Origin of the sequence: Qipengyuania xiapuensis, from assembly GCF_019711395.1 — a bacterium.
GTDB lineage: Bacteria > Pseudomonadota > Alphaproteobacteria > Sphingomonadales > Sphingomonadaceae > Qipengyuania > Qipengyuania xiapuensis.
This window is the reverse complement of record NZ_JAIGNL010000001.1, coordinates 1,731,374-1,786,432: the sequence shown is the minus strand read 5'-3', so window position 1 is coordinate 1,786,432 and position 55,059 is coordinate 1,731,374. Positions and strand designations below refer to the sequence as shown.

62 protein-coding genes and 1 tRNA gene (2 of these 63 only partly in view) are annotated in these 55,059 nt (G+C 63.2%); 39 read left to right on the top strand and 24 right to left on the bottom strand.

What is annotated here, in order from left to right; all coding sequences use genetic code 11:
- Both K3163_RS09040 and K3163_RS09035 read left to right on the top strand, forming a co-directional pair.
- A protein-coding gene (locus K3163_RS09040; protein WP_221553885.1) for a hypothetical protein crosses the window boundary here: on the top strand, positions 1–928 show its 3' portion. Its footprint begins 431 nt before the window's first position; the window shows 928 of its 1,359 coding nt (coding positions 432–1,359); the start codon falls outside the window, past its left edge; it ends in the stop codon at positions 926–928.
- Positions 925–2,040 (top strand): acyltransferase, encoded by a 1,116-nt coding sequence (locus K3163_RS09035; protein ID WP_221553884.1) that lies wholly within the window; start codon positions 925–927, stop codon positions 2,038–2,040. Before K3163_RS09040 ends, K3163_RS09035 begins: the two co-directional genes overlap by 4 nt.
- Before the next feature lie 10 nt (positions 2,041–2,050).
- Here K3163_RS09035 and radC read toward each other — a convergent pair whose 3' ends face one another.
- The gene (gene radC / locus K3163_RS09030) at positions 2,051–2,728 is read right to left on the bottom strand and encodes a RadC family protein (RefSeq protein ID WP_345719505.1); all 678 of its coding nucleotides are present in this window, start codon (positions 2,726–2,728) and stop codon (positions 2,051–2,053) included.
- 93 nt (positions 2,729–2,821) lie between these two features.
- Here radC and K3163_RS09025 point away from each other — a divergent pair, with 93 nt between their 5' ends.
- From K3163_RS09025 to K3163_RS08990, 8 genes are all read left to right on the top strand, one after another.
- Positions 2,822–6,031: an intermembrane phospholipid transport protein YdbH family protein gene (locus K3163_RS09025; RefSeq protein ID WP_221553883.1), complete on the top strand. Its 3,210-nt coding sequence runs from the start codon at positions 2,822–2,824 to the stop codon at positions 6,029–6,031.
- Positions 6,032–6,105: 74 nt separating this feature from the next.
- Positions 6,106–6,291 carry a YnbE family lipoprotein gene (locus K3163_RS09020; protein WP_221553882.1) on the top strand — a complete coding sequence of 62 codons (186 nt, stop codon included), beginning with the start codon at positions 6,106–6,108 and terminating at the stop codon, positions 6,289–6,291.
- An 11-nt stretch (positions 6,292–6,302) separates the two neighbouring features.
- Positions 6,303–6,695, top strand: coding sequence for a YdbL family probable chaperone protein (locus tag K3163_RS09015; protein WP_221428222.1), 393 nt, complete (start codon positions 6,303–6,305; stop codon positions 6,693–6,695).
- A gap of 187 nt (positions 6,696–6,882) precedes the next feature.
- Complete coding sequence (locus K3163_RS09010) at positions 6,883–7,203, top strand: AtpZ/AtpI family protein (RefSeq protein WP_221428223.1); 321 nt, start codon at positions 6,883–6,885, stop codon at positions 7,201–7,203.
- A gap of 54 nt (positions 7,204–7,257) precedes the next feature.
- The gene (locus K3163_RS09005; RefSeq protein WP_315900250.1) at positions 7,258–8,046 is read left to right on the top strand and encodes a F0F1 ATP synthase subunit A; all 789 of its coding nucleotides are present in this window, start codon (positions 7,258–7,260) and stop codon (positions 8,044–8,046) included.
- 39 nt (positions 8,047–8,085) lie between these two features.
- Positions 8,086–8,313 (top strand): F0F1 ATP synthase subunit C, encoded by a 228-nt coding sequence (locus tag K3163_RS09000; RefSeq protein ID WP_040964046.1) that lies wholly within the window; start codon positions 8,086–8,088, stop codon positions 8,311–8,313.
- 80 nt (positions 8,314–8,393) lie between these two features.
- Positions 8,394–8,888: a F0F1 ATP synthase subunit B family protein gene (locus K3163_RS08995; protein ID WP_221428224.1), complete on the top strand. Its 495-nt coding sequence runs from the start codon at positions 8,394–8,396 to the stop codon at positions 8,886–8,888.
- Complete coding sequence (locus K3163_RS08990) at positions 8,881–9,453, top strand: F0F1 ATP synthase subunit B family protein (protein WP_221553881.1); 573 nt, start codon at positions 8,881–8,883, stop codon at positions 9,451–9,453. Before K3163_RS08995 ends, K3163_RS08990 begins: the two co-directional genes overlap by 8 nt.
- 54 nt (positions 9,454–9,507) lie before the next feature.
- Here K3163_RS08990 and K3163_RS08985 read toward each other — a convergent pair whose 3' ends face one another.
- The 8 genes from K3163_RS08985 to aroA form a co-directional block, all read right to left on the bottom strand.
- On the bottom strand, positions 9,508–10,482 hold the full coding sequence (locus K3163_RS08985) for an NADPH:quinone oxidoreductase family protein (RefSeq protein ID WP_221553880.1): 975 nt from the start codon (positions 10,480–10,482) through the stop codon (positions 9,508–9,510).
- Positions 10,483–10,486: 4 nt separating this feature from the next.
- Positions 10,487–11,242 (bottom strand): hydroxyacylglutathione hydrolase, encoded by a 756-nt coding sequence (gene gloB / locus K3163_RS08980; protein WP_221553879.1) that lies wholly within the window; start codon positions 11,240–11,242, stop codon positions 10,487–10,489.
- Positions 11,243–11,373: 131 nt separating this feature from the next.
- A complete protein-coding gene (rpsA, locus tag K3163_RS08975) occupies positions 11,374–13,077 on the bottom strand; it encodes a 30S ribosomal protein S1 (RefSeq protein WP_221428228.1) in 1,704 nt (567 codons plus the stop codon).
- A 249-nt stretch (positions 13,078–13,326) separates the two neighbouring features.
- Positions 13,327–13,698 carry a hypothetical protein gene (locus K3163_RS08970; RefSeq protein WP_221428229.1) on the bottom strand — a complete coding sequence of 124 codons (372 nt, stop codon included), beginning with the start codon at positions 13,696–13,698 and terminating at the stop codon, positions 13,327–13,329.
- A gap of 161 nt (positions 13,699–13,859) precedes the next feature.
- On the bottom strand, positions 13,860–14,477 hold the full coding sequence (locus tag K3163_RS08965; RefSeq protein ID WP_221553878.1) for a (d)CMP kinase: 618 nt from the start codon (positions 14,475–14,477) through the stop codon (positions 13,860–13,862).
- Positions 14,478–14,489: 12 nt separating this feature from the next.
- Positions 14,490–14,855 carry a DUF805 domain-containing protein gene (locus tag K3163_RS08960; protein ID WP_221553877.1) on the bottom strand — a complete coding sequence of 122 codons (366 nt, stop codon included), beginning with the start codon at positions 14,853–14,855 and terminating at the stop codon, positions 14,490–14,492.
- A complete protein-coding gene (locus K3163_RS08955) occupies positions 14,852–15,118 on the bottom strand; it encodes a CBU_0592 family membrane protein (protein ID WP_345719718.1) in 267 nt (88 codons plus the stop codon). The genes K3163_RS08960 and K3163_RS08955 overlap by 4 nt, the downstream gene beginning before the upstream one ends.
- Positions 15,115–16,464, bottom strand: a complete 1,350-nt coding sequence (gene aroA, locus K3163_RS08950; RefSeq protein ID WP_221553876.1) for a 3-phosphoshikimate 1-carboxyvinyltransferase — start codon at positions 16,462–16,464, stop codon at positions 15,115–15,117. The genes K3163_RS08955 and aroA overlap by 4 nt, the downstream gene beginning before the upstream one ends.
- A gap of 116 nt (positions 16,465–16,580) precedes the next feature.
- On the opposite strand from aroA, the gene K3163_RS08945 reads away from it, so the two are divergent.
- The 5 genes from K3163_RS08945 (at position 16,581) to rimM (ending at position 19,807) form a co-directional block, all read left to right on the top strand.
- Positions 16,581–16,922: a TIGR02300 family protein gene (locus K3163_RS08945; RefSeq protein ID WP_221428233.1), complete on the top strand. Its 342-nt coding sequence runs from the start codon at positions 16,581–16,583 to the stop codon at positions 16,920–16,922.
- 92 nt (positions 16,923–17,014) lie between these two features.
- Positions 17,015–17,090, top strand: a tRNA-Ala gene (locus K3163_RS08940).
- 177 nt (positions 17,091–17,267) lie between these two features.
- A complete protein-coding gene (gene ffh, locus K3163_RS08935; protein ID WP_221428234.1) occupies positions 17,268–18,770 on the top strand; it encodes a signal recognition particle protein in 1,503 nt (500 codons plus the stop codon).
- A 39-nt stretch (positions 18,771–18,809) separates the two neighbouring features.
- On the top strand, positions 18,810–19,313 hold the full coding sequence (rpsP, locus tag K3163_RS08930; RefSeq protein WP_221553875.1) for a 30S ribosomal protein S16: 504 nt from the start codon (positions 18,810–18,812) through the stop codon (positions 19,311–19,313).
- Between the two features lie 8 nt (positions 19,314–19,321).
- Entirely contained in the window at positions 19,322–19,807 is a 486-nt protein-coding gene (gene rimM, locus K3163_RS08925; RefSeq protein WP_221428236.1) for a ribosome maturation factor RimM, read from the top strand.
- Here rimM and K3163_RS08920 read toward each other — a convergent pair.
- Complete coding sequence (locus K3163_RS08920; protein WP_221553874.1) at positions 19,804–20,724, bottom strand: NAD(P)/FAD-dependent oxidoreductase; 921 nt, start codon at positions 20,722–20,724, stop codon at positions 19,804–19,806. The two genes, rimM and K3163_RS08920, sit on opposite strands and share 4 nt — an antisense overlap.
- A 58-nt stretch (positions 20,725–20,782) precedes the next feature.
- Here K3163_RS08920 and K3163_RS08915 point away from each other — a divergent pair, with 58 nt between their 5' ends.
- The 16 genes from K3163_RS08915 (at position 20,783) to K3163_RS08840 (ending at position 34,645) form a co-directional block, all read left to right on the top strand.
- Positions 20,783–21,733: a carbon-nitrogen hydrolase family protein gene (locus tag K3163_RS08915; RefSeq protein ID WP_221553873.1), complete on the top strand. Its 951-nt coding sequence runs from the start codon at positions 20,783–20,785 to the stop codon at positions 21,731–21,733.
- A gap of 8 nt (positions 21,734–21,741) precedes the next feature.
- Positions 21,742–21,942 (top strand): hypothetical protein, encoded by a 201-nt coding sequence (locus K3163_RS08910; protein ID WP_221553872.1) that lies wholly within the window; start codon positions 21,742–21,744, stop codon positions 21,940–21,942.
- Entirely contained in the window at positions 21,939–22,664 is a 726-nt protein-coding gene (gene trmD / locus K3163_RS08905; protein WP_221553871.1) for a tRNA (guanosine(37)-N1)-methyltransferase TrmD, read from the top strand. The genes K3163_RS08910 and trmD overlap by 4 nt, the downstream gene beginning before the upstream one ends.
- Before the next feature lie 12 nt (positions 22,665–22,676).
- Positions 22,677–23,045, top strand: a complete 369-nt coding sequence (gene rplS / locus K3163_RS08900; protein ID WP_247712499.1) for a 50S ribosomal protein L19 — start codon at positions 22,677–22,679, stop codon at positions 23,043–23,045.
- 407 nt (positions 23,046–23,452) lie between these two features.
- The gene (locus K3163_RS08895) at positions 23,453–25,699 is read left to right on the top strand and encodes a S9 family peptidase (protein WP_221553870.1); all 2,247 of its coding nucleotides are present in this window, start codon (positions 23,453–23,455) and stop codon (positions 25,697–25,699) included.
- Between the two features lie 85 nt (positions 25,700–25,784).
- The gene (locus tag K3163_RS08890) at positions 25,785–26,810 is read left to right on the top strand and encodes an aspartate-semialdehyde dehydrogenase (protein WP_221553869.1); all 1,026 of its coding nucleotides are present in this window, start codon (positions 25,785–25,787) and stop codon (positions 26,808–26,810) included.
- Complete coding sequence (locus K3163_RS08885; RefSeq protein ID WP_221553868.1) at positions 26,807–27,358, top strand: hypothetical protein; 552 nt, start codon at positions 26,807–26,809, stop codon at positions 27,356–27,358. Before K3163_RS08890 ends, K3163_RS08885 begins: the two co-directional genes overlap by 4 nt.
- Before the next feature lie 27 nt (positions 27,359–27,385).
- A complete protein-coding gene (locus K3163_RS08880) occupies positions 27,386–28,033 on the top strand; it encodes a 2-hydroxychromene-2-carboxylate isomerase (RefSeq protein WP_221553867.1) in 648 nt (215 codons plus the stop codon).
- Complete coding sequence (locus K3163_RS08875) at positions 27,997–28,479, top strand: GFA family protein (protein ID WP_345719717.1); 483 nt, start codon at positions 27,997–27,999, stop codon at positions 28,477–28,479. The genes K3163_RS08880 and K3163_RS08875 overlap by 37 nt, the downstream gene beginning before the upstream one ends.
- Positions 28,476–29,231, top strand: a complete 756-nt coding sequence (locus K3163_RS08870; protein ID WP_221553866.1) for an alpha/beta fold hydrolase — start codon at positions 28,476–28,478, stop codon at positions 29,229–29,231. Before K3163_RS08875 ends, K3163_RS08870 begins: the two co-directional genes overlap by 4 nt.
- Positions 29,228–29,746, top strand: a complete 519-nt coding sequence (locus K3163_RS08865) for a hypothetical protein (protein ID WP_221553865.1) — start codon at positions 29,228–29,230, stop codon at positions 29,744–29,746. The genes K3163_RS08870 and K3163_RS08865 overlap by 4 nt, the downstream gene beginning before the upstream one ends.
- Before the next feature lie 67 nt (positions 29,747–29,813).
- Entirely contained in the window at positions 29,814–31,676 is a 1,863-nt protein-coding gene (locus K3163_RS08860) for a M2 family metallopeptidase (protein ID WP_221553864.1), read from the top strand.
- On the top strand, positions 31,676–32,683 hold the full coding sequence (locus tag K3163_RS08855) for a YncE family protein (RefSeq protein WP_221554014.1): 1,008 nt from the start codon (positions 31,676–31,678) through the stop codon (positions 32,681–32,683). Before K3163_RS08860 ends, K3163_RS08855 begins: the two co-directional genes overlap by 1 nt.
- Complete coding sequence (locus K3163_RS08850; protein WP_221428249.1) at positions 32,680–33,144, top strand: ATP-dependent zinc protease family protein; 465 nt, start codon at positions 32,680–32,682, stop codon at positions 33,142–33,144. The genes K3163_RS08855 and K3163_RS08850 overlap by 4 nt, the downstream gene beginning before the upstream one ends.
- Entirely contained in the window at positions 33,141–34,046 is a 906-nt protein-coding gene (rimK, locus tag K3163_RS08845) for a 30S ribosomal protein S6--L-glutamate ligase (protein ID WP_221428250.1), read from the top strand. Before K3163_RS08850 ends, rimK begins: the two co-directional genes overlap by 4 nt.
- A gap of 41 nt (positions 34,047–34,087) precedes the next feature.
- Positions 34,088–34,645, top strand: a complete 558-nt coding sequence (locus K3163_RS08840) for a DUF421 domain-containing protein (protein WP_221553863.1) — start codon at positions 34,088–34,090, stop codon at positions 34,643–34,645.
- A 13-nt stretch (positions 34,646–34,658) separates the two neighbouring features.
- Here K3163_RS08840 and K3163_RS08835 read toward each other — a convergent pair whose 3' ends face one another.
- The 8 genes from K3163_RS08835 to rpsF all read right to left on the bottom strand — a co-directional run bounded on the left by K3163_RS08835 (position 34,659) and on the right by rpsF (position 39,626).
- Positions 34,659–35,432, bottom strand: coding sequence for an SDR family NAD(P)-dependent oxidoreductase (locus K3163_RS08835; RefSeq protein ID WP_221553862.1), 774 nt, complete (start codon positions 35,430–35,432; stop codon positions 34,659–34,661).
- An 82-nt stretch (positions 35,433–35,514) separates the two neighbouring features.
- A complete protein-coding gene (locus K3163_RS08830) occupies positions 35,515–35,757 on the bottom strand; it encodes a hypothetical protein (RefSeq protein ID WP_221553861.1) in 243 nt (80 codons plus the stop codon).
- Positions 35,758–35,866: 109 nt separating this feature from the next.
- On the bottom strand, positions 35,867–36,274 hold the full coding sequence (locus K3163_RS08825; RefSeq protein WP_221553860.1) for a hypothetical protein: 408 nt from the start codon (positions 36,272–36,274) through the stop codon (positions 35,867–35,869).
- Positions 36,262–36,720, bottom strand: coding sequence for a hypothetical protein (locus tag K3163_RS08820; protein ID WP_221553859.1), 459 nt, complete (start codon positions 36,718–36,720; stop codon positions 36,262–36,264). Before K3163_RS08820 ends, K3163_RS08825 begins: the two co-directional genes overlap by 13 nt.
- Positions 36,721–36,807: 87 nt before the next feature.
- Positions 36,808–38,301 carry an AMP nucleosidase gene (locus K3163_RS08815; RefSeq protein WP_282098286.1) on the bottom strand — a complete coding sequence of 498 codons (1,494 nt, stop codon included), beginning with the start codon at positions 38,299–38,301 and terminating at the stop codon, positions 36,808–36,810.
- 72 nt (positions 38,302–38,373) lie between these two features.
- The gene (rplI, locus tag K3163_RS08810; RefSeq protein ID WP_221428257.1) at positions 38,374–39,024 is read right to left on the bottom strand and encodes a 50S ribosomal protein L9; all 651 of its coding nucleotides are present in this window, start codon (positions 39,022–39,024) and stop codon (positions 38,374–38,376) included.
- A gap of 12 nt (positions 39,025–39,036) precedes the next feature.
- A complete protein-coding gene (rpsR, locus tag K3163_RS08805; RefSeq protein WP_006832330.1) occupies positions 39,037–39,261 on the bottom strand; it encodes a 30S ribosomal protein S18 in 225 nt (74 codons plus the stop codon).
- The gene (gene rpsF, locus K3163_RS08800; protein WP_221428258.1) at positions 39,261–39,626 is read right to left on the bottom strand and encodes a 30S ribosomal protein S6; all 366 of its coding nucleotides are present in this window, start codon (positions 39,624–39,626) and stop codon (positions 39,261–39,263) included. The genes rpsR and rpsF overlap by 1 nt, the downstream gene beginning before the upstream one ends.
- Positions 39,627–39,835: 209 nt before the next feature.
- Here rpsF and K3163_RS08795 point away from each other — a divergent pair, with 209 nt between their 5' ends.
- Positions 39,836–40,792: a DUF808 domain-containing protein gene (locus K3163_RS08795; protein ID WP_221553857.1), complete on the top strand. Its 957-nt coding sequence runs from the start codon at positions 39,836–39,838 to the stop codon at positions 40,790–40,792.
- A gap of 122 nt (positions 40,793–40,914) precedes the next feature.
- Positions 40,915–42,591, top strand: coding sequence for a sensor domain-containing diguanylate cyclase (locus tag K3163_RS08790; RefSeq protein WP_221553856.1), 1,677 nt, complete (start codon positions 40,915–40,917; stop codon positions 42,589–42,591).
- 9 nt (positions 42,592–42,600) lie between these two features.
- Here the strand turns inward: K3163_RS08790 and K3163_RS08785 are convergent, their stop codons facing one another.
- Positions 42,601–44,028, bottom strand: a complete 1,428-nt coding sequence (locus K3163_RS08785) for a glutamate ligase domain-containing protein (protein ID WP_221428261.1) — start codon at positions 44,026–44,028, stop codon at positions 42,601–42,603.
- Between the two features lie 66 nt (positions 44,029–44,094).
- Between K3163_RS08785 and K3163_RS08780 the strand changes: the two genes are divergently transcribed.
- From K3163_RS08780 to K3163_RS08755, 6 genes are all read left to right on the top strand, one after another.
- Entirely contained in the window at positions 44,095–44,907 is an 813-nt protein-coding gene (locus K3163_RS08780; RefSeq protein ID WP_221554013.1) for an LD-carboxypeptidase, read from the top strand.
- 40 nt (positions 44,908–44,947) lie between these two features.
- A complete protein-coding gene (gene fabD / locus K3163_RS08775) occupies positions 44,948–45,886 on the top strand; it encodes an ACP S-malonyltransferase (RefSeq protein ID WP_221553855.1) in 939 nt (312 codons plus the stop codon).
- Entirely contained in the window at positions 45,886–46,638 is a 753-nt protein-coding gene (gene fabG, locus K3163_RS08770; protein WP_221428263.1) for a 3-oxoacyl-[acyl-carrier-protein] reductase, read from the top strand. Before fabD ends, fabG begins: the two co-directional genes overlap by 1 nt.
- Before the next feature lie 144 nt (positions 46,639–46,782).
- Entirely contained in the window at positions 46,783–47,907 is a 1,125-nt protein-coding gene (gene dnaN / locus K3163_RS08765) for a DNA polymerase III subunit beta (protein ID WP_221553854.1), read from the top strand.
- 4 nt (positions 47,908–47,911) lie between these two features.
- Entirely contained in the window at positions 47,912–48,550 is a 639-nt protein-coding gene (locus K3163_RS13705; RefSeq protein WP_221553853.1) for a glutathione S-transferase family protein, read from the top strand.
- Positions 48,547–49,626, top strand: coding sequence for a DUF2855 family protein (locus K3163_RS08755; RefSeq protein ID WP_221553852.1), 1,080 nt, complete (start codon positions 48,547–48,549; stop codon positions 49,624–49,626). The genes K3163_RS13705 and K3163_RS08755 overlap by 4 nt, the downstream gene beginning before the upstream one ends.
- Before the next feature lie 8 nt (positions 49,627–49,634).
- On the opposite strand, the gene K3163_RS08750 is transcribed toward K3163_RS08755, so the two are convergent.
- The 5 genes in view from K3163_RS08750 to K3163_RS08730 are tightly spaced (at most 60 nt apart) and all read right to left on the bottom strand, a layout consistent with a single transcriptional unit that may run on beyond the window.
- The gene (locus K3163_RS08750; RefSeq protein ID WP_221553851.1) at positions 49,635–50,645 is read right to left on the bottom strand and encodes a zinc-dependent alcohol dehydrogenase family protein; all 1,011 of its coding nucleotides are present in this window, start codon (positions 50,643–50,645) and stop codon (positions 49,635–49,637) included.
- Positions 50,642–52,393, bottom strand: coding sequence for an N-acyl-D-amino-acid deacylase family protein (locus tag K3163_RS08745; protein WP_221553850.1), 1,752 nt, complete (start codon positions 52,391–52,393; stop codon positions 50,642–50,644). Before K3163_RS08745 ends, K3163_RS08750 begins: the two co-directional genes overlap by 4 nt.
- Positions 52,394–52,453: 60 nt before the next feature.
- Entirely contained in the window at positions 52,454–53,935 is a 1,482-nt protein-coding gene (locus K3163_RS08740; RefSeq protein ID WP_221553849.1) for an MFS transporter, read from the bottom strand.
- 18 nt (positions 53,936–53,953) lie between these two features.
- The gene (locus K3163_RS08735; protein WP_409996076.1) at positions 53,954–54,814 is read right to left on the bottom strand and encodes an alpha/beta fold hydrolase; all 861 of its coding nucleotides are present in this window, start codon (positions 54,812–54,814) and stop codon (positions 53,954–53,956) included.
- Between the two features lie 23 nt (positions 54,815–54,837).
- A protein-coding gene (locus tag K3163_RS08730; RefSeq protein ID WP_221428270.1) for a PHA/PHB synthase family protein crosses the window boundary here: on the bottom strand, positions 54,838–55,059 show its end. The gene runs 1,467 nt beyond the window's last position; 222 of the gene's 1,689 nt are visible here — the last part of the coding sequence; its start codon lies off the right edge, out of view — the gene reads right to left on this strand; it ends in the stop codon at positions 54,838–54,840.

Here is a 55,059-nt window from a genome sequence, read left to right as displayed (position 1 = left end):
CCTCGTGCTTTCCACTCTGGGAGTAGCAACCCATTTCGGCATGGCCGAGAGCTATGGCGTCACGCTCCTTGCAATTTGCATTGCCTGTCTCCTGCTGCCGGTCGTGGCCGAGAAAGCGCGTCAGGACGCCCTCGTCAGTGCGTCCGTTGCCGGTGCGATCGGTGCCGGACTCGCTCTCGCAAACGCACCGGCAGCGGCCTTCCTCCTCGTGTATTTCGCATGCCTCCTCAAGCAGGCAGAGGTGGTTGCCGATCTCCGCAAATTTGCCCTCTGCATTCTGGTGCCTCTCGCCTTCGTCCTGCTCGCCGTCGTAGCGCCTGCAGTCGCCGCGGAGGGCGATGACGGGCTCGTGTGGCACGGTGATTACCTGGAGCGCTTCGCAAGCTTCTCCCATTTCATCGACCCGCAGGTTCTCGCCGACTTCCTCGCCACGAGTTTCGTGTTTTCCTTTGTCGCACCTTACGAGTTTCTGCGCTGCAGGTTCATCTTTGCCGACCTCTTGCAGTTCGGAGCACGTCCGCTCCATCTTGCAGCCTATCTCGCGATGGCTTCGCTGCTCGTCGTCTCGCTTGTCCGGGCGGTGCGTTCGAGCGAACGCACGGAAACGTTCGGCCTGCTTGCCGCAGCAAGTGCGATCCTGCTCTTCTACCTCTACTTCAACCCCGACGAGGCGCTGCTCTATAGCCCCCAGTGGCTCATCGCGCTCTTTTTCGCTTCCGCTCCCGGCGTTCCGCGCATGGCAATTTGGGTCTGGCTCGCAGCGGTGCTGGGGCTTCTCGTTAACGTCCCGACCTTGCATCACGAGAAAACCTCGGATCCGGAGGTCTGTTGTCCCCATCCTCCCGGATCGATGATGGAGCGCGAATTGCCGAGCGTCCTCATCAGGGAAGGTTCGCGGCACAATACGAGAGGGGGCGCGGGCCAATGAACGTGGAGACATCGCTTTCAGGACAGAAGGCTCCGGACACGGCGAAGCCGCCTTCGCCCTACCTTGACTATCTGGACCTGTTCCGCGGCGTGGCGATCCTTTTCGTGGTCATGATTCATTCGGGCAATGCAGTCCTGCTGCGCGGTGTATCGGGACTTGAAGAGGGATACTCGTCCGTCCGGACGCTGGTCCACATCGCGTCCCACGATGCGACCGTGTATTTCGCCCTGATCAGCGGGATCCTCTATGCCTATCGCCTGCACCGCAAGCCGCATGGGCCTTTCCTGCGCTCGCGCGTGGAGTTCGTCTGGCTCCCATTCGCACTGGTGAGCACCGGGCTGACCATTCTTTTCCTCGCGCAGGATTACCTTCGGACGGGCCTCGTGCCCCCTACAACAGACGCGGTTGGCGAAATCGCATTCAACGTCTTCATGGGCGAGGCATGGAACACGCTCTGGTACATCCCGGTCATCATGATCCTTTACGTGATCAGCCCGGTGCTGCTCAGGATCGTGACGCAGAAATCCCTTTTCGTGCTTGCCCTCGTGCTGATGATCCTGCCGCTCTTCATCTCGAGGACCGATACCGAGGTGACACCGGCGATGGTGACATTCTTCGGTGGCGTCTACGTAGTCGGTCTCGTCATAGGCCGTGATCCCAACGCCAGCGTCGAGTTATTCTCGCGGCGGAAATACGAGGTTGCGGCGCTGGCCTTGCTCGCGGCTGCGGCGATCATCTTCATCGACATCACTGGGGTGGGCGAGTTCGGCCCGATGATACCGCGCGAGAGTGCCTTTTACGTCTTGCGGCTGTCACTCGCGGCCCTGATGCTGGTCGCGCTGATGAAGACCAGCGCCAGCATGTCGCAGACCACCAAAGGCTTCCTCAAGAAGGTGGCGGCCTATTCCTTCGGTATATACTTCCTGCATGGACCACTGCTTCGCCCGATCGCCAAGCTGGTCGGTCAGTTCGTGCCCGAAAGCAATCCGGCCTGGGCGCTGCTCCTCGCGGTGATAGCCGCCTTCCTGATCGCGCTGGCGGTTTCCTATCTCGTGGTAGCGGCCATCAAGCTGGTGACCGGATCATACTCAAAATATGTGATCGGCAGCTAAGCGGGCGAACCTAGATCAGGCCCTTGGCGCGCAGCGAGACATGCGTGCCGCGCCCCACGATGACATGATCGTGCACGGTGATGCCGAGCAGCCGGCCTGCTTCGGCGATCCGGTTCGTGATCTGGATGTCGGCCCGGCTGGGCTCCGGATCGCCGCTGGGATGGTTGTGGACGAGGATCAGCGCGCTCGCGCCCTTGTCGAACGCGCGGCGGATAACCTCGCGCGGGTGGATTGCCGCCTCGTCGATCGAGCCTTCTGCTGCCAGGTGGTCGTCGATCAGCCGGTTGCGCGTATCGAGATAGAGCACGCGCACGCGCTCGTGCTTCAAATGCCCCATATCGATGGCGAGATAATCGAGGAGCGATTGCCAGCTGCCGAGAACGGGCTGTTGTTCGACTTCGCCGCGTGCCATCCGGCGGGCGGCAAGGGCGACTGCATGGAGCGCCGCCGCGCTTGCCTCGCCCATTCCCTTGACCTGCGCGAGCGCGCCCGGTTCCGCGCCGAGCACAGCGGAAAACGATCCGAAATGATCGATCAGCCGCTTGGCGAGCGGCTTGGTATCGCCTTGCCTGATCGCCGAAAACAGGAGGAATTCCAGTAGCTCGTAGTCGGCCAGCGCCTCTGCGCCGCCCTTCAGCAGCCGCTGGCGCAAGCGTTCGCGGTGCCCCGTGCCGGCGTGCCCCGGCACCTTTTTCGCGACCTCCGGCAACCCTTAATCCCCCAAGCCGTTTCAATACCTTGCATTGCCTTCCACGGGCGATGGGCGCAAGTGTGAGGTTCGATGGACGGGTCCGACGATCAGATTGCTCAGCCTCACCGGCCGCGCTGGCGCAAGAAGCGCTGGGCGATCCCCGGGCTGTCGATCCTCGTCCTGCTCGCGGTCGGCCTCACGGCATGGGCAAGCCGCGAAAGCATCGTCAACGACCTGATCCGCGAAGAACTGGCCGGTTACGACATTCCGGCGAGTTACGACCTGCTGCGCGTGGGCGGGCGCACGCAGATCATTTCGAATCTCGTTATCGGCGATCCGGAAGCGCCCGATTTCACGGCCGAGAGGGTCGTCGTCAGCCTTCGATATCGCCTCGGCCTGCCACAAATTTCTTCCGTTACCCTTCAACGGCCGCGCCTTTACGGCACACTCGTCGACGGTGAATTGAGCTTCGGTTCGCTCGATCCACTGATCTTCGGCGAAAGCGATGCGGCTCCGGGCCTTCCCGACTTCTACCTGAAACTGGTGGACGGCAGGGGTCTCGTCGAAAGCGATTACGGCCCGATCGGTCTCAAGGTAGAGGGCGAGGGGCTGGTGTCCGACGGTTTCGCGGGCATTCTCGCGGCGAGCGCTCCGCAGCTCGCGTTCGGGGAATGTCGGGCCGAAGGGGCGACCCTGTTCGGGAAGATCGAGACAGATGGCGGTGAGCCATCGTTCTCCGGCCCGCTGCGCGCCAGTGAAATCGCGTGTCCCGAGAGCGAGACGAGCCTTTCCGGGCTTGTTGCGGAGGTCGATGCCGCCACCGATGCTGCGCTGGCCAACCCTTCCTTCACCGCACGCATCGAATCGGATGGTGCGCGATATGGATCAGTTGCCGCGCAGTCGCTTGCAGGGACGGTCCGCGCACAGCTCCGTGACGGGGACGCGACCGCCCGGTACAGTTTTGCGCTTCGCGGGGCGGAAAGTCCGCAAGCGCTCGCCGCGGTCATCACTGCCGAAGGCGTCCTGCGCGCACGCAACAGTTTTGCACGCCTCGAAATCGAGAGCGATGTCGAAGGGAACGGCTTGCGGCTCGGCAGCGCGTCGATCGGGACCATCGAATCGCTCGCGGCATCGGGCGAGGGCACCTTGGTGGAGCCAATCGCTCGCCGCATCGGGTCTGCGCTGCAGGCCGAAACCCGGGGCAGCTCGCTCGGCGCGCGCATCACTTATCGCTCGGACGACGGTGGATCGCTCCTCCTGCTTCCCGAAGCGGAGCTTGTCGGAGGAAGCGGAGCGCGCCTCCTCTCGCTTTCGCGATTCGAGTTCAGCACCCCGACCGACGAGCCCGCACGCCTTTCCGGCAACATCGCCACCGGCGGGCCGGGCATTCCGCGCATCAGCGGACGCATGGAGCGCAGTGGCGGGGACGAAGCAGTCTTCCGCCTCTCCATGGCACCCTATGAAGCGGGTGGATCGCGTATTGCGATACCGGGTATCACCATCGCCCAAGCCGATAGCGGCGCGTTGGGTTTCGCAGGCGAGGTCGAGGCGAGCGGACCGCTTCCCGGCGGAGCGGTCGATGGCCTGTCCATGCCAGTCAAAGGCCGGTGGGAGCCCGGCGGCGAGCTTGCATTGTGGCGCGAATGCGTGCGTGTGGGGTTCCGCAGGCTTGCGCTTGCGTCGCTCAACCTTGCCGGACCCGGGCTGACAATATGCCCCTCGGGCGGTTCGCCGATCCTTCGCTACGGAGAGGCAGGCCTGCGTTTCGCAGCCGAGACCGGGCCGCTGAACCTGCAAGGTTCGCTCGGCGATACGCCGCTCGCGCTCGAGACTGGTACGCTCGCCATGAGCTATCCCGGACAACTGGTCGCAAACGACGTGGACATCACGCTCGGCACCGCTGGCGATGCGAGTCGGTTTGCTTTTGCCCGGATCGATGCGGATTTCGGCGAAACGATCACGGGGGCGTTCGAAGGCGGCGAAGCTTCGCTTGCTGCCGTGCCTATGGACCTCACCGAGGTTGCCGGCGGCTTCTCCTTTGCCGATGGCAGGCTCGCAGTCGGCGATGGCGCCTTCCGGCTTACCGACCGCGAGGAGCCGGACCGCTTCGAGCCGCTGGTCGCGCGCGACGCGAGCCTGACGCTCGTCGACAATGTGATCGATGCCGAGGCTGCATTGCGTAATCCGGCAAGCGACCGCATCGTCACGCTCGCCGACATCCGGCACAATCTCGAGACCGGCAGCGGCTACGCCAATCTCGATATCGAGGGTCTGCGCTTCGATGAGGGCTTGCAGCCCGAGGACGTCAGCCAGCTTGCGCTCGGTGTGATCGCCAATGCCGAAGGCGTGATTACGGGTAGCGGCAGGATCGACTGGTCGAGCGATGGCGAAGTTACCAGCTCCGGCGCATTCTCGTCCGAGAACATCGATTTCGCAGCGGCTTTCGGTCCGGTGAAGGGCGCGAGCGGGACAATCGAGTTCACCGACCTGCTGAACCTCACCACGGCTCCGAACCAGACGCTCAAGGTCGCCTCGGTCAATCCGGGTATCGAGGTCCTCGATGGCGAGGTTTCCTTCGAATTGCGCAATGGCGAATTGCTGAGCGTCGCTGGTGGCAGCTGGCCCTTTATGGGCGGTCGATTGATCCTGCGTGAAGTCGACCTCAACCTCGGTGTCAGCGAGGAGCGGCGTTATATCTTCGAGATCGTCGGCCTCGATGCTGGCCAGTTCGTGGCGCAGATGGAACTGGAGAACATCTCGGCGACCGGAACTTTCGACGGCACCGTGCCGATCGTCTTCGATGCCGAGGGCAACGGCTTCATCGAGGAGGGCATCCTCCTGTCGCGTCCGCCCGGCGGCAATATCTCCTATGTCGGCGAGCTGACCTACGAAGACCTCTCGGCCATCGCCAATTTCGCTTTCGATGCGCTGCGCAGCCTCGACTACAGCCAGATGCGCATCATCATGGACGGTCCGCTGACCGGCGAGATCGTGACGCGGGTACGTTTCGACGGCGTGCGCCAGGGCGAGGATGCCAAGACGAACTTCATCACGCGCCAGATTGCCGACCTGCCGATCCAGTTCCGCATCAATATCCGCGCGCAGTTCTACCAGCTGCTGACCTCGCTGAAAGCGATGTATGACCCCGCATCGGTGCGCGATCCGCGCGAACTCGGGCTGCTCGACGACGACGGTACCCGGCTCAGGAGATCCATTACGGGCGAAGAAGTGGAGCCCGATATCGATCCGGAAGACGTGATTCCGGATGAACCCACCATTCAGGACCAGGAAAGCGAGTGAGGCGTATGAACAGGCACGAATTGACGGACCGCGAGCGCCTTGCGACAATTCACTGCAAACAGGGAAAGCAGGGTATGCGCGGAAAGACGAAACTGGCGGCGGCCGCCTTGGCCTCGCTCACGCTGGCAGCTTGTGTGACGGTGGAAGCACCCGACAAGCCGATCGTGATCGAGCTCAATGTGAACATCCGGCAGGAAGTGATTTACAGGCTCGCGGAAGATGCGGGCAATACGATTGAAGAGAACGCGGATATTTTCTGATGGGTGACACGATGACCAAAGGACTGACCAAGGCTGCGCTGACCGGCGCGGTTTTCGCACTCGCCCTCGGCGGGATTGCCGCGCCTGCCCACGCCCAGCGCGATCCGGCCTATGCCGCCGCGCGCGCTGCCGGCCAGGTCGGCGAGAAGATGGACGGCTATCTCGGCATCGTCGGTGCGGAGACCGCCGAACTTCGCCGTCTCGTCAACGATATCAACATCAAGCGCCGCGCGGTCTATTCCGAACGCGCGCAGGCGACCAACGCAACGATCGAGGAATATGCGCTGACCGCCGGTTGCCAGGCGATCCTCGCCACCACGCCGGGCGAAAAGTACCAGGCGCCCGACGGCAGCTGGCAGACCCGCACTTCTGCGCCGCCCATGCGGGATTCGCGCTGCCCGTAGAGGCAATTTGCCACGAAATCATGATGCCTCCCTCGCGCTCCATGCCGGGGGAGGCTTTTTTGCAAGGGGAATGCCGCCTTTTGCACCCCTGCCGTGTTGACTCTAAAATGACCCCCTTCTAAGGGGGCGGCGCCCTCGGCGGGCAAGTCCGTGCCCGTGCCGCGCAACCCCCTTAAAGGAGCAAGGCATGAGCGACGACAAACCCGCACGAGAACCTGTCGAGGAGGATGCGCGGATCGACGCGCTGGAGAAGCGGCTCGCAGCCGCCCAGCAGCGTGAAGACCAGCGCAACCAGCCGCGAGGTACCGGCGCCGATGCGAACTATCGTTCCGGCAACCGCGTACTGGCGGATCTTCTCGGCGGAATTCTCGGTGGTACGGTGATTGGCTGGACCGTTGACTGGTTCGCCGGCACTTCGCCCTGGGGTCTGTTGGTCGGCCTGTTCCTCGGAATCGTGGTCGCCTTCAGGAACATTATTCGTGCGGCAAACAAACGCCCCGAGGAATGAACTCCCGCAAGGGGTTTCCGGGGCGTTGTTCTTAGGTTTTAGGGATTAGCAGACGTGGCAGCCGATCAGGCCAAAGTCGACCCGATGAAGCAGTTCGCGATCGAAGCGATCGGCGGAACGCAGGGCTGGGAAATTGCCGGCTTCAACATCGCCTTCACCAACAGTGCGATGTGGATGCTCATCACCACGGTGGTGCTCTTCGTATTCGTGCTTGGCGGCATGAAGCGCGAGCTGGTGCCCGGGCGCTGGCAGATGATGGTGGAGACCTTCACCGGCTTCATCGACAACATGCTGGAAGCGAACATCGGCAAGGAAGGGCGCAAGTACGTCCCCTATGTCTTCAGCCTGTTCATGTTCATCCTGATCGCCAACCTCATCGGCCTCCTGCCGCTGGGTCTCGTCGGCATCCACCCGTTCACTTTCACCAGCCACTTCACCGTGACCGGTGTGCTCGCGATCATCAGCTTCTCGATTGTCCTCATCGTCGGTTTCTGGAAGCACGGCCTGCACTTCTTCAGCCTGTTCGTGCCGCACGGCACGCCGCTGCCGATGGTGCCCGTGATCGCGCCGATCGAGTTCATCTCGTTCATGGTGCGCCCGTTCAGCCTCGCACTGCGTCTCTTCGTGGCAATGATGGCAGGCCACGTGCTGCTCAAGGTTCTCTCCAGCTTCGTGATCGACGGCACCAATGCCGGCGCCGGCTTCGGCGCGCTGGTCGGCCTTCCGAGCTTCCTGCTGATGATCGGTATCAGCGCACTCGAAATCCTGGTGGCAGGCATCCAGGCATATGTCTTTGCCCTGCTTACCTCGCTCTACATCAACGATGCAGAGCACCTTCACTAAGTTTTCAATTCAATTACCTGTTTTCCAAAGGAGTTTGTCATGGAAGTAGAAGCTGCAAAGCTGGTTGGTGCCGGTCTCGCTGCAATCGGTGCCGGCATGGCCGCCATCGGTGTGGGTAACGTCTTCGGTTCGTTCCTCGAAAGCGCACTGCGCAACCCGGGCGCAGCAGACGGCCAGCAGGGCCGCCTGTTCATCGGCTTCGCCGCTGCCGAGCTTCTCGGCCTGCTGGCGTTCGTCGTTGCCATGATCCTGATCTTCGTCGCCTAATCGACGAAATCCATGTTGAGCCGGTCGGGTGATGCCCGGCCGGCCCGCAATTTTCTCGCACCCGCTTTTCGAGAGCTGCAATGCCCCAGATAGCACAGCTTGCCGATACATGGTCCAGCCAGGTCTTCTGGCTGCTGGTCTTCTTCGGCATTACCTTCTTCGTGATCGGCAAGATCATGGTGCCCAAGGTGATGGACACCGTCGCCCAGCGTGACGGCCAGATCGCTGCCGACCTCGCCGCTGCCAAGGCCGCGCGTGACGCTGCCGACGAGCAGGAAGAGGCCTGGCGGGTGAAAGAGAACGAAAACCGCGCTGCCGCGCAGGCGATCGTCGCCAAGGCCAAGGACGAGGCCGCCGCCAAGTCCGAGAAGAAGCTCGCCGCTGCGCAGAAGCGCATCGACAAGAAGCTCGCCGATGCAGAAGCGCGCATCGACGAAGCCCGTACCGAGGCGCTTGCCGAAGTCGAGAACGTCGCTGTCGAAGCCGCTCAGGACATCGTCAAGACGCTCGCCGGCGTCACGGTGACCAAGCCGGTCGCGACCAAGGCTGTGAAGGAGCAGATGGCTCATGGCTAACGCAAACCTTCCTGAAGTGATCGCTACCGACGCGGCGCAGACCGAAGCGGTCATCGATGCCGGTGCGGCAAAGCACGTCGGTCCCGAGCTGTGGGGTCTCGAACCCTACCAGATCGTCTCGGTCGCCATGCTCGTCCTGCTTCTGATCGCTTTCGGCTTCGGTAAGGTCCACAAGACTATCGCCGGTGGCCTCGACAACAAGATCGCCGCGATCAAGGAGCAGCTTGAAGAAGCCAAGCAGCTCCGCGCCGAGGCAGAAGCACTCCGCAAGGAATACGCCGACAAGATCGCTGGTGCCGCGAAGGACGCCGAAGCGATGCTCGAGAACGCTCAGCACGAAGCTGACGCGATCCTCGAGAAGGCAGAGGCCGACAGCAAGGCGATGGTCGAGCGCCGCAAGCGCATGGCTGAAGACAAGATCGCCGCTGCAGAGCGCGAAGCCGTCGAAGACGTGCGCAACCGCGCGGTTGCCGCAGCGACCGGCGCGAGCCGCAAGCTGATCGCTGAAAAGCACGATGCCGAAGCCGACAAGGCCCTGGCCGACAAGGTCATCGCAGGCATCTGATTTCCCCGCTGGATGGGAACGAGAAGGGCGGCCCGCGGGTCGCCCTTTTTCGTGTCAGGGGGTCAGCACGATCTTCCCGACGATCTCGCCGCGCTCCATCGCCGTGAGAGCCTCGCGCCACTGGGCGAGGGGAAGGGTGCGGTCGATATGAGGGGTAATCCGGCCCTCGCTGGCCAGCTTGTCGACCGCCTCGGCAACGCGGCGGCCGCGTTCCGGAAAGCGCCGTGCATATTCGCCCGCGCGAACGCCGACGACCGAGAAGCCCTTGATGAGCGGGATGTTGACCGCGATCTCGGGAATGCGCCCAGCTACGAAGCCCACCACCAGCAGCTTACCGCCGAAGGTCACGCAGCGCGTGCTCTCGTCGAAGACATCGCCGCCAATCGGGTCGAACACGATGTCGCACAGGCGGCCATCGGTGAGGGCGGAGACTTCCTCGCGGAAGCGGCCGGTATTCAGGATTGCGGCGTCGGGTTTGGCGACGCTGCGCAGCGCATCCAGCTTGTCCTCACGGTGGGTAGCCGCGATCACCTTCGCACCGAGCGCGCGGGCGAGATCGCAGGCAGCAAGTCCGACCCCGCCGCTCGCACCATGCACCAGCACGCTCTGGCCTTCCTCGAGACCGCCCAGTTCGACCAGCGCGACATAGGCCGTGTGATAGGCTGCACCCATTGCGGCGGCCTGCGCCATGTCGAGCCCCTCGGGCACCTTTCTCAGCGAGCGGGCGGGTAGCGAAACGTATTTGGCAAAGGCACCGGTCTTGGCTCCCCCCATGACACGGTCTCCCGGCAAGAAGCCGCTTTCCGCGTCCGCCTCGACAACCTCTCCCGCCATCTCCAGTCCGAGCGTGAAAGGCACCTCGGGCTTGAACTGGTAGTCCCCGCGCGTCATCAGCAGGTCGGGATAGTTGAGCGAGGCGGCCGCGACCTTGACAAGTACGTCGCCGTCACCGCGCGCCGGGCGCGGTAGGTCGAGCAATTCCACGCCGGACAGGTCCGGGCTCAGGCGGGTGACGCGAAGAGCCTTCATCGGCTCAGAAATTGTCCTTGGCAGCGCGCAGCGCCGCGAAAGTCTCCGCGGGCGTGGTCCCACCCCAGCGATCGCGCATGTCGGCGCTGTCGGCACGCAGGAAGGGATTGGTGCCGAGTTCTCGCGAGAGGACGGTAGGGACGGTCGGTTCACCCTTGGCGCGTTTCTCCTCGACCCGCGCCGCGTAGAGCTGGAGTTCGGCATTGTCGGGATCGGCATGCAGCGCGAACTTGGCATTCGCCTCGGTATATTCGTGCGCGCAGTAGATCTGCGTGTTCTCGGGCATCTGCCGAAGGCGTTCGAGGCTGTGCCAGAACTGTTCGGGTTTTCCTTCGAACATCCGTCCGCAACCCAGCGCAAAGAGACTGTCGCCCACGAAGGCCGTGTCGGCCTCTGCGATGTGATAGGCTATGTGGCCATTGGTGTGGCCCGAAACGTCGATCACGCGGGCCTTCCAGTCGCCCAGCGAGACGCTGTCGCCATTGCCGACGACGCGGTCGATCGGGGTGAGCTTCTCCACCTCCTGCGGCGCGGTGACCTTGGCGCCGGTAGCCTCGACGATGTCCTTGTTCCCGCCCGCGTGGTCGGGGTGCCAGTGCGTGTTCCAGATCTGGGTGATCGTCCAGCCCTTGGCCTCGGCCTGGCGCAGGTATTCCTTGCCGTCGGGCGTATCGATCGCCGCAGTCTCGCCGCTGTCGGGATCGTGGAGGAGGAATCCGTAATTGTCGGACAGGCAGGGGAACTGGTGAACTTCGAGCATGGGTTTTTGTCTGTCCTATCGCTTCGCTGCTTCAGGACAGAGGCTAGGCCCGCCAGCGCCAAAGGGAAAGGCCCGCCTGCTACTGAGAGCAAGCGGGCCTTCCTGATTACCCTTGAGAAGGGTGGAAGAGCTTAGTCTTCCTTCTTCTTCAGCGCTTCGCCGAGGATGTCGCCGAGCGATGCGCCCGAGTCCGACGAACCGAACTGTGCAACTGCTTCCTTCTCTTCGGCGATCTGACGCGCCTTGATCGAGAAGGTCGGCTTTTTCGAACGGTCGAAACCGGTGACCATGGCGTCAACCTTGGCACCCGGCTGGAAGCGATCCGGACGCTGCTCGTCGCGGTCGCGGCCGAGGTCCGAACGCTTGATGAAGCCGGTTGCGCCATCTTCGCCGACCTGGACTTCGAGGCCGCCATCGCGGACTTCGAGGACGGTGACGGTGACGACCTGGTTCTTGCGCAGGTCGCTCTGTGCGCCGGCTTCGGTCGGAGCGCCCTTTTCGAGCTGCTTCATGCCGAGGCTGATGCGTTCCTTGTCGACGTCGACGTCGAGAACGACGGCTTCGACCTGCTCGCCCTTGCGGTGGAGGGCCAGAGCGTCTTCACCCGAGATGCCCCATGCGATGTCCGACATGTGGACCATGCCGTCGACGTCGCCATCGAGGCCGATGAACAGGCCGAATTCGGTGGCGTTCTTGACTTCGCCTTCGACCTTCGTGCCCACCGGGTGCTTCTCGGCGAACTCTTCCCACGGATTGCGCTGGGCCTGCTTGAGGCCGAGCGAAATGCGGCGCTTCTCGCTGTCCACTTCGAGGACCATGACTTCGACTTCCTGCGAGGTCGAGACGATCTTACCCGGGTGGACGTTCTTCTTGGTCCAGCTCATTTCCGAAACGTGGACCAGGCCTTCGATGCCCGGCTCGATTTCGACGAATGCGCCGTATTCGGTGATGTTGGTGACGGTGCCCGTCAGCTTCATGCCGACCGGGTACTTGGCCGAAACGCCATCCCACGGATCCGATTCCAGCTGCTTCATGCCGAGGCTGATGCGCTGGGTCTCTTCGTTGATGCGGATGATCTGGACGGTCACGGTCTGGCCGATCTCGATCATTTCGCTCGGGTGGTTGACGCGCTTGTAGCTCATGTCGGTGACGTGGAGCAGGCCGTCGATACCGCCGAGGTCGACGAATGCGCCGTAGTCGGTGATGTTCTTGACGACGCCGTCGATCACCTGGCCTTCAGCCAGCTTGTCGATCAGTTCGCTGCGCTGTTCTGCACGGGTCTCTTCGAGGACCGCACGGCGCGAGACGACGATGTTACCGCGGCGGCGGTCCATCTTCAGGATCTGGAAGGGCTGGGCCATGTCCATCAGCGGGGTGACGTCGCGCACGGGGCGGATGTCGACCTGCGAACCGGGCAGGAAGGCCACGGCGCCGTCGAGGTCGACGGTGAAGCCGCCCTTGACGCGGCCGAAGATGCGGCCTTCGACGCGCTTTCCTTCACCGAACTCGCTTTCAAGCTTGTCCCATGCGGCTTCGCGGCGTGCACGGTCGCGCGACAGCATTGCTTCGCCGTCTGCGTTCTCGATGCGGTCGACGAAAACTTCGACTTCCGAGCCGACTTCGAGGCCGTGCTCGTCTTCGCCGCGCATGAATTCCTTGAGGTCGACGCGGCCTTCGCTCTTCAGGCCGACATCGATGTGCGCCATGCCGTTTTCGATGGCGGTGACGGTGCCCTTGACGACGCGGCCTTCGAAGCCGCCGTCATCGGCGCCGCCGAGCTGCTCGTCGAGCATCGCGGCGAAATCGTCGCGGGTGGGGTTGGCTGAGGTTGCCATGAGTTGTGTAGTCCTAAGTTCGTTTTGCTACCGGCCACCGGTTTTACCGGGGTCTTTACCCGTCTCCGCCGCACCATTGCGGTGGCTAACGGGGCAAGAGGGCCGAGTTCTCCGCGAGGCCGGATGCCGCCGCGAAGGTCCATCGAATCCGGGGGATTTGGTGAACGGGCGCGCGCCTAGGCCAAACCCCGCAGGAAAGCAAGGGAAATGGCACTTCGGGCGCGCCCGCATTTTCGGGCCGATCGCCGCCTACCAGGCGTCGTATCCGCTGCGCGAATTATCAACCGAGCACTTGTCGAACCGCGCCTGCAATTTTGCCTCGGTCGAATTGGGGTCGGCCATTGCGTCGCGCCATGCGTCCCACGCCGCTCCGAACGTCGCTGCATCCTTGGTCCTGCCGATCCACCAGAAGGTCTCGAGATCGCGGTCCTGGATCGGGGTCAGGATTGTCGCCTTGTAACCGTGGGCCTTACCCCACTCGTTGAAGTCTTTCACGATGGCCATGTAGGTGCCCATCGAGCAGCCATCCTTCAGCTTCGATCCGATCACGTCCCAATGTTCGGCCTGCGCCGGAGTGGCGGCCAGTCCGATAAGGGCGGCAAGGATAAGGGTCTTCTTCATTGCTTCTCTCCTCATGATGGACAGAGAAGCGCAGCCTGCGCTGTTGCACCGTGCGTTTCGCTGTCATGCAGCGACCCGAGCGCGACCTATTGGCGACCAAGCTGGAAACGGCGGTATCCTGCGCCTTTGCGGCGGTATTGGCAAGTAGCGCGAAAAGGAGGCTAGATCGCCTGCTTCACGGCCTCGATCGCGGCGGCGATGGCCTCTTCCTTGCCGAGCGCGCTGGTGTCGATGACCATTGCATCTTCGGCAGGAATGAGCGGCGCGACCTCACGGTTTCGGTCGCGTTCGTCACGGCGCCGCAGGTCTTCCTGGATCTCTTCCAGCGTCACATCGTCACCGCGGCCGCGCATTTCGAGATAGCGGCGCTGCGCGCGCGCTTCGACGCTGGCGGTGATGAACAGCTTCGCCTCGGCCTCGGGAGCGATGACGGTGCCGATATCGCGGCCGTCGAGGACGGCGCCACCTTCCTGCGTCGCGAAGGCGCGCTGCCTATCGTAGAGCGCCTGGCGGACGGCATTGTGAACCGAGACACGGCTTGCAAGGCCGCCGACTTCCTCGCTGCGGAGGACCGGGTCATCGAGCAGGCTGTCGTCGAAGGCGCAGGCGGCCAGCGCGTCGTCCAGCGAATTGGGCTCTCCGCCGTCACGCGCGCACTGGTATCCCACCGCGCGATAGAGCAGTCCGGTATCGAGATGCGGGAGACCGAAATGCTCGGCCAGCGCCTTGGCAATCGTGCCCTTTCCGCTGGCGGTCGGTCCGTCGACGGCGATGATCATGGTTGGGAGCTCTCAATAAGTGTCCGGCCTGAAGCGGGGGTTGGGTCCGTATTGGTTCGGGCCCTTCTCGCCGGCAGTGAAAACGAAGAACAGGTACATTCCGATCCCGATATAGGGGATGGCAAGGAGGAGGAGCGACCAGGCGCTGAAGCCCGTGTCATGAAGCCTGCGCGCGCTCGCTGCAAGGAAGATGAAAAGTCCCAGCAGCGCGACGACGATCGAGAAAATGTCGGTGCCCACTGCAGCAGCCAGGCCGATCGTCGCGAGGGCGAGGGTGGTGAAAAGCAGGAATTCGCGCCGCGTTGCTCGGCCGTGGAAGTTGAAGAGCAGGTTCTCCCTGCGGATCCGGTCCCAGAAGCGAACGAGCGCCTGCTTCATTGCCCGGAGGTTCTCCGGCGCTCCTTCAGCGCCTTGGCGAGGCCCCAAATCGCAATTGCCGCCCAGAACCCTTCGAGCACCAGGCTCGGCCAGTTGGTGTGGACCAGCAGCGAGACCGTGAGAAGCGCCGCGCCCGTTAGGTTGGTCCCATGGAGGATGAACGGGTTCGGCTCGTCCTTGTGGGTCAGGTAGGCATAGGCCGCGATGATGCAGGCCATGCCGACGAAACCGATCAGGGTGTAGATGTCGAGCTGGTCGGTCACGCGCTTGCTTCCTCGATCAGGTCCATGAAGTTCGGGAAGCTGGTGGCGATGGGCTCGGTGCTGTCGATCTCGACGCCCTCGGCGCTCGCAAGCCCTGCGACCGCCATACTCATGGCAATACGGTGGTCGAGATGGGTGGTGACGGGGCCGCCGCCGGCCAGAGGCTTCCCGCCGCTTCCCTGGATGACGAGGCCGTCATCACGCTCTTCCACTGCGGCGCCTGCCAGCTTCAATGCGGCTGCCATGGCGGCTAGGCGGTCGCTTTCCTTGACGCGAAGTTCTTCGAGGCCGCTGGTGACGGTCGTTCCTTGGGCCATTGCGGCAGCGACGAAGAGCACGGGGAACTCGTCGATCATGCTGGGCGCGATCTCGGGATCGACCTCGATGCCCTTGAGCTGAGCGTGGCGCACACGCAGGTCGGCAACGGGCTCGCCGCCCACTTCGCGGCGGTCAATATACTGGATGTCCGCGCCCATCTGCTCGAGCACGCGGTAGATGCCGTCGCGGGTGGGATTGAGGCCGACATTCTCGATCACGAGGTCGCTGACCGGAACGATACTGGCGGCCACGGCAAAGAATGCCGCCGAGGACGGGTCGCCCGGAACCGTAATGTCGCAAGGTTCGAGGTCGCACGGCCCGGTCACCTTGATGATGCGCTCGCCGTCCGTTTCCTCGACCCGCACCTCGACACCGAAACCGCGCAGCATGCGCTCGGTATGATCGCGGGTCGGGACCGGCTCGATCACCGTGGTCGTTCCCGGCGTGTTGAGACCGGCCAGCAACACCGCGCTCTTCACCTGCGCGGAGGCAACGGGCAGGCGGTAGCTGATCGGGACGGCTGGCTGCATTCCTTCCATGACCAGCGGCAGCGTGCCGCCGGGGGAGGGAGTGAAACTCGCGCCCATTGTCGACAGCGGGTCGATCACGCGGCCCATGGGTCGCTTGGACAGGCTCGCATCGCCCGTGAAAGTCGCCGTGATCCCGTGACTGGCGACGAGGCCCATCAGGAGCCGGGTCGAGGTGCCCGAGTTGCCCATGTCGAGCGCGCCCTCGGGTTGGAGCAGCGTGCCCACGCCGACACCGTCGACGATCCAGTCGTCACCGTCTTTCTCGATGCTTGCACCCATCGCACGCAGGGCAGCGGCGGTGGCGAGCACGTCTTCGCCCTCCAGCAGGCCGGAAATGCGGCTTCGTCCGACAGCGAGCGCGCCGAACATCAGGGCGCGGTGGCTGATCGACTTGTCGCCGGGCACACGAATGCGTCCGGTCAGCGGGCCTCGGGAGGTAAAGCGATGAAGTGTCACGAATGCGTATCCATATGAAGGCCGCGCTTTGACAGCGCACATGGGTTCTGGCAAGGCGCGCGCGCTGTTGATTCCTGCCCAGCAGGTACCCATCAATACAATTACGAATTCACGGCCCTGTCGCACGATGCGCGGGGCGGCAAATCCAAGGATTACACATGGTCAAACCGGAATGGGGCACCAAGCGGACCTGCCCGAACTGCGGCACCCGCTTCTACGATCTTAACAAGGACGATCCCGTCACCTGCATCGAATGCGGTGAAGAGTGGACGCCCGAGCCCGTGCTCAAGTCCAAGCAGCCGATCCTCGCCGAGGAAGAGAAGAAGGACAAGAAGGGCGAAGCCGACAGCGATCTGTCCGGCGACGACGATGACGATCTGGACATCGACATCGACGAAGACGACGATTCGCCCGACAATGAAGTCGATCTTGGCGGTGACGACGACCTCGGTGTCGAAACCAAGTCCAAGGGCGACGACGACGACGCGGACGAAAGCTAATTTAGCTGTTGCATTGCGGCGAGGCCCCTTATATTGGGCGCCTCCCGCAAGGGCGATGCACCTCCCAGGATGCGTCGGTTCGAAAATGGCTCGGGGCCTTAGCTCAGCTGGGAGAGCGCTACAATGGCATTGTAGAGGTCAGCGGTTCGATCCCGCTAGGCTCCACCATTTTCCCGGATTTGATGGTAGCAGGCCGTGGCGACGGCTGCGGCTTGCTTCCACCACACCCGGGATAAAACTTGGGTTTCCATAGGGGTACGCCCCACGCTGGCCGACGAGTTCTCGTCCGCCGGCGTTTTTCGCGTTTATTCGGACCTGATCGGGTTCGGAAGGAGTAGAACAGACATGTTCGACAATCTGTCCGACCGGCTCGGAAACGTCTTTGACAAGCTCAAGGGCCGCGGTGCGCTGACCGAAAGCGACGTGCGCGAGGCCATGCGCGAGGTTCGCATCGCGCTCCTCGAAGCCGATGTCGCGCTCCCCGTCGTCCGCCGCTTCATCGATGCGGTCACCGAGAAAGCGATCGGTTCGGAAGTCCTCAAGTCGGTCACGCCCGGGCAGCAGGTCGTCAAGATCGTCAATGACGAGCTCGTCGAGATGCTCGGCGGCACCGGCGAAGATGCCGAACCGCGCGAACTGAACCTCAACGCCAAGCCCCCGGTCGTCATCATGATGGTCGGCCTGCAGGGCTCGGGTAAGACGACCACGACTGCCAAGCTGGGCAAGCTCCTCAAGGAGAAGCACGGCAAGAAGTCGATGATGGCTTCGCTCGACGTCAATCGTCCGGCTGCGCAGGAACAGCTCAAGGTTCTGGGTGAGCAGGTCGATGTTGCCACCCTGCCGATCGTCCCCGGCCAGCAGCCGGTCGATATCGCGCGCCGCGCGATGGAAGCCGCCAAGCTGCAGGCTGCCGACGTGCTGCTGCTCGACACCGCGGGCCGTCTCCACGTCGACGAAGCACTGATGGCCGAAATGAAGGCGATTTCCACCGTATCGGCACCCACCGAGGTGCTGCTGGTGGTCGACAGCCTGACCGGCCAGGACGCGGTAAACGTCGCGCAGAGCTTTACCGGCGAAGTGCCGCTCACCGGCGTGGTGCTCACCCGCATGGACGGCGATGCACGCGGCGGTGCGGCGCTCTCGATGCGCTATGTCACCGGCAAGCCGGTCAAGTTTGCAGGTACGGGCGAAAAGCTCGACGCGATCGAGGCATTCGATCCTTCGCGCGTTGCCGGCCGTATCCTTGGCATGGGCGATGTCGTCAGCCTCGTCGAGAAGGCTGCCGCCACGATCAAGGAAGAAGAGGCCGAAGCTCTCGCCAAGAAGATGGCGAAGGGCGAGTTCGACCTCGACGACCTGCGCATGCAGCTCAAGCAGATGCAGAACATGGGCGGCCTCGGCGCGCTCGCGGGCATGATGCCGGGCATGAAGAAGGCCAAGGCCGCGATGCAGGCCTCGGGCATGGACGACAAGGTCCTGATCCACATGGACGCGATCATCGGTTCGATGACGCCCAAGGAACGCAAGCGTCCCAAGCTGCTCAACGCGAAGCGCAAGAAGCGCGTGGCAGCAGGGTCAGGCACGCAGGTCCAGGACGTGAACAAGGTGCTCAAGATGCACCAGGAAATGGCCAAGGCCATGAAGCAGATCAAGAAGATGGGCGGCCTCAAGGGTCTCGGCGCGCTGTTCGGCAAGGGCGGCCTCGGCGCCGCGATGCCGGGTCTCGGCGGACCGGGTGGCCCCGGTCCGATGGGCGGCCTTCCTGGTCTTGGAAGCGGCGGGAACGGCCCCTCGGTCGACCCGGACACGCTTCCGCCCGACCTGCGTGACATGTTGAACAAGAAATAATCGAAATTACAGAAATTTACATTCGAAAGGTGAAGTAAAATGGCAGTTGCAATTCGTCTCTCGCGCGGTGGCGCGAAGAAGCGTCCTTACTACCGCATCGTCGTGTCGGATTCGCGCAGCCCGCGTGACGGCAAGTACCTGGAGCAGATCGGCACCTACAACCCGATGCTGCCGAAGGATTCGGGCGAGCGCGTGAAGCTCGACGAAGACCGTGCACGTCACTGGCTGTCGGTCGGCGCGACCCCGTCGGACCGCGTCCACCGCTTCCTCGACGCCGCCGGCATCCTCGAGCGTGCGCCGAAGAACAACCCGAAGAAGGGTGAGCCGGGCGAAGCCGCCAAGGAACGCGCTGAAGAGAAGGCCGCCAAGGCCGCTGAAGCTGAAGAAGCTGCCAAGGCTGCTGAAGAAGAAGCCCAGAACGCTGAAGCTGCTGAAGCCGAAGCTCCGGCTGAAGAAGCAGCTGCTGAAGAAGCTCCGGCCGAAGAAGCTGCAGCTGAAGAAGCACCGGCTGAGGAAGCCGCTGAAGAAGACAAGGGCGAGTAATCTCTCCCATGCAGGACAAGCCCGTCACGCTGGCCGCCGTCACCGGTGCGCATGGCGTGGCGGGCGAAGTCCGTCTGAAGCTGTTCGGGGAGGGGCTTGAGGGCCTCAAACCCCACAAGAGCTTCAATGAGGGCGCACTGACGCTTTCCAAGGTCCGCAGCGACAATAAGGGCGGCGCCATCGCGCGCTTTGCCGAAGTTGCAGACCGCAATGCAGCCGAGGCCCTGCGCGGCACTGTGCTGACCGTCCCCCGCAGCGCGCTTCCCGCGCTCGAAGAGGGCGAATTCTACTATTCCGACCTGCTGGGCCTGCCTGTCGTTACCGATGCCGGTGACGAGGTCGGCCGTGTCTGCGCAGTCGAGAATTTCGGCGCGACCGAGATCGTCGAGATCGAAAAACCTGACGGCAAGAAATTCATGGTCCCGCTGACCGAGCAGGCGGTTCCCGGCTGGGATGCCGAGAAACTGACCCTCAACGCCGATTTCGTCGACTAGCGACGCAGCGGCATCTTCTCGGCGAGCCGGTTGCGGATCGTCGTCGAGGCAATCCCCGCCTGGCCCATCGCCGCGCTGATCTGGTCGAGCCCGACCACCACGTCGCCTGCCGCGAAGAGGCCGGGGACGCTGGTCTCGTAGTGGTCGTCGACCTCGATGCAGTCGCCATCGCTGACCTTGGCGCCGCATTTCCTCGCAAGGCCCGAGCGCACGACCGACCCGAGCGCGGGATACATGGAATCGAACGCCATCCGGCCCTCATCGGTGTCGAACGCGATCCGGTCTCCGTCGATGGCGAAGCCACCGCACGGTCCCTCGACACAGGCGATCCCCGCGTCGTCGAGCGCCTTGCTGCATTGCTCCGAAAGCTCATGCGCGCCCTCGGGCGAGACCAACGTAATGTCATCGGTGAATGTGCGGATGAACTGCGCCTCGGCAGTGCCGTGGTCTCCGGTGCCGATCACCGCGACCTTCCTGTCGGTCACCTCGTAGCCGTCGCAGACGGGGCAATATCGTATGAGACCGCGCGACAAGGCTTCATCGTGCAGTTGGTCCTCGATGCCCTCGGGCCGGTTGTTGACCACGCCGGTGGCCAGCAGGACCGTGCGGGCACGGAAGGTCTCATCGCCGCAGGTGACGGTGAAGCATTCGTCGGGCTTGGCGAGGTCGGTCACCCGCTTCGGCTCGCGCATTGCCCCGTATTTCGCCGCCTGTTCGCGCATGCGTTCGAGCAGCTCGTTCCCGTTGATACCCTCGGGAAAGCCCGCATGATTATGGCTCTTCGGGATCCAGCTGGCGCGGCTGGTGCCGCAGTCGAACAGGCGGATGTCGAGGTGGTAGCGCGCGAGGTAGATCGCAGCGGTTAGGCCTGCCGGGCCTGCGCCCACGATGATGCAATCGTCGATATTCTCGCTCATGCTACCGTGAACGCGCGGGATGGCCAAGCGGTCCTGCCCGCGCTAACCGCTTGGGCCCATGAGCACTTTGAAAGTCGCCATCGTCCAGGCCGCCCCGATACCGCTCGCCATCGGCGACGGGATCGAGAAGGCCGTCCGCCTTGCGCGCGAGGCCGTGGAGGGCGGGGCGCAGCTTGTAGCTTTCGGCGAGACCTTCCTCGGTGGCTATCCGCTGTGGCTCGACGAGGCGCCCGGCGCGGCGCTGTGGGACCATCCCGGCACCAAGGCGCTGCACCGCATCCTGCTCGAACAGGCGGTGGTGGCGAATGACGAGCGACTGCTGCCGCTGCAGGAACTTTGCGACGAGAGCGGCGCAGTCATCAGCATCGGCACGCACGAGCGGGTGCGGCAGAGCCTCTACAACAACCAGATGACTTTCCGGCCCGGACTGCCAGTGCTCGACCACCGCAAGCTCGTGCCCACGCATGGCGAGCGATTGGTCTGGATGCGCGGCGATGGCTCGACGCTGGGTGTGCACCAGGCGGAGTGGGGCAAGGTCGGCTCGCTTATCTGCTGGGAGCACTGGATGCCCTTGGCGCGCGCAGCGATGCACAACCTCGGCGAGAGCGTCCATGTGGCGGCATGGCCCACCGTGCGCGAGGAATATGCGCTCGCCTCGCGGCACTATGCGATGGAAGGCCGCTGCTTCGTGCTGGCGGCAGGGCTGGTGCAGGCAAAGGACGATCTGTTTGACGGGCTTGACCGCGCCGGTGGAGACGCGGCGGCGAAAGACCTGATCGAGGCGATCGAGGGCGAGGCGCTCAATCGCGGCGGCTCGATGATCATCGCACCCGATGCGCGGATCGTCGCGCAGGCAGGTGAGGGAGAAGAGACGCTATTTGCCGATCTCGATCTCGGTGAGATCGGGCAAGGGCTGGCAAGCCTCGATACTGACGGTCACTATTCGCGACCTGATGTGTTCGAATTGAGGATCGATACCGGTGCAAAGGACGGCGTGAGTTGGCGGTAGCTACTAAATTGGTTGAAGCACCTTCGATGGAGCATGGCTGCTACGATTGCGGTCTTTTGGACGGCACGCCAGCCCGTGACTCGCTGGTCGATTTTATGCTGGTCGCGCCTGTCTGGATCATTGCTGCATTCATTGCCTTCCGGGCGTTCCAGCTATTGCGCGAGAAACTGAACGCAAATCGCAGGCGTAGTCAGGACGGTTTCGAATGACCTTCTCCGCCACCATCCTCACCCTTTACCCCGAGATGTTTCCCGGGCCGCTGGGCGTGTCGCTTGCGGGCAAGGCGCTCGATCGGGGGGACTGGTCTTGCGAGACCGTCCAGATCCGCGATTTTGCCACGGACAAGCATCGCACGGTCGATGATACGCCGGCTGGCGGTGGGGCGGGCATGGTGCTCAAGGCCGATGTCCTTGGCCCCGCTATCGAAAGCGTGGGCGAGGGCAGGCCGATCCTCGCCATGACCCCGCGCGGCAGGCCGATCAGCCAGGCGCGTATTCGCGAGATCGCGGCCGGGCCCGGCGTCGCCATCCTTTGCGGACGTTTCGAGGGCTTCGACGAGCGGATTTTCGAGCATTATCCGCAGATCGAGGAGGTGAGCCTTGCCGATATCGTCCTGTCGGGCGGAGAGACTGCCGCGCTGGCCATACTCGACGCTTGCATTCGGCTGCTTCCCGGAGTAATGGGCGCGCCCGATAGCGGAGTCGAGGAGTCCTACGAGAACGGGCTCATCGAATATCCGCAATACACCCGACCTCAGGAATGGGAAGGGCGCACGATCCCTGAAGTGCTGCGATCGGGGGATCATGCGAAGATCGCTGCTTGGCGCAAGGCAAGGAGCGAGGAAGACACTCGGTTACGCAGGCCGGACCTTTGGGATCGCTATAGTGGCGATCGGGACCAGTCTGCCTCTGGCGCGCGGCGAAAAGATTAGGGAATTGGTTCGATGAACCTCATTCAGCAGCTCGAAGCGGAAGCTATCGAGAACCTCGGTAAGGACGTTCCGGAATTTCGTGCCGGCGACACCGTTCGTGTCGGCGTGAAGGTCAAGGAAGGCAACCGCGAGCGTATTCAGAATTTCGAAGGCGTTGTCATTGCCCGCTCGAACCGCGGCATGGGCAGCAACTTCACTGTCCGCAAGCTTTCGTTCGGTGAAGGCGTGGAGCGTGTGTTCCCGCTGTACTCGCCGATCGTCGACAGCATCACCGTAGTCCGCCGCGGCGTGGTGCGTCGTGCGAAGCTCTACTACCTGCGCGGCCGCACCGGCAAGCGCGCGCGTATCGCGGAACGCCGCGACAACGCGCCCAAGGCGTAAGCTTCTCGCAACAGCGAAAAATCGAAGGGCGGTCCTCACGGGCCGCCCTTTTCGATTCCGCGTTTCGAATATCTGGAAGCTAGCCCAGAACGAAATAAGGGCGGCGTTCCTGAAAACGCCGCCCCAAGCCCGAAACGAAATAAGGGCGGCGTTCCTGAAAACGCCGCCCTTGTCACGTGGGGATCATGATAGGGCCGGAATTGGCCCGCTCTTGATGCCTCGGGGAAGCCTGTGAGCCGGAAAGGGCCTCCCGTTGACAAGACATGTTCTGGCAGCCGCTTCTTAAGAGGATTTAAGGAAGCGCACTTAACCCGAAATTAGGCATAAAAACTTTTGCGACCATGCTCCGTCTTGCAATCGGGGCGAGGCATTGCGAGGACGCGGCGACACGATTTTCGGGAGAGAACATGAAATCGCTTCGTCTCGCCGCTGCCCTCGCGCTCGGTACCAGCCTCGTCTCGCCGGCCATGGCAGACCATCACGCAAATTCGCAGGAGACTGCCGCCATGGACCTTACCTTCGAGCGCGTTTTCGCATCGCCCGATCTCGACGGGCCGAGCCCGCGCCAGGCGAAGCTTTCGCCCGATGGCCGCTACCTCACTGTCCTGCGCAACCGCAAAGAGGATCTCTCGCGTTATGACCTCTGGGCATACGACCGCGAGACGAGCGAATGGTCGATGCTGGTCGACAGCGAAGCGCTGGGCACGGGCCGCGAGCTGTCCGAGGACGAGAAGATGCAGCGCGAACGTGCGCGCGTCGGCAGCCTCAAGGGCATCATCTCCTACCAGTGGACCTCCGACGGTACCGGCGTACTCGTCCCGCTCGACGGCGATCTCTACCTCGCGCGGATCGACGGTGATGTGGTGCGGCTGACCGATACCGAGGAAAGCGAACTCAACCCCTCGCTGTCGAATAAGGGCAAGTATGTCTCCTTCGTCCGCGACCGCCAGCTGTGGGTTGGCGAAGTCGGCGGCGAGGCTACCCCGATCACGCCCAAGGAAGGCGACACGATCCGCTGGGGTGAGGCCGAGTTCGTCGCGCAGGAGGAAATGAGCCGTCTCACCGGATATTGGTGGGGACCCAATGATCAGCGGATCGCTGTCCAGCGGACCGATGAGAGCCCCGTGGGCATCGTCACCCGCGCCGCCATCGGGGCTACGGGGACAAAGGTCTTCGATCAGCGCTATCCGGTGGCCGGATCGGACAACGCGATTGTTGAGCTGTTCCTGATGGACCCGGATGGCAGCAACCGTGTGAAGGTCGATCTCGGCGAGAACACCGATATCTATGTGGCCCGTGTCGATTGGGCTCCGGACGATTACCTCTATGTCCAGCGTCAGAACCGCGAGCAGACTATCCTCGAGATGCTCAAGGTTGATCCTGCGACGGGTGCAAGCGAAGTGATTTTCACCGAGAATGCTGCGGTCGACGACTACTGGATCAATCTATCCGACAACTACAAATTTCTGAATAATGGCTCGCTGATCTGGTGGTCGGAACGAGATGGCTATGGCCACCTCTATCTCCTCAAGGACGATAAGTGGCACCAATTGACCAGCGGCTCGTGGGTGGTCACCAAACTACTCGGCTACAATTCCGATGCTGGGCGACTCTACTTTCAAGCCAATGCTGACGGGGTGTTGGAGCAGCACATCTACGCTCTGGACATGTCCTGCGACCCACACTGCGTCGAACGACTGACCGAAGTGGGCTACACCCACTCTGCCAGCATGGACGGCAAGGGCCAGACGCTCCTGATTTCGCGCTCCAACGACGATACTCCGCCGCAGAGCTATATCGCCGATGCGACCGGCAAGCGTCTTGCGTGGATCGAGGAGAACGCGCTCGACGGCGACCATCCCTATGCGCCGTTCCTCGCCAGCCACCGGCCGACGAAATACGGCACCATCCCCGCAGAAGACGGCACGCCGCTCTACTGGGAGATGATCACGCCCGAGATGGAGCCGGGCAAGAAGTACCCGGTCTATTTCTACCACTACGGCGGGCCGGGTCCGCAGATCGTCAACAAGGGCTGGAACGGCGCGCTGCGTCAGGCGATCGTCGACAAGGGCTACATCTGGTTCGCGCTCGACAATCGCGGCAGCGCCAATCGCGGCGTGGCTTTCGAACAGCCGATCTACCGCGCCATGGGCGGGGTCGAGGTGCGCGACCAGAAGGCGGGTGCCGAATACCTCAAGACGCTCGATTTCGTCGATCCGGACAAGATCGCGATCGATGGCTGGTCCTATGGCGGATACTTGACGTTGAAGCAGCTGCAGGCCGATCCGGGGCTTTACGCGGCCGGCATCTCGGGCGCTCCCGTGACCAAGTGGGAGCTCTACGACACCCACTATACCGAGCGTTTCATGGGCACGCCGCAGGATGACGCGGAAGCCTACGAGAAGGCCTCCGCCATCCCCGATGCGACCAGGATCGTCGATCCGCTGCTGCTGATCCACGGCATGGCCGACGACAATGTGGTGTTCGAGAATGCGACCGAGATCATCTCGGTCATGCAGGAAGCGAACGTGCCCTTCGAGATGATGCTCTATCCCGGCTACACGCACCGCGTGTCGGGCGAGCAGATTTCGCCGCACCGCTACAACACCGTGTTCCGCTTCCTCGAAAGCCACGGTGTGACCCCGCCGGAGTGACGCTTTAGCGCCCGCAATCGAATGTGCGCTTGCGGGCGCGGCGGCAATCGCTATCTCGGCGGCGAATACTGATTGGAGAAATGCAGTGGGTTATCGTGTTGCCGTAGTCGGCGCGACCGGGAATGTCGGACGCGAAATGATGCAGGTCCTTGCCGAGCGCGAGTTCCCCTGTGACGAGGTTGCGGCGGTCGCGAGTTCGCGGTCACACGGCACCGAAGTCGAATTCGGCGACACGGGCAAGATGCTCAAGTGCAAGAACATCGAGCATTTCGACTGGTCGGGTTGGGACATCGCGCTGTTTGCGGCGGGCAGCGGTCCGGCCAAGGAATATGCGCCCAAGGCGGCGGCTGCCGGTTGCGTCGTGATCGACAACAGCTCGCTCTACCGCATGGACCCCGACGTGCCGCTGATCGTGCCCGAGGTGAACCCGGATGCGATCCACGACTACAAGAAGCGCAACATCATCGCCAATCCCAACTGCTCGACGGCGCAGCTGGTCGTGGCACTGAAGCCGCTGCACGATGCGGCGACGATCAAGCGCGTCGTCGTCTCGACCTACCAGTCGGTTTCCGGCGCGGGGAAGGCGGGCATGGACGAGCTGTTCCAGCAGAGCCGCGCGATCTTCGTCGGCGACCCGATCGAACCGGTGAAGTTCACCAAGCAGATCGCCTTCAACGTCATCCCGCACATCGACGTGTTCATGGACGATGGTTCGACCAAGGAAGAATGGAAGATGGTGGTCGAGACCAAGAAGATCCTCGACCCCAAGATCAAATTGAACGCCACCTGCGTACGTGTACCGGTCTTCGTCGGCCATTCGGAAAGCGTGAACATCGAGTTCGAAAGGGAACTCTCTGCCGAGCAGGCGCAGGAAATCCTGCGCGAGGCTCCCGGCATCATGCTCATCGATAAGCGCGAAGACGAAGGGTATGTCACCCCGGTCGAAAGCGCCGGCGACAGCGCCACCTACATCAGTCGCGTGCGCGACGATCCGACGGTCGACAATGGCATCGCGCTCTGGTGCGTGTCGGACAACCTTCGCAAGGGGGCAGCGCTCAATGCGGTGCAGATCGCGGAACTCCTCGGGCGCGAGTGCCTTAAGAAGGGATGATCAAGAAGACATTCCTTCTCGCCCTGCCACTTGCACTGGGCGCTTGTGGTTCGCCGCAAGAGAGCGAGGACCCAGCGACGCAATCCGATGAGGTCTGGGACACCGCTACCCTCGTGGTCGGCGAGAACGGCATGCAAAAGCGATACGGCAATGGAATGGGCTTTGCGAGGTTCGGAGGCTCAAGGGAGTCTGCCGACAAGTTGCTTGAGGTCGCTTTCGAAACGGTGCCCGAGAAAAGCTCGAGTGAGGAATGCGGCGCTGGCCCCATGGAGTTCAGCGGCGTGGGCCCACTCCAGGTCGCGTATCAGGACGACAGGTTCGTCGGCTGGTTCTTGCGTGAATCCGACGATGTCATGACCATCGACGGGGTGCAGCCGGGGGTTACAAAGCTGTCCGATCTCAAACAGGATTTCGAGGTTCGCGAAATCGACTCCACGCTTCCCGGGGAGTTCGAGTTCACCACCAGTAGCTACGGCACAATTCGCGGCTTCAGCGAGGGTGACGAAATCACCGCGCTTCAGGCAGGAATGAGCTGCTTCTTCCGTTAAGCGGCTTCGGATGTATAACTGCGGTCCATGACCCTGACCGCAGAACTCTATTTCAGCTTCCGTTCGCCCTACAGCTATCTCTCGGTGGGCCGCTATCGCGCGATGACCGAGGAGTACGACCTCAACATCGCGCTGAGACCGGTCTACCCGCTCGCCATCCGCCAGCCCGATTTCTTCGAGCGTAACCACCCGAACTGGATCGGCTACACCATGCGCGACATGATCCGCGTGGCGGCTTTCCACGGGATACCCTTCGGCGCACCGAAGCCCGATCCGATCATCCAGGACATGACAACGCGCCAGATTGCGGAGGACCAGCCGTATATCCGCCGCGTCACGCGCATGGGGCAGGCAGCCGCACGGCGCGGTGCGGGTCTCGTCTTCGCGCATGAGGCGGGCCGGATGATCTGGGGCGGACAGGAAAACTGGCACGAGGGCGGCCATCTTGAGCGTGCGATCGAGGCAGCGGGCCTCGGCGTCGAGGAAATCATCGCCGAGGTGCAAAGCGAGAGTGAAGCGCTCGACGCGGAAATCGCGGCCAACCAGGAAGAGCTGGAAAAGGCAGGGCACTGGGGCGTGCCCACATTGGTATTCGACGGCGAGCCCTTTTTCGGGCAGGACCGCATCGAAATGGTGAAATGGCGCATGGAGCAAGGGGGGCTTGCCAAGCGATGACGGGTAGGACGACGCAGGGAGGAGGGTGCCAGTGCGGGCGAATTCGCTACACGGCTACCTATCATCCCGACGGCGCCTACCTGTGCCATTGTCGCATGTGCCAGCGCGCTACCGGCGGCGTCTCGATCGCCTTCATGAGCCTGCCGAAGACCAACCTACAGTGGGAAACCCAGCCCGAGTGGTACGCGAGCTCGACCTTCGCCAAGCGTCCCTTCTGCCAAGAATGCGGCACGCCGCTTGGCTTTGCCTTCGACGAGGGCGACGACATGGATATCGCGATCGGCACGCTTGACGATCCCTACGGCCTCGAGCCGCAGTGGCACTTCGGTGTCGAGCGCATGCACGAGGCATGGATCGACACCTCACACCTCCCGCACAAGCGGGCCGACGAGAGCGAACAGCTGGTCAACAGATGGAAAGACAGCAACGGCTGCATGCCCGAATGAAGACCGAACACTTCGAAAGCTTCGACGGGACACGCCTTGCCCTTCATCGTGTCGGTGAGGGGCGGCCATTCGTGCTGCTCCATGGCCTGTTCTCCAGCGCCGAAATGAACTGGATCAAGTGGGGCCACGCAGAGCGCATCGCTCGCGAGGGGTTCGAGGTGCTGATGCTGGACTTCCGCGTCCACGGCGAAAGCGAAGCGCCCCGCCAGCCGGAAGCTTATCCGCAAAACGTGCTGGTGCGCGATGTGGCGGCGCTGGTCGAGCATCTCGCGCTCGACGACTATGACTTGGGCGGCTTCTCGCTTGGCGCGCGGACCTCGCTTCATGCTGTTGCTCACGGCGTTCTCGAGCCGGCCCATCTCGTGATCGGCGGCATGGGCACTGCAGGGCTCGGCGAATGGGCGAAGCGTTCGGCCTATTTCAAGCGCGTGATCGACGAGTTCGACACGATCCCGCGCGGCGATCCGGCCTATTTCTCGATGCAGTTCCTGAAGTCGCAGGGCGTCGACCGGGTAGCAGCGCGGCTGCTACTCGACACGATGCCCGATCTCGATCTTTCGATGCTCTCCAATATCACCATGCCGACGCTGGTGGTTTGCGGCGACGAAGACCGCGACAACGGCTCCGCCGCCGAGCTGGCTGCAGCGATTGCGGGGGCGGACTTCGTCGAGGTGCCCGGCACGCATATGGGCAGCGTGACCAAGCCCGACCTCGGCAATGCCATCGCCGAGTGGCTGGCGGCGCATAAATGACGCTGCGCCGCGCCTTCCTGTGGTTCTGGGTCGGTGGGCTGGTTCTCTTCGCCATCGTCATCGCATTGGGCATGCCGCTCGTGCTGACCGAGGTGCCTGGCGGCATACTCGATCATCAGGCTGCAGGCACTGCCGTAGAGGTCGACCGGATACAGGCGGCGTGGCGCTCTGCGGGGCTCTGGAACCAGGCGGCAATCGCGATGGCGGGCGACCTCGTTTTCATCGGTGTCTACGGTGTCGGATGCGTGCTGGGCGGCCGATATTTCCGGCGCGAAGCAAGCGGTTGGCTTCGTCATTGCGGCAGCGCCGCGCTGATTGCCGGGATCGCTTTCCTCGCGACCGACTATGCCGAGACTATCTCCCAATTCATCCAGCTCATGAGCTTCGAAGGCGATGATGGCCTGGCCGGCCTTGCAGCCACAGTGCGGCCCATCAAGGTCGCGAGCTGGATCGTCGCCACGCTTGCCATCCTCGCAGCATTGCTCGGCGGGTGGCGACAGCGCCGTTCCGCTTGATTAAGCGCCGCTGCCGGTGCAATCGGCTTACATTGCAGAATAACCCCTTTCGGGAAGAGGAAATACGATGAAGTTTGCTACCGTTGCCCTGTCCGCGCTCGCCGTTTCGCTGGCCGCCTGTTCGCCGGCAAACACCCAGCGCGTGGCAAGCACGCCTGCCGCACCCGTTGCTGCCGAAGATCCCTTTCCGATGACGCCCGAGGGCGCTGCCGACTGGGTGGCGATGGTCGAAAAGGACATGTTCGACTTCTCTGTCGAATACGGCCGCGTGCTGTGGCTCAATTCGACCTACATCGTGCACGACAGCAACATGCTCGCGGCGAAATACGGCGCCGAGGCGACCGAGAAATCGGTGACTTACGCCAACAAGGCCGCCGAATATGCCCGTGTGCCTGGCCTCGACCCCGAAGTTTCGCGCAAGCTCGACATGCTACGAAATTCGATCGTCATGCCTGCGCCGGTGCGTGATGGCGCGGCAGCCGAACTCGCCAGCATCTCGACCGATCTCGGTTCGCAATACGGGCAGGGCCGCGGCACGCTCGATGGCGAGGAAATCAACGGCTCGGACATCGAAGCGGCAATGGGCGACCTCGACCTGACGCCGGAACAGAAGGCCGAGATGTGGGAGAGCTGGCACAACAATGTCGGCGCCCCGATGCGCACCGATTACCTGCGCATGATCTCGATCGCCAACGAAGGCGCGCAGGAGCTCGGCTTCGACGATCTGGGCGCGATGTGGCGTTCGAACTACGACATGGACCCCGACCAGTTCGCCGCCGAGACCGAGCGGATGTGGCAGGAAGTGAAGCCGCTTTACATGGCGCTGCACACCTATGTCCGTGGCAAGCTCAACGAGAAGTACGGCGACGACGTGCAGCCCGCGAACGGCCCGATCCGTGCCGACCTGCTCGGCAATATGTGGGCGCAGGAATGGGGCAATATCTATCCGCTCGTCGCGCCCGAGGGTGCGGGCGACATCGGTTACGACCTTACCGAGCTGATCGAGCAGAAGGGCTACGACGAAAAGCAGATGGTGCGCGTGGGCGAAGACTTCTTCTCCTCGCTCGGTTTCGAGCCGCTGCCCGAGACCTTCTGGGAGCGCAGCCAGTTCACCAAGCCGGCTGATCGCGAAGTGGTCTGCCATGCCAGCGCATGGGACGTGGACAATGTCGACGACCTGCGCATCAAGATGTGCATCAAGCGCAACGCGGATGACTTCATCACCATCCACCACGAGCTTGGCCACAACTATTACCAGCGCGCCTACAACCAGCAGGACTACCTGCATTTGAACGGCGCGAACGACGGCTTCCACGAAGCCATCGGCGACATGATCGCGCTGTCGATCACGCCCGAGTACCTCGTCCAGATCGACATGCTCGATCCCGGCCAAGTGCCGAGCGCGGACAAGGATATCGGCCTGCTGCTGCGCCAGGCGATGGACAAGATCGCCTTCCTGCCTTTCGGCCTGATGGTCGACCGCTATCGCTGGGGCCTGTTCGACGGGTCGATCCCCGCTGATGGCCTCAATGCCGGCTGGAACGACCTGCGCCTCGAATACCAGGGCATCACCCCGCCGGTCGCGCGTGACGAGAGCCAGTTCGATGCGGGCGCGAAGTACCACATCCCGGGCAACGTGCCGTACACGCGCTACTTCCTCGCGCGCATCCTGCAGTTCCAGTTCTACAAGGCCGCTTGCGACCAGGCGGGCTGGGAAGGGCCGCTGCACCGCTGCTCGTTCTACGGCAACGAGGAAGTCGGCAAGAACCTCAATGCCATGCTCGAAATGGGCGCCAGCAAGCCCTGGCCCGACGCGCTCGAAGCCTTCACAGGCGAGCGCCAGATGAGCGGCAAGGCGATGGCCGAGTACTTCGCGCCGCTCAAGGCATGGCTCGACGAGCAGAACGAAGGCATGGAGCAGGGCTGGTGATGATCGCTCGCGCAGGCTGGCTGGCGCTGCCGCTGCTGGCGGCCTGCGCCCCTGTTTCCGACGAACCGACCCCCGCACCGAGCGAGAGCGAAGTCTCCGGGTCGCTCTTCGTCGCGGGCAAGTTCGGCAACACGCTCGCCAAGGTCGACCTTGCGACCGGCGAGGAAGTGCTGCGGGTGGACAGCTGCGCCAACCCGCACGAACTGGCGACCTCTCCCGACGACCAGCACGTCGCGCTGGCCTGTTATGGCGGGACCACGGTCGACATCTTCCGCACGAGCGACTTGCAGAGGGTGAAGAGCATCGAGCTTGGCGAGAATGCTAGGCCGCATGGCATCGTTTGGCACGAGAACGGACATCTTTACGCCACGGCGGAGGGTCGCCAGTCGGTGTTCTGGATCCGTAATCCGCTGGGCGAAGTCGACACGTTCGAATTCTCGACCGGCAAGCAGGGTAGCCACATGATTGCCGTCTCACCCGATGCCCAGCATGCCTGGACGACCGATCTCGGCTCGAAGACGGTGACCCGCATTGATCTCGTAACCCGCCGATCACCCATGTCGGCGACGATCGGCGAAGAGCCCGAGGGCATCGCGCTGACGCCCGACGGCGAGACGCTGTGGGTTTCGGCGCGCGGCTCCGACATGGCCTATGCGCTCGAACCGCAGAGCCTCAAGCGCATCAAGGACGTGCCGGTGGGTGATTTCCCCCTGCGCATCGTTCTGAGGCCGCAGGGTGACTACGCGGTCACCTCCGACCTTGCCGATGGCGGTCTGTCGGTGATCGACACGGCCACCGGCGCGATGGTGCGCTCGATCGCCGTATCGAGCCGCGAGGAGGCGGAGGCGAAGACACAGGTCACGATCCTGTTTTCGCCCGATGGCGAGCGGATCTACGTGGCCGAAACCATGGCCAACACCATCGCCGAGGTCGATTTCGAGACCGGTGAGGTGCTGCGCCGCCTGCCGGGCGAGGGCGGGGGCGACGGGATCGCGATCATCGAATGAGTAAACCACCGAAAACACTACCGGTCGTCGGCTGGCGCGAGCTTGTCCACCTGCCAGAGCTCGGCCTGCACGCCATCCCCGCCAAGATCGACACTGGCGCTCGCACGTCGTCGCTGCACGGCGAGGTGATCGAGGAATTCGAGCGTGACGGCGAGAAGTATGTTCGCTTCGCGGTGGATTTCGAACAGCAACATGTCCGCCAGGTCTGCGAGGCCGTGCATGTCGACGTACGCGGCATCACCAGCTCCAATGGCGAGACTCAGTACCGCTATGTCATCAAGTCGCCGTTGAAGATCGGCGATGTCGAATTCCGCGCCGAGATCAGCCTCGCCGATCGGAGCGACATGAAATTCCCCATGTTGATCGGCCGCTCCTCACTGCGCCGTCGCTTTGTCGTGGATTCAGGATATTCCTGGCTGCAAACGCCAGAAATGAAGGTCAAGAAAGGCCACAAACCATGAAAATCGCCATGCTTGCCCGCAACCCTAACCTCTATTCGCACAAGCGACTTGTAGAGGCTGCGGAAGAGCGCGGGCATCAGCTCGACATTCTCAATACCACGCGTTGCACAGTGCATATTGCAAGCCATCGGCCCGAAGTGTTCTACAATGGCGAGGCCTGCGTGGGCTATGATGCGGTGATCCCGCGTATCGGCGCCTCGATCACCAATTACGGCCTCGCGATCCTCCGCCAGTTCGAGATGCGCGGCTGCTGGCCGCTGAACGAGAGCGTTGCCATCGGGCGCAGCCGCGACAAGCTGCGTTCGATGCAGATTCTTGCCAAGCATGGCCTCGGCCTGCCGCTGACGGCCTATGCCAACGATCCCAAGCAGGCCGAGGAGATCATCAAGGCGGTCAAGGGCCCGCCGGTGGTCATCAAGCTGCTCGAGGGCACACAGGGCATCGGCGTGGTGCTTGCGGAGACGATGTCTTCAGCCAAGTCGGTCATCGAGGCCTTCCGCGGGGCCAATGTGAACATCCTGGTGCAGGAATTCATCAAGGAAGCGGGCGGAACCGACATCCGCGCCTTCGTGGTCGGTGGCAAGGTCGTCGCCGCGATGAAGCGCACCGGTGCGGCGGACGATTTCCGCAGCAACCTCCACCGCGGTGGAAGTGCCGAGCTGGTGAAGATCACGCCCGCCGAGCGCGCTACGGCAGTGGGGGCGGCCAAGCGCATGGGCCTCAACGTATGCGGCGTCGACATGCTGCGTTCGAACCACGGGCCGGTGATCATGGAGGTGAACTCGTCGCCCGGGCTCGAAGGCATCGAAAACGCGACCGGCAAGGACGTCGCCGGGATGATCATCGACTACATGGCCGCCAACGCGAAGGTCGGGAAGACGAAGACCAAGGGGAAGGGCTGATCTGCCTCGGCACTTTTGCGCATGTCATGCCTTGATAGGGCATGGACGAAACTGCTGACTGGTTCGGAAACTGGAACGACATCGCCGATACGGCGGTGTCGGCCGTATTGTTTTACATTTTCATCGTCTTCCTTGTCCGGCTGACCGGCAAGCGATCGACTTCGCAGCTCAACAACTTCGACTGGATCATCAACATCACGGTGGGCAGCCTAGCCGCGTCGGGCATCCTGCTCGACAGCGTTCCTGCGCTGCGCGCACTGGTCGCGATCTCGGTCATCATGGCGCTGCAATACCTGCTCACCAGGGCGGTGCTGAAATTCGACTGGCTGGCGCAGCTGATCAAGGCATCGCCCACCATGCTGACGCACAAGGGCGAGTATCTCGACGAGGCGATGCGCGAGACCCGCATTTCGGAAGAGGAAATCTGCAGTGCGCTGCGCGAACACGGTCTGACCGATCCGGCCGATGCAAACTGGGTCGTGTTGGAAACCGACGGGCGAATGACGGTGATCCCGCGAAAGGAGCTCGCCCTGCAGGACGCCGAGACGATGGGTAATGTCGATGCGCCTGCCGACATCCGCGAAAAAGACACGGCCTGAACCGCGTGAATGGCTAGGCGTTGCGTGCCATCAAGCCGCCATCGACCGGGATCACTGCACCAGTGATGTAGCTCGCCGCCGGTAGCACCAGCGAGAGCGCAACCTGCGCCACTTCCTCGGGTTCGCCGTAGCGCCTCAAGGCTGTGCGACGCTTGGCGAAGATGGTCTTGTGCTCCTCGGGTACGGCTTCGGTCATGGCAGTGCGGATGGGGCCGGGGCAGATGCAGTTCACCGTGATGCCCTCGGGGCCTAGATCTACCGCGAGCCCGCGTGTGAGGCCGGTCACGCCGGTTTTTGCAGCGACATAGGGCGTATCGCCCGGCGTCGCTCCGAGACCTTCGGTAGAGGCGAAGTTGAGGATGCGGGGCGCATCGCTCTGGCGCAGGTGAGGTAAGGCAGCGCGCACCATTCGCTGGTGCGAGGTCAGCATCACGGCGAGCGCACGGTGCCAGATTTCCTCGTATTCCTCGCCCGCATCGAGCGCGCAGAACGCCGATATGCCCGCGTTGTTCACCAGGATGTCGATGCCGCCGAAGTCTTCGGCGATCTGTCCAACGACCGTTTCGATCGCCTCCTTGTCCGAAACATCGAGCGCGTAGGCACGGGCGTTGTCGCCGCATTCCTTCGCGACAGCTTCGCAAGCAGCACGGTCGAGATCAGTGACCGCGACCCTTGCTCCCTCCGATGCGAAAAGCCGAGCCATGGCGCGCCCCATGCCACTCGCTGCGCCGGTTATTATCGCGACGCGGCCAGCTATCGAGCGTTCTGGATTCACAGCTTTATTCATGGCTTCTCCTCCACCTGGAGCAGCCTTATCACGCATATTGTTGGTGGTGGGAAGCGCAAGGCTACCGGCCTTTCGCTTGCCCTTATTCTGCGGCCATCCTCAGCAACGCGATCTCTTCGCGCAGGCGGGCAAGTTCCATCTCGTAGAGCCGCGTGCAGTCGAGCCGGGCAGGCTTTTCACCAAGAGGGATGGTGACCCTTACATAGACCAGCCCTCGCTGGTCGCGCTCGGGGCTATAGTAGCGCAGAGGATTGTCAGTCTCCGGTAGCGGGCTTGCGGCGCTTCCGGCGACGCCCATGTCGAGATAAGCGCCGTTCGAATTCATCGACTGTCGACAGCGCGTGCCGCTCGCCGTCTCGATCGAGTCCTCGCCGCCTGTCCCGTGGGGCGCTGAAGGAAGGTAGACACCTTGCGATTGCGCGCCGGCTTGCGTGCTAGCGAGCAGGGCGCAGGCGACGAGCGCCGAGTTTCGAACAAACGCGTGCATGGACGGTAACCCTCCTTTCCTCGATCCGCTCCGCGCACAGGCGGAAGTTCACTTCTTCGCCTGGGAAAAGCCCGTCGACGATTACCAGGATGCGGCGATGGGCCCCTGATGCGATTGTTGCGGTGGAAGGATGGATGGTGACGCGACCCGGTGCGATGCCGCTGTCTTCCTCCACGAAGACCCGGAAGTTGTGCGCGGTGCGGTAGGGGTTGCTTACCGTCAGGTAGAGCCCCTTGCGTTCGCTGGAGGTGATACCGCTCTTTTCCAGCGGACCCAGCCCGACGGCGAGAGCGGATCCTGCGCTGGCTGCGAGAGCCAGCGCGGCGGATGCTTGCGCAAGCCTCAGCCCGAACATGTGACCACCGTGGCAACCGAATAGTCGCCCGCATCGAAGCCGCCGGCGTCCTCTGCCTTGGCGTGGACGGTATAGACATCCGCGAGATCCGAGGCGGTGCTGGTCGATTGCGTGCTCGTATATGCCTGCGAGGCACCGTCCAGCGAACTGTACTTGATTTGCGCAGTCGCCGCAGAGACATCGTTTGTCGAAGTGATCGTCGGCGCGTCGAAAGTCAGCGTGGGGTCACCGCCCAGCGCCGTGACCGTTACCGAGGCCGCAGCGCCGCCGAGGTTCTCCGACGACAGGCTGGTGTAATCGCTATTCGGCGCAAGCGTACCGTCCGTCACCACCAGCGTACAGGTGACGACTAGCGAGGCATCGAACGTGATCGGCTCCGCGCAGACCGGCGAGGCGAGAGCGGTCCCGCATGCTCCGGCAGCAAGCCCAACTATCTTTCTTCGCATCCTTACCTCCTTTTTTACGGAGGTCATGGATAACAAACGCCCTTAAAGGCCTTGATAGTGCGGGTCTGGGTACTTCTACCTAGGCGATCACCTGAAGGGCGGCTCGTTGAATGCGCGCAGCTTGCGGCTGTGGAGCTTGGGGCCTTCCTGGCGGAGCAGGTCGCAGGCGGTCACACCGATCTGCAAGTGGGCCGCGATGGCTTCCTCGTAGAACTTGTTGGCCTGGCCGGGCAGCTTGATCTCGCCGTGGAGCGGCTTGTCCGAGACGCACAGCAGCGTGCCGTAGGGAACCCGGAAACGATAACCCTGAGCGGCGATGGTGGCGCTTTCCATGTCGATGCCGACGGCGCGGCTCAGGCTCAGGCGCTTGGCCGACTGGGTATAGCGAAGCTCCCAGTTGCGATCGTCGGTGGTGACGACGGTTCCGGTGCGCATGCGCTTCTTGAGGTCGCTGCCATGCTCGCCCGAAACATGCTCTGCCGCCCCTGCAAGCGCCTGCTGGACCTCGGCAATTGCGGGGAGGGGGATTTCGGGCGGAAGGACGGGGTCGAGCACGTGGTCGTCGCGCAGGTAAGCGTGAGCGAGAACGTAGTCGCCGATCTTCTGGCTCGGGCGAAGGCCGCCGCAGTGGCCGATCATGAGCCATGCTTCCGGGCGGAGAACGGCGAGGTGGTCGCAGATCGTCTTCGCGTTCGACGGACCAACGCCGATATTGACCAGGGTGATGCCGCTGCGTCCTTCACCGACGAGGTGGTAGGCCGGCATCTGGTGCCGACGCCACGCCGTATCGGACAGCTGGCCGCGCGCATTGTCGGTCTTCTCGGTCATCAGCAGGCCGCCGGCGCCGGCAAGTGCGGTGAAGCCGTTGCTACCCAGCTGCGATCCCGCCCAGTCAACGAATTCGTCGACATAGCGGTGATAGTTCGTGAACAGGATGAAGCGCTGGAAGTGCTGGACGTCTGTCCCGGTATAGTGTGCGAGGCGTGCAAGGCTAAAGTCTGTGCGCAGGCCGTCGAACAGCGACAGCGGGATCGGATCGTCGGGGTTTTCCAGCTCGATACCGTCGGCCAGCTCGTCGCCGATATCGGCAAGGTCGGTCGACGGGAAATAGCGTGCGATCTCGTTGGGATCGATGCCGGCAAGCTCTGCGCCGGCCTGGCCGTCAAGTACGTAGGGGAAGGGGATCTCCTGGCGCGAGGAGCCGACTTCGATTTCGACTTCGTAATTGCTCTCGATCAGCTCGATCTGCTCGCGCAGGTAATCGCGGAAGAGGTTTGGCTTGGTGACAGTCGTCGAATAGAGGCCCGGCGTGTTCAGGCGCCCGAATGCGCGGCTCGATCCCTCGGGCATCACGCCGCCGCGGAAGAGGATCCGCAGCTCGGGATAGGCATAGCTGCCATCCTTGCGCCGTTCCGATGACGGCAGGTCGCGGCTGCGTCCGAAGGCGATGACGTCGTCGCGCAGCCGGCTGACGGCGGCGTCGTAGACGGCCTGAAGTTTGTCGAGAGTCTGTTCGATTGTGTCCATACGGGCCTTTTTCTCCTGGCTCTTTTCGTTTTCGTGACGCCTCCTGCCACACAAGTGCGCCTGTTACAAAAAGGGCGCGGAGACCGAAGCCGCCGCGCCCTTGATGTCTGTGTGTCGGTTAGAAGATCAGCCTTCGGCCTTGTCTTCTTCTTCCGAAGCTTCGGCAGCGCCTTCGACTTCGACACCCTCTTCGAGCATGTCGGCGGGGATTTCACCCGGCTCGAGGGTCGGATCGACGGCGTTGGCAGCAGCCATTTCCTCGATCTCTGCCTGCTCTTCTTCGAACATCTGGGCAAGAACGTCGACGCCCTGCGTCTGCAGTTCTGCTTCGTCGTCCGAACGAGCGACGTTTGCCTTGATCGTCACCGAAACCTCGGGGTGGAGGTCGATGCGCACGTCATGCATGCCGATCGTCTTGATCGGGTTGCCCATGATGACCTGCTTCTTGTCGATCTCGTGGCCCTTGTCGTTGAGGCCGTTGACGATGTCACGGACGTTGACCGAACCGTAAAGCTGGCCGGTGTTCGAAGCGGCACGGATCAGGATGATCTCGGCGCCGTCGACCTTTTCGCCGTTCTTTTCGGCTTCGGCGCGACGTTCTGCGTTTTCCTTCTCGAGACGCTCGCGGTTGGCTTCGAAGACCTTCTTGTTGGCTTCGTTGGCGCGCAGGGCCTTCTTCTGCGGGAGCAGGAAGTTGCGTGCGTAGCCGTCCTTCACGGTGACGACGTCACCGATCGTGCCGAGCTTTTCGATACGCTGGAGGAGAATGATATCCATGATGTCTTCCCCTTACTTCACGATGTAGGGCAGCAGGCCGATGTGGCGAGCGCGCTTGATGGCCTTGGCCAGTTCACGCTGCTTCTTCGCGCTGACGGCGGTGATGCGGCTGGGGACGATCTTGCCACGCTCGGACATAAAGCCCTGGAGCAGACGAACGTCCTTGTAGTCGATAGCCGGCGCGTTCTTCGCGGAGAACGGGCAGGTCTTGCGGCGGCGGAAAAACGGACGTGCCATCAGTTACGCTCCTCGCGGTCCTTGCGCTTCTTCGAATCGCGCTCGTTCTTGCGCATCATCACCGAAGGGCCTTCTTCGTGCTCTTCGACCTTGATGGTCATGTAGCGGATGACGTCTTCGTTGATACGCGTCTGGCGCTCGAGCTCGGAAACAACGGAGCCGGGGCCCTCGATGTTGAGCATGACGAAGTGCGCCTTGCGGTTACGGTCGATCTTGTAGGCGAGGTTCTTGAGACCCCAGGTCTCGGTCTTGGTGACCTTGCCGTCGTTCTTTTCGACGATTTCGGTCGCCGTGGCGGCGAGCTGATCAACCTGAGCCTGGCTCAGGTCCTGTCGCGCCAAGAAGACATGCTCGTAGAGAGCCATGCTCTTGTCCTTTCACTTGCTGGCCGATCGCTGGCTGATCCGCGGGATTGCGGGGCCCCTCCGGCTTTCTTCAATATCCGCCGCCCGGAAGCGAGGGATGCGCGCACATAGCGGGAATCGGGGAGAATGCAAGCTCGTTTCGGGCTTGTGACGATGGAACGAGGCGGGCAAGGGCGCATTGCATTGAAAACGCACAAGGGGAAGTGTTCATGCCCTCCGGCCTAGTCGCCCTGCTCGACGACGTATCCATTATCGCCAGAACCGCCGCGGCATCGATCGACGATGTCGCCGCTGCCGCGGGCAGGGCAGGCTCCAAGACCGCCGGCGTGGTCATCGACGATGCGGCGGTAACGCCGAGCTACGTGACGGGCCTTTCCCCGGCGCGGGAGCTGCCGATCATCTGGGCGATCACGAAGGGCAGTTTCAAGAACAAGCTGCTGATATTGCTGCCTGGCGCGCTGCTGCTGAGCGAGTTCCTGCCCGGTGCGATCATCTTCATCCTGATGCTGGGCGGGGCCTTCCTTTCCTATGAGGGCGCCGAGAAGGTCATGGAGAAGCTCGGCGGGGCCAAGCACGGCAAGACTGTCGACGACGTTATCGAGGACCCGGTGAAGTTCGAGAAGGAACGCATCAACGGCGCCATCCGGACCGACCTGATCTTGTCGGCAGAGATCATGGCTATCGTGCTCAACGAGATCAGTAGCGAGCCGATCGCCGCGACGGTCTGGGGCCGCGGCCTGACGCTGGCTCTTGTCGCGATCGGGGTGACAGTCGCCGTCTATGGTTCGGTCGCGCTGATCGTGAAAATGGACGATGTCGGGCTGCACCTGACGAAGAAGGCTTCGTCGACTGCCAAAACGGTCGGGCGTTTCCTCCTCAAGGCGATGCCGAAGCTTCTCGCGACCCTTTCGTTCGTCGGGACCATCGCGATGCTCTGGGTCGGGGGCGGGATCATCGTCCACGGCACGCACGAGATTGGTTTCGACCTTTTCTACGACATCGCCCACGGGGCGGAATACGCGGTGAAAGCGGCCACCGGCGCGCTTTCCGGCCTTCTCGGCTGGCTAACCTACGCCGCCATTTCAGCCCTCATTGCGCTGGGCCTGGGCTTTGCCATTGCCTTCCTCCTGCACAAAGTCCTGAAATTCGAGGGTAATGGCCACTAAGACGGCGGTCTCTGGGGCGACCGTCCCGAAACGGGACCGCGCACTGCAGGGCGCTGGTTTCCAGCAGGTCTTGCAACGATAATTCCGCCGCGCGATAGACTTAGCTGTCGCCGGGGGGAGACGTGGGCCTGAAACAGATCGCAAGGCTGATGGTCGTGCTGGCCGTTGCCATGTGCAGCATCGCTGCACCCGCGTCTGCGCGCGATTACCTCCTGGAGGATCGGATTTGCGTGGGCGGTGGGGCGAGCGTCGACGAAGCGTTTTCCATTCCCGCAAAGGCGCTCGATTGCAGCGCGATGCGGTTCGCAAACCGCAGCCACTTCGTGCGAACCCATGCCGATGTGTACTCGCTCCCCGAGACCGCAAGTCACGAACACGTCTGGCAGACCGATCCGGCGAGCTTCGACAGCATGCTGGTGCGCTTCACCTATGCCAATGGCGAGCAGCGACTGGTCGATGTCGACCACCAGATGGCGGTGCGCAACTGGTCTCCCGATACGAGCTTCAATATCCCCGTGCCCGACACCGGCGCCAAGCTGATTGCGATCGATACGGTGATCGAGCGACCACGCACCTTCAATGTCGCCAAGGCTGCGCGGCTGGTGAGCGCAGAGATCGCGCGGCAGGAGTATTACTCGAGATCGCTCGTCTTTGCTCTGGTTTGCGGCCTGCTGCTGGTGCCGTTCATTTTCGATTTCCTGTTCCTGCGCATGCTGAGATCGCGCTTCATCGCATGGCACGCGGGGATGACGCTGGGTGCACTTGGCTTTGTGTTCTTCAATTCCGGCCTGGTGTTCCTGCTCTTTCCTGCGATGCCGCTCGAACTGCGATATCAGGCCAACACCATAACGCTGACCTTTGCCGTCGCATGTGCGGTCATGTTCGTGCTGGAGATTGCCGAGGAAGGCGTGATTTCCGAGCAAATCCGCAACGTGCTGCTCGCGCTGACTGCATTCATGGTCGGCACAAGGTTCGCGGCAATGTTCGATTTCGAGCCCTGGCGCGTGCTGGTGCACAACCTTCACATGATGAGCCTGGTCCCGCTGGGCATCGCGATCCTCGTCGCCATCGGCGTCGCCTTCAAGCGACGGAGCCGCGCGGCCATCTTCCTCCTCGTCGCCTTCGTACCCATGGCGATCGGCGGGATCGCAGCGCTGCTGCTGGCCTTGTCGATGGTTGCGGCAGAGCGCGCCGTTACGGATTTCCTTTTGTGGTCGCTGGTTCTCCTTGTGCTGGCGACCTCGGCGGCGGTCGGTGACCGCTTCATGGTCCTGCGAGTCGAACGCGACCGCGCGAACATCCATGCTATCAAGATGCAGCGCATGGCGCTCAGCGATGCGCTTACCGGCGTATCGAACCGCCGCGCTTTCGATAGTCTCGGCACGATTCCCGAAGGGCAGGCGCTCATCATTGCCGATATCGATCACTTCAAGGCGATCAATGATGAACGCGGCCACCTGATGGGCGACGCTGTCCTGGCCGACACGGCGACCCGCATGCGGCGCGTTCTGGTCGACTATCGCGGCGCGGACATCTTCCGTCTCGGGGGAGAGGAATTCGCGGTCGTGGTTCCCTGCAGCGACCGGATTTCCCTGCGCGAAATCGCCGAAAGCCTGCGCCGCGCCGTCGACGGCGGCAAGCGTCGCCGCGCCGACGATCTTGCGCCGGTCACGATCAGCATTGGCGGCGCCCTGGGGCATGGCCGCAACCTGCACGATGTCTATGCCGATGCGGACGGCGCGCTCTATCGCGCCAAGCAGGCAGGCAGGAACCGCGTGGTTATCGCCGGCGAGCGCTGAGCGACCGGCCTAGGAGAGGCGCTCGAAAAGGCGGCGGGCAAACTCCGAAAGAGTGTCGTCGCGCGCACCCATGACGACGATCCGGTCGCCCGGTCTCGCGAGGTTCGTCAGCCTGTCTTCCACTGCCTTGCGCGCGGGAATGTATTCGGCAGTTCCGCCCGCTTCCTCGATCAGGCGCACGATCCTCTCGCTGCCTTCGCTGCGATCGACCGTGCCGCCGAAATAGACCGGGTCGCACATCAGCAGGATGTCCTCTTCGGTGAGTTCCGCCGCAAAGGTCTGCGCCAGTTCTGCGCCCATCTGGCGCAGGGGGCCGTAACCGTGCGGCTGGAAGAATGCGAGCACGCGGCCTTCATGCGCGCGAAGTGTGCGCAGGGTCGCGGCGCATTTCTCGGGATTATGGCCGAAGTCGTCGATCACCGTGATCGCGGCATGGTTGGTGCCGACGATATCGAAACGGCGGGCGAGGCCTTCGAAGCCCGCCAGCGCCTCCACCGATGCGGCCACCGGAATACCAGCAGCCGCGGCGCCCGCGATGGCGGCGAGGGCATTCGAGAGATTGTGGCGGCCCGGCATGTTCAGGCGCAATGCGTGCTGGCTGCCATCGTGGCGGTCGACGACCAGCGCCGCCTGACGCACCGGACCTTCGGCAATGCTGCCCGGCACGATGCCTATCTGGGCTTTCTCCTGCTCGATCCCGAAGGTGATGACCTCTTTCGCTTGGGGAAGCAGGGCGAGCGCCTCCTCGTCATCGGCGTTGATCACCGAGATGCGGCTGCGCGAAAGATAGTCGCCGAAGAGCTGACGCAATTCCTCCATGCTCTTGTGGTCGAGGCTCACGTTGAGGAGGATGCCGACAGCGGGCCGGTAAAGCGCGATCGAACCGTCGCTTTCGTCGACCTCGCTCACATAAAGGCTCTGGCTGCCGACGACAGCGCTGGCAAAGGGGCGCTCGGGCGAGACGAAGTTCTTCATCACCGCACCGTTCATGATCGTCGGCTCGCGGCCGGTCGCCTCGAGTATCCAGCCCAGCATGCCCGTAACCGTCGATTTGCCGCTGGTGCCTGCAACAGCGAGGCCTGCTCCGCTGGTGTTGAAGAGGATCGAATTGAGTTCGGCGCGCGAGAGCCGCAGGCAGCCGAGCTCGTTTGCCTTGCTGATCTCGGGCACGGTGTCCTCGATCGCGGCAGAGGCCACCACGACCTGATCGCCCGATATGATCCCGCTGCCATCCTGCGGATGCAGTTCGAAGCCCTGCCTTTCCAGCGCGGCAAACTTCTCCGGTGTACGGCCCTGGTCGAAGCTGCGGTCGGAACCGGCGACGACCGCGCCGCGGCCTTTCAGGATCTGCGCAAGGGGCAGCATTCCCGATCCGCCGATGCCGACGAAGAAAAAGGGACGTGCGAAAAGTTCATCAGGGCTGGGGAAGTCGGTCATTGCGGCCTCGCTATGCAGTTGTAAGCGCGAAGACAAGCGGGCATGGTCGCGTGTGTGCACCGACCCATCCGAAAAGTTGCCGTTTGCGCACCCGCGACACCGCTCAAGCGCGAATATGCCGAGGCTGTCGCCAAGCTAGCGGCCAGCGAATTTCCCGGCATCACGCTCGATTTCCACGAACAGTGCTTCATCGAGGAAGGCCACTTCGCCGGTCCCGACGAAGTAAGGCTCGATGCGCTGCTCGAATGCGCCAATGCGCCAGATGTGGATGCCGTATGGTTCGCAAAGGGCGGCTACGGGTCGAACCGCATCGCGCGCGATTTCATCGGCAAGGCGGGGCCGGAGGCAGCAGGCAAGACCTACCTCGGCTATTCCGACTGCGGGACGCTGCTGGGAGCCCTGTACCGCGCAAAAATCGGCCGTGCCGTGCATGCGCCCATGCCGGTCGACATCAAGCGTGATGGCGGCGACGAGGCGATCCGTCGCGTCCTTGGATGGTTCGGTGATGGCAAGACCGGGCTCGAACCGGGCCTGTCCGGTAAACCGGTCGCGGCTTTCAACCTCTATACCCTCGGAATGCTCGTCGGCACGCAGCTGATGCCGCCGCTCGACGGTCACGAGATCCTGATCGAGGAAGTGGGCGAGTACGAATACGCGATCGACCGGCTCGTTTTCCACATTGTGGAGCACCTGCACGATGTCGCGGGCATCCGTCTGGGCGAAGTGACCGCGGTGCCCGAGAACGATCGGCCATTCGGCGCGGAGCCGGAGGAAATCGTCCGCTACTGGTGCGAACGCTACGGCATTCCCTACCTCGGGCGGGCCGCCATCGGTCACAGCTCTGCCAACAGGATCGTGCCTTTCGGCCTTGAGGCTTGAAGCGAGCGCGCCTAACGCGCCAGCCGACAAGGAGAGATTCATGACTGCATTCATCTTCCCCGGCCAGGGCAGCCAGAAGGTCGGCATGGGCACCGAGCTTGCCGAGGCAAGCGCTCACGCCCGCGAAGTCTTCGAGGAAGTCGACGACGCGCTGAACCAGAAGCTGTTCGCCGTGATGAAGGACGGCCCCGAGAGCGAACTGACGCTCACCTCGAACGCCCAGCCCGCGATCATGGCGAACTCGATCGCCACGCTGCGTGTGCTCGAGAAGGAATTTGGCGTTTCGCTCACCGGCACTGCCGATTGCGTCGCCGGTCACTCGCTGGGCGAATACAGCGCTCTGTGTGCTGCTGGTGCATTCGGCCTCGCCGAGACCGCTAAGCTGCTGCGCCTGCGCGGTATTGCCATGCAGGACGCCGTTCCGATCGGCGTCGGCGCCATGGCCGCGCTGCTGGGTGCCGATATCGAGAAGGCAACCGCGCTGGCGGAAGCCGCTGCGCAGGGCCAGGTCTGCGAAGTCGCCAATGACAACGATCCGACGCAGGTCGTGATTTCGGGCCATGCAGAGGCCATCGACCGCGCCATCGAGCTAGCCAAGGAGCACGGTATAAAGCGCGGCATCAAGCTGCCCGTTTCCGCGCCCTTCCACTGCTCGCTGATGGAACCTGCTGCGCAGCGCATGAAGATCGCGCTCGAGGAAAGCTCGCCGACCAGTTTCACCGTGCCGATCTACGCCAATGTCACCGCGGCAAAGGTCACCGACCCGGCGAAGGAGCAGGAACTGCTCGTCGAGCAGGTCACCGGCCGCGTCCGCTGGCGTGAAAGCGTGATCTCCATGCGCGAGGGCGGCGTGGAACGCTTCGTCGAACTCGGCGGCAAGGTGCTCGGCCCGATGGTGGGCCGCATCGACAAGGAGGCCACCACGATCAGCCTCGTCACCATGGAAGACCTCGAGAATTTTGCGAAGGAGAACGCGTGATGTTCAGCCTCGAAGGAAAGACCGCTCTCGTCACCGGTGCCAGCGGCGGCATCGGTTCCTCCATCGCGCGTGCGCTTGCCAGCCAGGGCGCGCGCCTCGCGCTGTCGGGCTCCAACGCGGCCAAGCTGCGCGCCTTCCGCGAGGAGCTGAACGAAGAATTCGGCCATGACCATGTCGAGATCACCTGCAACCTGTCGGACACCAAGCAGGTCGAGGAACTGATCCCGGCCACCGTCGACACGCTCGGCAGCATGAATATCCTCGTCAACAATGCCGGCATCACGCGCGACAATCTCGCGATGCGCATGAAGGACGAGGAGTGGGACGACGTGATCCGCATCAACCTCGAGGCCAGCTTCCGCCTGATGCGCGCCAGCGCACGCCCGATGATGAAGGCCAAGGGCGGCCGCATCATCTCGATCACCAGCGTCGTCGGCCACACCGGCAATCCGGGCCAGATGAACTACGTTGCGGCCAAGGCTGGCCTCACCGGCATGTCGAAGAGCCTCGCGCAGGAACTGGCGAGCCGCAACATCACCGTGAACTGCGTCGCGCCGGGCTTCATCCGCACCGCGATGACCGATGCGCTCAACGATGACCAGAAGGCCGCCATCAATGGCCGCATCCCGATGGGCCGCATGGGCGAGGGTGACGAGATCGGCGCTGCCGTGGCCTATCTCGCCAGCGACGAGGCCGGATACGTCACCGGCCAGACGCTGCACGTCAACGGCGGCATGGCGATGATGGGGTAATTTCACTTATCCCCAAGGGAAATCCGTCCACTAGCGCCGGAAGCTTGCGGGCCATGCCAGCATAGCTAAGGTCGTTATCCGTATTCCGGCGCTGGTGGAGCGATTCCGGCCTTCACCGCGCCCAAAAGGGACGAAAGAAGGACCATGAAGGCCACAATCGAACGCGCTACGCTGCTGCGCTGTCTCTCCCACGTCCAGTCGGTGGTGGAACGTCGCAATACCATCCCGATCCTGTCGAACGTGCTGATCGAGGCCGAGGGCAGGGGACTGCGCGTCATGGCAACCGACCTCGACCTCCAGGTGGTCGAGCACATGGACGCCGCCAGCGTCGACTCCGACGGTTCGATCACCGTCTCGGCCCACCTCCTGTTCGACATCGCCCGCAAGCTGCCCGAAGGCAGCCAGGTGAGCCTCGAGACCGCTGAAAACCGGATGGAGGTGAAGGCCGGGCGCAGCCGCTTCAAGCTCCCGACCCTGCCGCGCGACGACTTCCCCGTGATCGTCGAAGGCGACCTTCCGACCAGCTTCTCGCTGCCCGCCAAGACGCTGGCCGAGCTGATCGACCGCACGCGCTTCGCCATCTCGACCGAGGAAACGCGTTACTACCTCAACGGCATCTTCCTCCACGTCTCGGACGAAGACCAGCCGGTGCTCAAGGCCGCTGCCACCGACGGTCACCGCCTCGCGCGCTTCACCATTCCGCGCCCCGATGGCGCAGAGGGCATGCCCGACGTGATCGTGCCGCGCAAAGCCGTGGCGGAGCTGCGCAAGCTGCTCGACGAGAACATGGACGGCGATGTCACGATCGACCTGTCGGCCAGCAAGATCCGCTTCACGCTTGGCGGCGAGGGCGGCGTGGTGCTGACCAGCAAGCTGATCGACGGCACTTTCCCCGATTACTCGCGCGTCATCCCGACGGGCAATGACAAGCTCCTGAAGATCGATCCGAAGAGCTTCTTCGCTGGTGTCGACCGCGTGGCGACCATCGCCACCGAGAAGACCCGCGCCGTGAAGATGGGCCTCGACAAGGACAAGGTGACGCTCACTGTCACCTCGCCCGACAACGGCACCGCATCGGAAGAGCTGGCGGCCGAATACGGCTCGGACGGCTTCGAGATCGGCTTCAACGCCGGCTACCTCAAGGACATCCTCAGCCAGATCGACGCCGACGAGGTGGAAATCCACCTCGCCGACGCTGGTGCGCCCACGCTGATCCGCAAGAACGACGACAGCCCGGCGCTCTACGTCCTGATGCCGATGCGGGTGTGACCGGGTGACCGCCGAAGCGGTCATCCACGGCACTGTCATTTCGACCTATACGCGGATCGTCCAGATCGCCTGCGAAGAGGCTGGTCTGCCGCATCGCACCGTCGCGACTGCCGCCCAGTCACCGGAGAACCGGCATCCGTTCGGCAAGGTACCGGTTGTCGATCTCGACGGGTTGGAGCTCTACGAGAGCGTCAGCGTGGCGCAATATATCGACAACGCGCATAATTCCGGTGGTTTGCAGCCGCGCGATCCCGCGCGCCGGGCGGTGATGGACCGCTGGATCGCGGTCGCGAATACCTACCTTTTCCCTCTGTTCGAGCGCGGTCTCGTGATGCCCTGGGTGATGCACCGCTATTCGGGCTTCCCGCTCGACCGCGAGACGATCGACCGCTCGCTTCCCGCCATCTCCCGCGCGCTCGCCTTCTGCGAGGCGGAGATCCAGCAGAACGGCGGCTGGGACCTGACCAGCTTCGATCTCGCCGATGTCTTCCTCTACCCGATGCTGCGCAGCGTCGAGCTGACGCCGCAGGGCGAGGCGGGGCTTGCCCAGTGTCCGGCGCTTGCAAGCTGGATGCAGGAGTTGCATGACCGCCCCAGCATTGCCGCCACACGTTGGCCCGGCGAAGAGGGAGAACAGTCATGAAGCAGGTGCACGTCGACAAGTCCGAACTGACCAATGCCGAAGTGGTCGAGAAGGACGAAGGGGCGCTTGCGGACAATGCCGTGCGTCTCGCCATCGAGAGCTTCTCGGTCACTGCCAACAACGTGACCTATGCCGTGGTGGGTGACGGCTTCGGCTACTGGAACTTCTTCCCCGCGCCCGAGGGCAAGGGCATCGTCCCCATGTGGGGCCATGCGAAGGTGATCGAAAGCAACCACCCCGAATTCGCGGTGGGCGAGCGTGTCTATGGCTATCTCCCGATGGCAACGCATCTCGACGTGCTTCCCGGCAAGGTCACCAAGGGCGGCTTCGTCGACATGGCCGAGCATCGCCAGCCGATGAGCCCGATCTACAACCAATATTCGCGCCTTGCCGCCGATCCCGAGCATGATCCCGCGCGCGAGGGCGAGCGGATGATCTTCGGCCCGCTGTTCAAGACGGGATTCCTGATCGAGTATTTCATGCGCAGCGAGGACTGGTTCGGGGCAGGGCAGGTCATTCTCACCAGCGCTTCGTCGAAGACCGCCATGGGACTCGCCAGCGTCGCCAAGCGTCGCTCGCCGCAGGTGAAGCGCATCGGCCTGACTTCGGCAGGTAACGTCCAGTTCGTGAAAGATAGCGGCCTCTATGACGAGGTGCTTTCCTACGACGCGGTAGGCGACATCGCGGGCGAGCCTAGCGTCACGGTCGATTTCGCGGGCAATGCCAAGCTGCTCGGCCAGTTGCACCACCACCTCGGCGACAATCTCAAGTATTCCTGCCTCGTCGGCGCCACGCATATCGAGGAGCGCGGCGCAGGGCTGGGCGCGGGCGGCGATCTGCCCGGACCGACGCCGACACTGTTTTTTGCACCTGACCACGCGGTGGCGCTGTTCAAGGAACACGGCCCGGAAAAGGCAGGCGCAATGGTCGCCGAGAGCTGGCACGGTTTCCTCGATGATGCGGGCGGCTCGATCGATATCGAACGCCACAGCGGCATCGAGGAGGCGCGTTCCGTGTTCGTCGAGATGCTCGGCGGCAAGATCGATCCCGCCAAGGGGATCGTGATCGAGCCCTAGATCGAGCTCTAAATCTCGATAGCGATCTTGCCGAAGTGACCGCCGCTTTCCTGGTGGCGGAAGGCATCGGCGAGGTTCTCGAGCGCGAAGGTATCGCTGATTTCCGGACGGATTCCATTCGCCTCTATCGCGGCGATCATGTCCTGCTGCATCTTGCGACTTCCGACCGTAAGGCCTTGAACCGTAAGGTTTTTTGAGAACAGTAGCGCGGTCTGTACCGGGCCTGCAAAGCCCGCCAGTACGCCGATCAGCGCCACGTGCCCGCCGACACGGGTCGCCAGCATCGACTGATCGAGCGTTCCCGCGCCGCCGATTTCGACCACGCAGTCGACTCCGCGGCCGCCGGTGATTTCGAGGGCCTTCGGACCCCAGGATTCGACTTCCTTGTAATTGATCAGATGATCGGCCCCGAGCGCCTTCACGCGTTCCAGCTTCTCGTCGGACGAGCTGGTGGCGATCACCGTCGCACCCGCCGCCTTGGCGAACTGCAGCGCGAAGATCGACACGCCGCCCGTGCCTTGCACCAGCACCGTGTCGCCGGGCTTGAGCGTGTAGTCGACGAACAGAGCGCGCCATGCGGTGAGGCCGGCACAGGTCAGCGTCGCCGCCTCGGCATGGCTGAAACCGGTTGGAGCGCGGGTGAACCAGTGCGTCGGAGCAGTGATCGCCTCGCGCGCATAACCGTCGATCCCGTCACCCGGTACGCGGGTGAAAGCAGTCTGCGGCGGCTGACCGTCGAGCCAGTCGGGGAAGAAGGTGCTGACGACGTGGTCGCCTACGGCGAACTCGGTCACCCCGTCGCCCACCGCCGTAACCACGCCAGCGCCGTCGGACATGGGAATGCGGCCTTCGGCAGCCGGGATCATGCCCTTCACGACCGCATAGTCGTGATAGTTGAGCGAGCTGGCCTTCAGGTCGACCGTGATTTCGCCCGCAGCGGGTGCGGGGGCATCGTCGACATCGACAAAGGCAAGGGCTTCGAGCGTGGAGGGCGTCGCGCCGGTGCGGATTGCCTTCATTCGGCCGCCTCGGCCAGCTCGGCGCGCTGCGGACCGCGGATGAGGCCGCCCGGGGTCTCGCCCGTCCAGTCACCCTCGCGGAAGGTAACGGTGCCGTTCTTGATCGTGGCGACATAGCCTTCCGCCTTCTGCAGCAGGCGCTTGCCCCCTGCCGGAAGATCGAAGGCGAGCCAGGGCTTGCCCAGCTTCAGGCGCTCCATGTCGATGATGTTGATATCTGCGAGGAAGCCGGGCGCGAGCACGCCGCGATCCTCGAGGCCGTAGAGCCGCGCTGTGTCGCTGCACTGGCGCTTGATCGCGTTTTCGAGGCTGATGGTGCCACGCGAACGGTCGCGCACCCAGTGCTGGAGCATGAAGGTGGGCGAGGCCGCATCGCAGATCGTGCCGCAATGCGCACCGCCGTCCGACAGCGAGTTCACCGTGTCGTCCGACTGTTGGAGATCCATCAGGAAGTCCAGATTGCCATCGGCGTAGTTGAGGATCGGGAGGTAGATGAAGCCCTTGCCATCGTCGCTGCAGAGCAGGTCGTAGGCATATTCATCGCCCGATACGCCAGCCGCCTTCGCGCGTTCGAGAATGCTCTCTTCGGCGGTCGGTTCGTAGTTGAAGTCGGGGTCCATCTCGAACTGCATGTTCCAGCCGCCGCACACGACCATGATCAGGCCGATGATGTCCTGATTGACCTCGGAGAAATCATGTTCCTCGGCCAGCAGCTTTGCCTTGAATTCGGGATCGAACAGCTTTGCCTTCTGCTCTTCCCAGGGAAGGTTTTCGATCTCCTGCCAGCTCGGCTTGAGGCGGAAGGGATGGACCGTGCCGCGCCATGCCATGACGATGCCGTTTCCGCGCAGCGCGATCTGGGCGACGATGTTCGCGCCATTGTCATTTTCCGCGCGCATCGAGGAAATCTGCTCGTCGAGCGGCATTTCCTTGGCGATCGATTGGAGCGCGGCATAGGTGCAGGGCAGGCCGGTCTCGCGGCTAAGCGCGCCCATCCATCCGAACTCGTCCCATTCGCGCTTCATGTCGCTGGCCATCTCGAACACGCCATGGCCCGCGCGGCCCATTGCGCGGCCGATCTCGATGAGCTCTTCCTTGGTCGCCGTGGTTCCCGGCACGACTTCACCGTCGACATCGCGGTGGAGGACCGTGCGCGAGGTCGAGAAGCCCAATGCGCCAGCCCGCACGCCTTCTTCGACGATGGCCGACATCTGCCTGATGTCCTCGTCGGTCGGAACTGCGCCGGGCCGTTCACGGTCTCCGAGCACATAGGCGCGCACCGAACCGTGCGGGACGTGGGTGCCGACATCGACCGTACGCGGCAGCTTTTCGAGGGCGTCGAGATATTCGGGAAAGGTCTCCCAGTCCCAGCTCATGCCCTCGGCGAGCGCGGTGCCGGGAATGTCTTCGACCCCTTCCATCAGGCCGATCAGCCATTCGTGCTTGTCGGGCTTGGCGGGCGCGAACCCCACGCCGCAATTGCCCATCACCACCGTGGTCACGCCGTGCCAGCTGCTGGGGGCCATTTCCTGGTCCCAGGTTGCCTGTCCGTCGTAATGCGTGTGGATGTCGACGAAGCCGGGCGTCACCAGCAGGCCGGAGGCGTCGATTTCCTCTGCCGCATCGCCCGAAATCTCGCCCACTGCGGCGATCAGTCCGTCCTTGACGGCGACATCTCCGGTGAAGCGGTCTTCTCCGGTCCCGTCGACGATGGTCCCGCCTCTGATGATCAGGTCGTATGCTGGCATGGTGTGGCTCCTCTCTCGGAAGAGAAGGTTCCACATTGCAACCTATGAGTCCAGCGCGGACTATTCGGGACGGCTTGTCATTCGCACGGTCAGCAGGGTTGCGACGCCGACGAGGAAGAGCAGGTTGATCGAAAGCATGCCGATCCGCTGGTCGCCCGACCACAGCGTGAATTGTTCGACCAGCAGTGGTCCCATCCAGACGGTGATCGTACCGGCAATCGCATAGAGCCCGAAGAATTCGCCGCTCCGGCCTTCGGGGGCGAGCGCTACCAGCATGGTGCGGCTGGAGGAGATGCTGGCGGTTGCGGTGACCGCGATAATGCTGATGAGGCCGAGGTAGGCGAGGTCGGACATGGTGGAGAACACGAGACCGTCCCAGACCTCGAAATTCGGGACGAGGCCGAGGAAGAGGCTCTCCTGCGTGATTGAGAGCTGCACGAGGCCGGTGACGATCATGGCCAGGATCTCGAGCGCGAGCGCGCGCTTCACGCCGACCTTCTCTTCCAGCCAGCCGCCGAAGATGCCGCCCCCGAATGCACAGACGCTCGCGAAGATCGCATAGCAGAGCATTTCGAGGAAATTCCATTCGAGGAACAGCGCGACATATACCGCGCCGAGCGCCAGCAGGGCTGCCATTCCGTCGGCATAGAACATGCGGGCCAAGAGGAACTTCATGAGCTCGCGGTAATGCGCCGCCTCGCGCACCGTGCGGATAACGCTCTTTGCGCCTTCGCGGAATGCCTTGGGCCAGCTCGCACCGGGCGTTCCCGGGTCTTTCGCATTGAGGAAGAAGGGTATCGAGAAACCGGCCAGCCATGCGGCACAGACCGGTCCTGCCAACCGTGCATGTTCGAACTTGGTGAGGTCGACGCCGAACTGCGCTTCGGCGAAGGGCCAACCGACAAGCGCGGGGAGCACGAAGAGCAGCGCAATGGCGATGAAGATGAGCGATGCGGCAAGGTTGCCGAGGCCAAGGCCAAGGCCCGAGATCATCGCCAGTCGCCGCGGTTCGCCCGCAACGCTCAGCATCGCGTTATGGGTCACCTCGGAATAGGTGTAGCTGACATAGGCGATCACCAGCAGCACCATGATCACGGGCACCGACAGACCCTGTCCTCCGGGCATGGCGAACCACAGCAGCGCTGAGCAGATCGTGATCGCGCCGAGGAAGATGGCGAGGATCGGCTTAAGCCTGCCGCCCCGGTCCAGTGCTGCGCCGAGGAACGGCGCGGTAAGTGCAGCTATGAAGCCTGCCCATTTGGTTACCGAGGCGATGGTCGCCTGACCCCGTGCATTGGCCGCGGCCTGCGCTTCGTCTGCCGCCAGTCCGTCGAGTTCTCCGCTCGCGAGCAGGTCGGCCCCGATGATGTCGCGCGCGAAATAGGGCGCGAAGATGTAGATGACGATCAGGATGTAATAGGGATTGCGGGCCCATTCGAAGACCGCCCAGGCAAACCCCGTCTTGCCCAGCGCGCCGCCATTACCCCGCGTTTCGCGCGCCGCCAGCGGACGGACGAGCGGGTCGGGGGCGGCGCTTTCCATCAGCCGCTTATGCCGTGATCAGGCTGCTGCACGGTCCTCGCCATCGGGAGCATCGAGGAACTTGCGCAGGGTCGCCACGCTTTCGTCGGCATGGGTCAGCAGGAACAGGTGTCCGCCGCCTTCGATCACCTCGAGCCTCGAATTGCGGATCGCGGTATTCAGGATCTTGCCGTTGACGAGCGGGACGATCTGGTCGTCGTCGCCCATCATGATCAGCACTTCCTTGTTCATGAAGGGAAGGGCGGGAAGGCTTGTCCAGCCGAGCATGGCGATGAGCTGGTAGAAATAGCCGCGCGGGGAGGGCGGCTTGAGCCGGCCGATATGGTCGTCCTTCTGGTGTGCCGCACCGTCCTTGTCGACGCCGCCATAGAGCGTCTGGAAGTGCTCGTTCATGAACTTGGGGTCGATGTAGCGGCGCGGGTTCGCCATCTTGGTCAGCGCGGCCGGATTGCCCGGCACCATCAGCATGCCTGCCGTTGTGGCGACGAGCACCAGGCGGCGGGTGCGGCCCGGATGCTGAAGCGCATAGTGCTGCGCCATCGCGCCGCCCCAGCTGACGCCCATGACGTCGACTTCTTCGAGCCCGAGGTGGTCGAGGATCTGCGTCGCCGTCCAGCTCATGGTGAAGGGGTTGTAAGGGATCGTCGGATCGGGGCTTTCACCGGTGCCGGGCATGTCGAACATCACGAAACCGCGCTCGGTCAGCATTTCGGCCAGCGGTGCAACCGCTTCGATATTCGCGCCAATGCCGTTGAAGAACAGCAGCGGCGGGTGGTCGCTGGGCTCGTCAAGCCGCCAGTGGGCCACGCGGAGCGTCCGACCGCCAACGTCCATCATTTCGATCGTGGCGGTCATTTCGTTGCTGGTCTTTGCGTTCACGCGTGTTTCGTCCCGAATGGCTTTTAGCAGGGTTCCATAACGTATTTTCCGGGCGCCGGGTCCAGAGGCGGATAGGCCTTGTTCCCCGTTTTCGCCGGTGCCTTCTTCTTGTCGCCCGAGCGTTCCTGCACCCAGTTCATCCAGTAAGGCCACCAGGAGCCCGCGACCTCTTCCGTGCCCTCGAGCCACTGGTCGGCGGTCTCGGGCAGCTTCTTTTTCGCGTCCTTCTGGATGTAATACTTTGC

Excerpts from the sequence above, each read along its gene's own strand:
- K3163_RS09035 (WP_221553884.1), top strand. The coding sequence starts at position 925 with ATGAACGTGGAGACATCGCTTTCAGGACAGAAGGCTCCGGACACGGCG.
- K3163_RS09025 (WP_221553883.1), top strand. The coding sequence starts at position 2,822 with ATGGACGGGTCCGACGATCAGATTGCTCAGCCTCACCGGCCGCGCTGG.
- K3163_RS09020 (WP_221553882.1), top strand. The coding sequence starts at position 6,106 with ATGCGCGGAAAGACGAAACTGGCGGCGGCCGCCTTGGCCTCGCTCACG.
- K3163_RS09015 (WP_221428222.1), top strand. The coding sequence starts at position 6,303 with ATGACCAAAGGACTGACCAAGGCTGCGCTGACCGGCGCGGTTTTCGCA.
- K3163_RS09010 (WP_221428223.1), top strand. The coding sequence starts at position 6,883 with ATGAGCGACGACAAACCCGCACGAGAACCTGTCGAGGAGGATGCGCGG.
- K3163_RS09000 (WP_040964046.1), top strand. The coding sequence starts at position 8,086 with ATGGAAGTAGAAGCTGCAAAGCTGGTTGGTGCCGGTCTCGCTGCAATC.
- K3163_RS08995 (WP_221428224.1), top strand. The coding sequence starts at position 8,394 with ATGCCCCAGATAGCACAGCTTGCCGATACATGGTCCAGCCAGGTCTTC.
- K3163_RS08990 (WP_221553881.1), top strand. The coding sequence starts at position 8,881 with ATGGCTAACGCAAACCTTCCTGAAGTGATCGCTACCGACGCGGCGCAG.
- K3163_RS08985 (WP_221553880.1), bottom strand. The coding sequence starts at position 10,482 with ATGAAGGCTCTTCGCGTCACCCGCCTGAGCCCGGACCTGTCCGGCGTG.
- gloB (WP_221553879.1), bottom strand. The coding sequence starts at position 11,242 with ATGCTCGAAGTTCACCAGTTCCCCTGCCTGTCCGACAATTACGGATTC.
- rpsA (WP_221428228.1), bottom strand. The coding sequence starts at position 13,077 with ATGGCAACCTCAGCCAACCCCACCCGCGACGATTTCGCCGCGATGCTC.
- K3163_RS08970 (WP_221428229.1), bottom strand. The coding sequence starts at position 13,698 with ATGAAGAAGACCCTTATCCTTGCCGCCCTTATCGGACTGGCCGCCACT.
- K3163_RS08965 (WP_221553878.1), bottom strand. The coding sequence starts at position 14,477 with ATGATCATCGCCGTCGACGGACCGACCGCCAGCGGAAAGGGCACGATT.
- K3163_RS08960 (WP_221553877.1), bottom strand. The coding sequence starts at position 14,855 with ATGAAGCAGGCGCTCGTTCGCTTCTGGGACCGGATCCGCAGGGAGAAC.
- aroA (WP_221553876.1), bottom strand. The coding sequence starts at position 16,464 with ATGTGCGCTGTCAAAGCGCGGCCTTCATATGGATACGCATTCGTGACA.
- K3163_RS08945 (WP_221428233.1), top strand. The coding sequence starts at position 16,581 with ATGGTCAAACCGGAATGGGGCACCAAGCGGACCTGCCCGAACTGCGGC.
- ffh (WP_221428234.1), top strand. The coding sequence starts at position 17,268 with ATGTTCGACAATCTGTCCGACCGGCTCGGAAACGTCTTTGACAAGCTC.
- rpsP (WP_221553875.1), top strand. The coding sequence starts at position 18,810 with ATGGCAGTTGCAATTCGTCTCTCGCGCGGTGGCGCGAAGAAGCGTCCT.
- rimM (WP_221428236.1), top strand. The coding sequence starts at position 19,322 with ATGCAGGACAAGCCCGTCACGCTGGCCGCCGTCACCGGTGCGCATGGC.
- K3163_RS08920 (WP_221553874.1), bottom strand. The coding sequence starts at position 20,724 with ATGAGCGAGAATATCGACGATTGCATCATCGTGGGCGCAGGCCCGGCA.
- K3163_RS08915 (WP_221553873.1), top strand. The coding sequence starts at position 20,783 with ATGAGCACTTTGAAAGTCGCCATCGTCCAGGCCGCCCCGATACCGCTC.
- trmD (WP_221553871.1), top strand. The coding sequence starts at position 21,939 with ATGACCTTCTCCGCCACCATCCTCACCCTTTACCCCGAGATGTTTCCC.
- rplS (WP_247712499.1), top strand. The coding sequence starts at position 22,677 with ATGAACCTCATTCAGCAGCTCGAAGCGGAAGCTATCGAGAACCTCGGT.
- K3163_RS08895 (WP_221553870.1), top strand. The coding sequence starts at position 23,453 with ATGAAATCGCTTCGTCTCGCCGCTGCCCTCGCGCTCGGTACCAGCCTC.
- K3163_RS08885 (WP_221553868.1), top strand. The coding sequence starts at position 26,807 with ATGATCAAGAAGACATTCCTTCTCGCCCTGCCACTTGCACTGGGCGCT.
- K3163_RS08880 (WP_221553867.1), top strand. The coding sequence starts at position 27,386 with ATGACCCTGACCGCAGAACTCTATTTCAGCTTCCGTTCGCCCTACAGC.
- K3163_RS08875 (WP_345719717.1), top strand. The coding sequence starts at position 27,997 with ATGGCGCATGGAGCAAGGGGGGCTTGCCAAGCGATGACGGGTAGGACG.
- K3163_RS08870 (WP_221553866.1), top strand. The coding sequence starts at position 28,476 with ATGAAGACCGAACACTTCGAAAGCTTCGACGGGACACGCCTTGCCCTT.
- K3163_RS08865 (WP_221553865.1), top strand. The coding sequence starts at position 29,228 with ATGACGCTGCGCCGCGCCTTCCTGTGGTTCTGGGTCGGTGGGCTGGTT.
- K3163_RS08860 (WP_221553864.1), top strand. The coding sequence starts at position 29,814 with ATGAAGTTTGCTACCGTTGCCCTGTCCGCGCTCGCCGTTTCGCTGGCC.
- K3163_RS08855 (WP_221554014.1), top strand. The coding sequence starts at position 31,676 with ATGATCGCTCGCGCAGGCTGGCTGGCGCTGCCGCTGCTGGCGGCCTGC.
- K3163_RS08850 (WP_221428249.1), top strand. The coding sequence starts at position 32,680 with ATGAGTAAACCACCGAAAACACTACCGGTCGTCGGCTGGCGCGAGCTT.
- rimK (WP_221428250.1), top strand. The coding sequence starts at position 33,141 with ATGAAAATCGCCATGCTTGCCCGCAACCCTAACCTCTATTCGCACAAG.
- K3163_RS08840 (WP_221553863.1), top strand. The coding sequence starts at position 34,088 with ATGGACGAAACTGCTGACTGGTTCGGAAACTGGAACGACATCGCCGAT.
- K3163_RS08835 (WP_221553862.1), bottom strand. The coding sequence starts at position 35,432 with ATGAATAAAGCTGTGAATCCAGAACGCTCGATAGCTGGCCGCGTCGCG.
- K3163_RS08830 (WP_221553861.1), bottom strand. The coding sequence starts at position 35,757 with ATGAATTCGAACGGCGCTTATCTCGACATGGGCGTCGCCGGAAGCGCC.
- K3163_RS08825 (WP_221553860.1), bottom strand. The coding sequence starts at position 36,274 with ATGTTCGGGCTGAGGCTTGCGCAAGCATCCGCCGCGCTGGCTCTCGCA.
- K3163_RS08820 (WP_221553859.1), bottom strand. The coding sequence starts at position 36,720 with ATGCGAAGAAAGATAGTTGGGCTTGCTGCCGGAGCATGCGGGACCGCT.
- rplI (WP_221428257.1), bottom strand. The coding sequence starts at position 39,024 with ATGGATATCATTCTCCTCCAGCGTATCGAAAAGCTCGGCACGATCGGT.
- rpsR (WP_006832330.1), bottom strand. The coding sequence starts at position 39,261 with ATGGCACGTCCGTTTTTCCGCCGCCGCAAGACCTGCCCGTTCTCCGCG.
- rpsF (WP_221428258.1), bottom strand. The coding sequence starts at position 39,626 with ATGGCTCTCTACGAGCATGTCTTCTTGGCGCGACAGGACCTGAGCCAG.
- K3163_RS08795 (WP_221553857.1), top strand. The coding sequence starts at position 39,836 with ATGCCCTCCGGCCTAGTCGCCCTGCTCGACGACGTATCCATTATCGCC.
- K3163_RS08785 (WP_221428261.1), bottom strand. The coding sequence starts at position 44,028 with ATGACCGACTTCCCCAGCCCTGATGAACTTTTCGCACGTCCCTTTTTC.
- fabD (WP_221553855.1), top strand. The coding sequence starts at position 44,948 with ATGACTGCATTCATCTTCCCCGGCCAGGGCAGCCAGAAGGTCGGCATG.
- fabG (WP_221428263.1), top strand. The coding sequence starts at position 45,886 with ATGTTCAGCCTCGAAGGAAAGACCGCTCTCGTCACCGGTGCCAGCGGC.
- dnaN (WP_221553854.1), top strand. The coding sequence starts at position 46,783 with ATGAAGGCCACAATCGAACGCGCTACGCTGCTGCGCTGTCTCTCCCAC.
- K3163_RS08755 (WP_221553852.1), top strand. The coding sequence starts at position 48,547 with ATGAAGCAGGTGCACGTCGACAAGTCCGAACTGACCAATGCCGAAGTG.
- K3163_RS08750 (WP_221553851.1), bottom strand. The coding sequence starts at position 50,645 with ATGAAGGCAATCCGCACCGGCGCGACGCCCTCCACGCTCGAAGCCCTT.
- K3163_RS08745 (WP_221553850.1), bottom strand. The coding sequence starts at position 52,393 with ATGCCAGCATACGACCTGATCATCAGAGGCGGGACCATCGTCGACGGG.
- K3163_RS08740 (WP_221553849.1), bottom strand. The coding sequence starts at position 53,935 with ATGGAAAGCGCCGCCCCCGACCCGCTCGTCCGTCCGCTGGCGGCGCGC.